This is a genomic window from Streptomyces sp. 7R007, from assembly GCF_054850255.1.
Genome location: NZ_JBTWMV010000051.1, coordinates 1 through 51,033, shown reverse-complemented (window position 1 = coordinate 51,033; position 51,033 = coordinate 1). Strand labels below are relative to the sequence as shown.

General features: G+C 71.2%; 36 protein-coding genes and 1 pseudogene. 28 read left to right on the top strand and 9 right to left on the bottom strand.

Going from position 1 to position 51,033, the window contains the following annotated elements; genetic code table 11:
- The first annotated feature begins 271 nt into the window (after positions 1–271).
- From miaB to ACYF6T_RS37530, 3 genes are all read left to right on the top strand, one after another.
- Complete coding sequence (gene miaB, locus ACYF6T_RS37540; RefSeq protein ID WP_461702260.1) at positions 272–1,798, top strand: tRNA (N6-isopentenyl adenosine(37)-C2)-methylthiotransferase MiaB; 1,527 nt, start codon at positions 272–274, stop codon at positions 1,796–1,798.
- A 66-nt stretch (positions 1,799–1,864) separates the two neighbouring features.
- Positions 1,865–2,143: a hypothetical protein gene (locus tag ACYF6T_RS37535; protein ID WP_461702259.1), complete on the top strand. Its 279-nt coding sequence runs from the start codon at positions 1,865–1,867 to the stop codon at positions 2,141–2,143.
- 10 nt (positions 2,144–2,153) lie between these two features.
- Positions 2,154–2,867 carry a class III extradiol dioxygenase subunit B-like domain-containing protein gene (locus ACYF6T_RS37530; protein WP_461702257.1) on the top strand — a complete coding sequence of 238 codons (714 nt, stop codon included), beginning with the start codon at positions 2,154–2,156 and terminating at the stop codon, positions 2,865–2,867.
- Positions 2,868–3,194: 327 nt separating this feature from the next.
- Here the strand turns inward: ACYF6T_RS37530 and ACYF6T_RS37525 are convergent, their stop codons facing one another.
- Both ACYF6T_RS37525 and ACYF6T_RS37520 read right to left on the bottom strand, forming a co-directional pair.
- Positions 3,195–3,464 carry an antitoxin gene (locus ACYF6T_RS37525; protein ID WP_461702255.1) on the bottom strand — a complete coding sequence of 90 codons (270 nt, stop codon included), beginning with the start codon at positions 3,462–3,464 and terminating at the stop codon, positions 3,195–3,197.
- 31 nt (positions 3,465–3,495) lie between these two features.
- A complete protein-coding gene (locus ACYF6T_RS37520) occupies positions 3,496–3,852 on the bottom strand; it encodes a hypothetical protein (protein ID WP_461702253.1) in 357 nt (118 codons plus the stop codon).
- Between the two features lie 182 nt (positions 3,853–4,034).
- Between ACYF6T_RS37520 and miaA the strand changes: the two genes are divergently transcribed.
- From miaA to hflX, 6 genes are all read left to right on the top strand, one after another.
- The gene (miaA, locus tag ACYF6T_RS37515; protein WP_461702251.1) at positions 4,035–4,973 is read left to right on the top strand and encodes a tRNA (adenosine(37)-N6)-dimethylallyltransferase MiaA; all 939 of its coding nucleotides are present in this window, start codon (positions 4,035–4,037) and stop codon (positions 4,971–4,973) included.
- Positions 4,974–5,081: 108 nt separating this feature from the next.
- Positions 5,082–5,585 (top strand): hypothetical protein, encoded by a 504-nt coding sequence (locus ACYF6T_RS37510; protein ID WP_461702249.1) that lies wholly within the window; start codon positions 5,082–5,084, stop codon positions 5,583–5,585.
- 72 nt (positions 5,586–5,657) lie between these two features.
- The gene (dapF, locus tag ACYF6T_RS37505) at positions 5,658–6,533 is read left to right on the top strand and encodes a diaminopimelate epimerase (protein WP_461702247.1); all 876 of its coding nucleotides are present in this window, start codon (positions 5,658–5,660) and stop codon (positions 6,531–6,533) included.
- A gap of 277 nt (positions 6,534–6,810) precedes the next feature.
- Positions 6,811–9,744 (top strand): RelA/SpoT family protein, encoded by a 2,934-nt coding sequence (locus ACYF6T_RS37500; RefSeq protein ID WP_461702245.1) that lies wholly within the window; start codon positions 6,811–6,813, stop codon positions 9,742–9,744.
- Between the two features lie 97 nt (positions 9,745–9,841).
- The gene (locus ACYF6T_RS37495) at positions 9,842–11,380 is read left to right on the top strand and encodes a M1 family metallopeptidase (RefSeq protein WP_461702244.1); all 1,539 of its coding nucleotides are present in this window, start codon (positions 9,842–9,844) and stop codon (positions 11,378–11,380) included.
- A gap of 145 nt (positions 11,381–11,525) precedes the next feature.
- Positions 11,526–13,019: a GTPase HflX gene (gene hflX, locus ACYF6T_RS37490; protein WP_461702242.1), complete on the top strand. Its 1,494-nt coding sequence runs from the start codon at positions 11,526–11,528 to the stop codon at positions 13,017–13,019.
- Between the two features lie 83 nt (positions 13,020–13,102).
- Here the strand turns inward: hflX and ACYF6T_RS37485 are convergent, their stop codons facing one another.
- Positions 13,103–14,335 (bottom strand): trypsin-like serine peptidase, encoded by a 1,233-nt coding sequence (locus ACYF6T_RS37485; RefSeq protein ID WP_461702240.1) that lies wholly within the window; start codon positions 14,333–14,335, stop codon positions 13,103–13,105.
- A gap of 235 nt (positions 14,336–14,570) precedes the next feature.
- A pseudogene (locus tag ACYF6T_RS37480) lies at positions 14,571–15,799 on the bottom strand (glycosyltransferase).
- A 369-nt stretch (positions 15,800–16,168) separates the two neighbouring features.
- Here ACYF6T_RS37480 and ACYF6T_RS37475 point away from each other — a divergent pair.
- The 4 genes from ACYF6T_RS37475 (at position 16,169) to ACYF6T_RS37460 (ending at position 23,136) form a co-directional block, all read left to right on the top strand.
- Positions 16,169–17,419, top strand: coding sequence for an aminotransferase class III-fold pyridoxal phosphate-dependent enzyme (locus ACYF6T_RS37475; protein ID WP_461702239.1), 1,251 nt, complete (start codon positions 16,169–16,171; stop codon positions 17,417–17,419).
- A gap of 282 nt (positions 17,420–17,701) precedes the next feature.
- Positions 17,702–19,906 carry an IucA/IucC family protein gene (locus tag ACYF6T_RS37470; protein ID WP_461702267.1) on the top strand — a complete coding sequence of 735 codons (2,205 nt, stop codon included), beginning with the start codon at positions 17,702–17,704 and terminating at the stop codon, positions 19,904–19,906.
- 119 nt (positions 19,907–20,025) lie between these two features.
- Entirely contained in the window at positions 20,026–20,901 is an 876-nt protein-coding gene (locus ACYF6T_RS37465) for a GNAT family N-acetyltransferase (RefSeq protein WP_461702237.1), read from the top strand.
- A 222-nt stretch (positions 20,902–21,123) separates the two neighbouring features.
- Entirely contained in the window at positions 21,124–23,136 is a 2,013-nt protein-coding gene (locus ACYF6T_RS37460) for an ATP-dependent DNA helicase (RefSeq protein WP_461702235.1), read from the top strand.
- Positions 23,137–23,431: 295 nt separating this feature from the next.
- Here ACYF6T_RS37460 and lexA read toward each other — a convergent pair whose 3' ends face one another.
- Positions 23,432–24,211, bottom strand: coding sequence for a transcriptional repressor LexA (gene lexA, locus ACYF6T_RS37455; RefSeq protein WP_461702233.1), 780 nt, complete (start codon positions 24,209–24,211; stop codon positions 23,432–23,434).
- Positions 24,212–24,777: 566 nt separating this feature from the next.
- Here lexA and nrdR point away from each other — a divergent pair.
- Both nrdR and ACYF6T_RS37445 read left to right on the top strand, forming a co-directional pair.
- Positions 24,778–25,338 (top strand): transcriptional regulator NrdR, encoded by a 561-nt coding sequence (nrdR, locus tag ACYF6T_RS37450; RefSeq protein ID WP_461702231.1) that lies wholly within the window; start codon positions 24,778–24,780, stop codon positions 25,336–25,338.
- 167 nt (positions 25,339–25,505) lie between these two features.
- Positions 25,506–28,406, top strand: a complete 2,901-nt coding sequence (locus tag ACYF6T_RS37445) for a vitamin B12-dependent ribonucleotide reductase (RefSeq protein WP_461702229.1) — start codon at positions 25,506–25,508, stop codon at positions 28,404–28,406.
- A gap of 85 nt (positions 28,407–28,491) precedes the next feature.
- Here the strand turns inward: ACYF6T_RS37445 and ACYF6T_RS37440 are convergent, their stop codons facing one another.
- On the bottom strand, positions 28,492–29,022 hold the full coding sequence (locus ACYF6T_RS37440) for a TerD family protein (protein WP_461702228.1): 531 nt from the start codon (positions 29,020–29,022) through the stop codon (positions 28,492–28,494).
- Positions 29,023–29,179: 157 nt separating this feature from the next.
- On the opposite strand from ACYF6T_RS37440, the gene ACYF6T_RS37435 reads away from it, so the two are divergent.
- The 3 genes from ACYF6T_RS37435 to ACYF6T_RS37425 all read left to right on the top strand — a co-directional run bounded on the left by ACYF6T_RS37435 (position 29,180) and on the right by ACYF6T_RS37425 (position 31,482).
- Complete coding sequence (locus ACYF6T_RS37435; protein ID WP_461702226.1) at positions 29,180–29,785, top strand: YdbC family protein; 606 nt, start codon at positions 29,180–29,182, stop codon at positions 29,783–29,785.
- 119 nt (positions 29,786–29,904) lie between these two features.
- Complete coding sequence (locus ACYF6T_RS37430) at positions 29,905–30,564, top strand: histidine phosphatase family protein (RefSeq protein WP_461702225.1); 660 nt, start codon at positions 29,905–29,907, stop codon at positions 30,562–30,564.
- Between the two features lie 12 nt (positions 30,565–30,576).
- The gene (locus ACYF6T_RS37425) at positions 30,577–31,482 is read left to right on the top strand and encodes an ADP-ribosylglycohydrolase family protein (RefSeq protein WP_461702224.1); all 906 of its coding nucleotides are present in this window, start codon (positions 30,577–30,579) and stop codon (positions 31,480–31,482) included.
- Between the two features lie 291 nt (positions 31,483–31,773).
- Here the strand turns inward: ACYF6T_RS37425 and ACYF6T_RS37420 are convergent, their stop codons facing one another.
- On the bottom strand, positions 31,774–33,321 hold the full coding sequence (locus ACYF6T_RS37420; RefSeq protein ID WP_461702222.1) for an MFS transporter: 1,548 nt from the start codon (positions 33,319–33,321) through the stop codon (positions 31,774–31,776).
- A 185-nt stretch (positions 33,322–33,506) separates the two neighbouring features.
- Between ACYF6T_RS37420 and ACYF6T_RS37415 the strand changes: the two genes are divergently transcribed.
- The 3 genes from ACYF6T_RS37415 to ACYF6T_RS37405 all read left to right on the top strand — a co-directional run bounded on the left by ACYF6T_RS37415 (position 33,507) and on the right by ACYF6T_RS37405 (position 35,624).
- Entirely contained in the window at positions 33,507–34,130 is a 624-nt protein-coding gene (locus ACYF6T_RS37415; RefSeq protein ID WP_461702221.1) for a TetR/AcrR family transcriptional regulator, read from the top strand.
- Positions 34,131–34,212: 82 nt separating this feature from the next.
- The gene (locus ACYF6T_RS37410) at positions 34,213–34,914 is read left to right on the top strand and encodes a ribonuclease HII (protein WP_461702266.1); all 702 of its coding nucleotides are present in this window, start codon (positions 34,213–34,215) and stop codon (positions 34,912–34,914) included.
- A gap of 68 nt (positions 34,915–34,982) precedes the next feature.
- Positions 34,983–35,624 (top strand): hypothetical protein, encoded by a 642-nt coding sequence (locus ACYF6T_RS37405; protein ID WP_461702220.1) that lies wholly within the window; start codon positions 34,983–34,985, stop codon positions 35,622–35,624.
- Between the two features lie 380 nt (positions 35,625–36,004).
- Here ACYF6T_RS37405 and ACYF6T_RS37400 read toward each other — a convergent pair whose 3' ends face one another.
- Positions 36,005–36,640 carry a hypothetical protein gene (locus ACYF6T_RS37400; protein WP_461702219.1) on the bottom strand — a complete coding sequence of 212 codons (636 nt, stop codon included), beginning with the start codon at positions 36,638–36,640 and terminating at the stop codon, positions 36,005–36,007.
- A 322-nt stretch (positions 36,641–36,962) separates the two neighbouring features.
- Positions 36,963–39,128, bottom strand: a complete 2,166-nt coding sequence (locus tag ACYF6T_RS37395; RefSeq protein WP_461702217.1) for a RecQ family ATP-dependent DNA helicase — start codon at positions 39,126–39,128, stop codon at positions 36,963–36,965.
- Positions 39,129–39,540: 412 nt separating this feature from the next.
- Here ACYF6T_RS37395 and ACYF6T_RS37390 point away from each other — a divergent pair, with 412 nt between their 5' ends.
- The 7 genes from ACYF6T_RS37390 to ACYF6T_RS37360 all read left to right on the top strand — a co-directional run bounded on the left by ACYF6T_RS37390 (position 39,541) and on the right by ACYF6T_RS37360 (position 50,846).
- Entirely contained in the window at positions 39,541–41,205 is a 1,665-nt protein-coding gene (locus ACYF6T_RS37390) for a DUF4192 domain-containing protein (protein WP_461702216.1), read from the top strand.
- Between the two features lie 830 nt (positions 41,206–42,035).
- On the top strand, positions 42,036–43,904 hold the full coding sequence (locus tag ACYF6T_RS37385) for a glycogen debranching N-terminal domain-containing protein (RefSeq protein ID WP_461702264.1): 1,869 nt from the start codon (positions 42,036–42,038) through the stop codon (positions 43,902–43,904).
- 164 nt (positions 43,905–44,068) lie between these two features.
- Positions 44,069–44,827, top strand: a complete 759-nt coding sequence (locus ACYF6T_RS37380) for an NUDIX hydrolase (protein ID WP_461702215.1) — start codon at positions 44,069–44,071, stop codon at positions 44,825–44,827.
- Positions 44,828–45,008: 181 nt separating this feature from the next.
- Positions 45,009–46,865 (top strand): ABC transporter ATP-binding protein, encoded by a 1,857-nt coding sequence (locus tag ACYF6T_RS37375; protein ID WP_461702262.1) that lies wholly within the window; start codon positions 45,009–45,011, stop codon positions 46,863–46,865.
- A 162-nt stretch (positions 46,866–47,027) separates the two neighbouring features.
- On the top strand, positions 47,028–47,915 hold the full coding sequence (locus ACYF6T_RS37370; RefSeq protein WP_461702213.1) for a FadR/GntR family transcriptional regulator: 888 nt from the start codon (positions 47,028–47,030) through the stop codon (positions 47,913–47,915).
- Between the two features lie 433 nt (positions 47,916–48,348).
- The gene (locus ACYF6T_RS37365; protein ID WP_461702212.1) at positions 48,349–49,887 is read left to right on the top strand and encodes an RNA polymerase sigma factor; all 1,539 of its coding nucleotides are present in this window, start codon (positions 48,349–48,351) and stop codon (positions 49,885–49,887) included.
- Positions 49,888–50,009: 122 nt separating this feature from the next.
- Positions 50,010–50,846: a serine protease gene (locus tag ACYF6T_RS37360; RefSeq protein WP_461702210.1), complete on the top strand. Its 837-nt coding sequence runs from the start codon at positions 50,010–50,012 to the stop codon at positions 50,844–50,846.
- Positions 50,847–51,033 lie beyond the last annotated feature (187 nt).

The following is a 51,033-nucleotide window of genomic DNA, read 5'->3' as shown; positions in this document are numbered from 1 at the left end:
GAGCGCGGAGGCGGCGGCGTGCGCCGGGGCGGCGGCGAGGAGGGAGGCGGCGACGGTGGCCACCAGGGCGGCGGACAGGGGGATCGATCTGGCTCTGGCCATGGCAAGGGGCGGCCTTTCGTGGGGGGTGGGTCGCCCGGTGAAGTTATTGGTACGGACCACTTCCGTCAAGATGTGAAGTAAGCACTAAGAGAAGGGAGGGAGGCAACCGCGACCGGCGGCGGTGGGAACCGGGAGAGAGTGCCCTCCGACAGCGCCTACCCTTGGACGCATGACCATCAGCAGCGACCGGAGCCCGGCAGTGGACGTTCCCGCACCCAAGACCTACGAAGTCCGTACCTACGGGTGCCAGATGAACGTCCACGACTCCGAGCGATTGTCCGGGCTGCTCGAAGAGGCCGGCTACGTGCGCGCCCCCGAGGGCTCGGACGGGGACGCCGACGTCGTCGTCTTCAACACCTGCGCGGTACGCGAGAACGCCGACAACAAGCTGTACGGCAACCTCGGCCACCTCGCGCCGAAGAAGGCCCAGCGGCCCGGCATGCAGATCGCGGTCGGCGGCTGTCTGGCGCAGAAGGACCGCGACACCATCGTGCGGCGGGCGCCGTGGGTGGACGTCGTCTTCGGGACGCACAACATCGGCAAGCTGCCGGTCCTGCTGGAACGCGCGCGCGTGCAGGAGGAGGCGCAGGTCGAGATCGCGGAGTCGCTGGAGGCGTTCCCCTCGACGCTGCCGACCCGCCGCGAGAGCGCGTACGCCGCCTGGGTGTCGATCTCCGTCGGGTGCAACAACACCTGCACCTTCTGCATCGTCCCGGCCCTGCGCGGCAAGGAGAAGGACCGCCGCCCCGGCGACATCCTCGCCGAGATCGAGACCCTGGTCGCCGAGGGCGTCTCCGAGATCACGCTGCTCGGGCAGAACGTCAACGCGTACGGCTCCGACATCGGCGACCGCGAGGCCTTCAGCAAGCTGCTGCGGGCGTGCGGGACGATCGAGGGCCTGGAGCGGGTGCGGTTCACCTCCCCGCACCCCCGTGACTTCACCGACGACGTCATCGCCGCCATGGCCGAGACCCCGAACGTCATGCCGCAGCTGCACATGCCGCTCCAGTCCGGGTCGGACACCGTCCTGAAGGCGATGCGCCGCTCCTACCGCCAGGAGCGCTACCTGGGGATCATCGAGAAGGTGCGCGCGGCCATCCCGCACGCGGCGATCACCACCGACATCATCGTGGGCTTCCCCGGGGAGACCGAGGAGGACTTCGAGCAGACGCTGCACGTGGTGCGCGAGGCCCGGTTCGCGCAGGCCTTCACCTTCCAGTACTCCAAGCGGCCCGGCACCCCGGCCGCCACCATGGAGAACCAGATCCCCAAGGAGGTCGTCCAGGCGCGCTACGAGCGTCTCGTCGCCCTCCAGGAGGAGATCTCCTGGGAGGAGAACAAGAAGCAGGTCGGTCGCACCGTGGAGCTGATGGTCGCCGAGGGCGAGGGCCGCAAGGACGGCACCACCCACCGCCTCTCCGGCCGCGCCCCCGACAACCGCCTGGTCCACTTCACCAAGCCCGAGCAGGAGGTGCGCCCCGGCGACGTCGTCACGGTCGAGATCACCTACGCCGCTCCGCACCACCTCCTCGCCGAGGGCGCCGTCCTCGACGTGCGGCGCACGCGCGCGGGCGACGCCTGGGAGAAGCGCACCGCGGCCGAGACGGCGAAGCCGACGGGCGTGATGCTGGGGCTGCCCAAGATCGGCGTGCCGGAACCGCTGCCGGCGGCGACGGGCGGCTGCGCCGCGCACTGAGAGCACGCCATACTCCTCGCGACGGGCGGAGCCGGCGGGGAGGCGGGGCGGAGCATGGCGCGCTGGGTGGTTCTCGTTCAGTACGGATACGGCGAGCAGTACAAGGTCGACGAGGTCGCGCACTTCGAGGACACGCCGGAGCGGGCCCGTGCCCGCCTGTACGAGATCGCCTGCACCCACCGGCCGCGCGCGAGCCTGCGTCAGCAGAGCCGGGAGGTGTACCGCTTCGGGGACGGCGACGCGTACTACGCGCGCATCCAGGGCATGGTGTCCACCCTGCGCGTGGTGTACCGGCTCGCCGAACTCGCGTGGAGCAGTGACCCCGTGTCCAGGCCCTGGCAGTAGGCTCCTGATCATGCTTGTCGCCGCCGCCGTCTGCCCCTGTCCGCCCCTCCTGGTGCCCGAGGTCGCCGCCGGCGCCGCGCCCGAACTGGAGGGCGCGCGGGCCGCGTGCGCGGACGCGCTCGGGGTGCTCGCCGCGTCCCGGCCCGACCTGCTGGTGGTGGTCGGGCCCGCCGAACCCGAGGGGCGCGGCACCCACCCGCAGGGCACGCCGGGCTCCTTCCGGGGCTTCGGCGTGGACCTCGACGTACGGCTGGGCGCCGACCAGGGAGACGCGGCCGAACGCCCGCTGCCGCCCTCCCTCGCCGTCGCCGCGTGGCTGCTGGAGCGCGTCGGGTGGTCGGATGCCCCGATCGAGGGACTCGGCGTCGGGGAACCGCTGGAGGCCGAGCGGTGTATCCAAGTCGGAAGGGAAATCGCGGGGCGGGCCGAGCGGGTGGCGCTGCTGGTGATGGGCGACGCCAGCGCGTGCCGCACGCTCAAGGCGCCGGGGTACCTCGACGAGCGTGCGGCACCCTTCGACGCGGAGGTCGCACGGGCGCTGGGGGCGGCGGACGTCGACGCCCTCAAGGCACTGGACGCCGAACTGGCCTACGACCTCAAGGTCTCGGGCCGAGCCCCCTGGCAGGTCCTCGCGGGCGCGGCGGAGGGGACCGACCTCACCGGGGCGCTGCTCTTCGAGGACGCGCCGTACGGGGTGGGGTATGTGGTGGCGGCCTGGTCTTAGGCGGTGTGGCGGAGAGGGAGGCTGGGGGAGGGCGTCCTCGGGGTGAGCATGGCGCCGCGGTGAGGGTGGCGCCGTGGTGAGAGGGGCGCTGCGGTGAGAGGGGCGCAGTGGTGAGAGCGGTGCCGGGGAGGGCGTGACTGGGGCGGCTGCTGCGGCGGGGGTGGTCGGCGGGGGAGGGGTGACTGAGGTCGGCTGCGGTGCGGCGGTCGGCGGGGAGAGGTGAGCGGGGCCGGCCTCGGCGGGAGCCGCGGGCGGCCGGGAGGGGTTGGCTCCTCGGCCGTCCGTCGGTGTGCCGTCGGTGTGCCGTCGGTGTGCCGGGCCGCTGGTTCAGGGGGCCGGTGGTGGGGCCTCCGGCGGTGTGGGCATCGTGCGGTCCGTCTGCGTGCCGTCCTTGTGCGCGAGCCGGTCCATGGCGCCCTTGGCCTTGCCGGTCCCCGTCTGGATCTTGTCGCTGTACTTGCCCTTGGTCTTCTCGTCCACGACCTTCGCGGCCTTGTCGAGACCATGCGTGATCTTGTCCCCGTGCTGCTGCGCGAGGTCCGACACCTTGTCCTTCGCCGGGGCGAGCTTGGCCTTCAAATTGTCCAGGAGACCCATGGTCCACCTTCCCTGGCGCCCTTGCGGGCGATTACCTGCGGGCGTCCTCACCGGCCTCGCTGTCGGCCGCCTCGGCAGCGGACTGCTGCTGGGGAATCCCGGCACCGTCGCCCGAGACGACCTGCCGGGCGTCCGAGCTCGGCACCTCGACGCAGGCACGCTCCTCGGTGTCGCCGGTGTCGCCGGTGCGGTCGGTGTAGTCCGTGCCGTCGGTTCCGGTCGAACCCTCCGCCGTCTCCGCCGGCTTAGAGGTCGCCGCTGTCGCGGGCTCGGTCACCGGCGCCGGGGCGGACACCTCGGCGACCGGCTCCTCGGCCGTCTGCGTCTCGGCGGCCTGCGCCTCCTCCGTGGCCTCCGACCTCCGGAGAAGTCGTGCGAAAACGCCCATATCCACTCCATACGTTACTCGTGCAGGGGAAATCCCGCGTCGCCCGGTGCGTCAGGTTGCGCCGCCCGGGTCGCCGCCTTCCGAAACCCGGCGGCGGGAACCACGCAACGGCAACGACCCCGCCCGCACGCCGTCACGTAACTCGTTCGAGGAGAGCTCGGCGGGTTTGCGAGACTGGTGCGGTGAGCACCGCACCCCCCGCCCCCCGCGTCATCGCCGTCGTCGGACCCACCGCGGCCGGAAAGTCCGATCTGGGCGTCTTCCTCGCCCAGCACCTCGGCGGGGAGGTCGTCAACGCCGACTCCATGCAGCTCTACCGGGGGATGGACATCGGCACCGCCAAACTGACGCCCGAGGAGCGCGGCGGCGTCCCGCACCACCTCCTGGACATCTGGGACGTGACGGTCACCGCCTCCGTCGCCGAGTACCAGAGGCTGGCCCGCGCCCGGATCGACGCCCTGCTCGCCGAGGGCCGCTGGCCGGTTCTCGTCGGTGGCTCCGGGCTGTATGTCCGTGGCGCCGTCGACAACCTGGAGTTCCCCGGCACCGACCCCGAGGTCCGGGCCCGGCTGGAGGAGGAGCTCACCCTGCGCGGCTCGGGCGCGCTGCACGCGCGGCTCGCCGCCGCCGACCCGGAGGCCGCGCAGGCGATCCTGCCCAGCAACGGCCGCCGTATCGTCCGCGCCCTCGAGGTGATCGAGATCACCGGCCGGCCCTTCACCGCCAACCTCCCCGGCCACGACTCGGTCTACGACACCGTCCAGATCGGCGTCGACGTGGCCCGCCCCGAGCTCGACGAGCGCATCGCCCGGCGGGTCGACCGGATGTGGGACGCGGGGCTCGTGGACGAGGTGCGCGCGCTGGAGGCGCAGGGCCTGCGCGAGGGGCGTACGGCCTCTCGCGCGCTCGGCTACCAGCAGGTCCTCGCGGCGCTCGCGGGTCAGTGCACGCTGGAGGAGGCGCGGGCCGAGACCGTGCGTGCCACCAAGCGCTTCGCGCGCCGCCAGGATTCATGGTTCAGGCGCGATCCGCGGGTGCACTGGTTGAGTGGGGCTGCGGCGGATGTCACAGAACTTCCGCACCTCGCCCTGGCGTTGGTCGAACGACCGGTTACAGCCTGATCACGTCATGGCATCGGGACGCTCCGGCCGCCGTCCGGGCCTCCGGCGCCATGCCATCATCGAGCTTCGATCGACCAAGTGGAGTCCTAGTTGGGAGGGCGCGTGGCGATGGAGGCCGGCCCTCGCGACACTGCACAAGGCACCGAGCCCCGTACCGCCGACATCGGTGAGACGGAGCAGGACCCAGGGCCTCTGGGTTCCGAGGAGTCCGACGAGCTGCAGGGCGGTGTGACCGACGACGGCCCCGAGCCCGAGGAGATGTTCGCGGGCGGCCCGGAGGTCGAGGTCGAGCTGCGTCCGCAGCGCCGTCTGCGCATCTGGCAGCTCGCCCCCATCGTCGCCCTCGCCGCGGTCGGCTCCTTGATGTTCGCCTTCCCGCTCGCCTTCGACTTCGGCGACAGCGGGGCCGTGATCGCCATGCTGGGCCTGCTGATCTGCTCGTGCGCGGCCGGCTGGGGGATGATGGCGGCACGCCGCGTGGGTTACACGTGGCCCGGGCTGCCGCAGCGGGGCTCCGGCTGCAGACCGGACTGGCGGGTGGTCCTGGCCTACGTCGTGGTGGTGGCCGCGGTCGTCGTACTCGCCGTGTGGAGAGTGGCCCGCCTTAGGTGAGGGCGGTGCTTTTCGGCGCCGTCGCAGGTGCACCGTAGGATCGCTGTCGCAGGTGCACCGTAGGATCGAGGAATGAGCCAGCGCACGCCCATCGCCTTCCTCAAGGGTCACGGCACCGAGAACGACTTCGTGATCGTTCCCGACCCCGAGAACACCATCGACCTGCCCGCCGCCGCCGTCGCCGCCCTGTGCGACCGCCGGGCGGGCATCGGCGGTGACGGGCTGCTGCACGTCGTGCGGTCCGCCGCGCATCCCGAGGCGCGGCACATGGCGGCCGAGGCCGAGTGGTTCATGGACTACCGCAACGGCGACGGCTCGATCGCGGAGATGTGCGGCAACGGCGTACGCGTCTTCGCGCGCTACCTCCAGCGCGCCGGGCACGTCGACGAGGGCGACCTCGCCGTCGCCACGCGCGGGGGCGTGAAGACCGTGCACATCGCCAAGGACGGCGCCGTCACGGTCGGTATGGGCAAGGCGCGCCTCCCCGAAGGGGACGTCACCGTCAGTGTGGGCGACCGGAGTTGGCCCGCGCGGAACGTGAACATGGGCAACCCGCACGCCGTCGCCTTCGTCGACGACCTCGCGCACGCCGGGAACCTGTACTCGCCGCCGCCGTTCAGCCCGGCGTCGGCCTACCCGGACGGTGTGAACGTCGAGTTCGTCGTCGACCGCGGCCCGGGGCACGTCGCCCTGCGCGTGCACGAACGCGGCTCCGGCGAGACCCGCTCGTGCGGCACGGGCGCGTGCGCCGTCGCCGTGGCCACCGCCCGCCGCGACGGGATCGACCCGGCCGTCACCGGCACCCCGGTGACGTACACCGTCGACGTGCCCGGCGGCACCCTGGTGATCACCGAGCGGCCGGACGGCGAGATCGAGATGACCGGGCCCGCGGTGATCGTCGCCGAGGGTGAGATCGACGCGGAATGGCTGGAAGGCGCCGCCCGCTGAGCCGGGTCGACGTCAGACAGCAGGGGACCGCTTGTCACGGTCGGTGACGTCCTTCGTCGCGGCGAGTGACCTCTCGTGTCACGCTGAGCGACACCGTAAACCTGCAAACCTTCGCTCGAATGGGTGATCCGTTTCACGCTCGGCGAGAGGCGGTCAGGCGCACGTGATGGGCTCGGTAGCATCAAGCACCGGCCCGGACGGGGGATTCGATGCCACCCCCTTGAGCCGTGTCCGCCCTGGGGCACCCCGTCCGCCGGTCCAGCAGCCGGAGGTGCCCATGAGTGCGGAGGCCACGAACCCCGCGACCCCAGGTCCGGTCACAGGACCTGCGGCCCGCTGGCGGGCGCGGATCGACCTGCGCCGCCTCGGCCGGGCCGCCCTGCTCGGCCCCGCCGCCCGCGACCGGCTGCCCGACGCCATCGGCCACGTCGTCGATGCCCACCGCGCCCACCACCCCGACGCCGACCTCGAACCCCTGCGCCGCGCCTATGTGCTGGCCGAGTCCTCGCACCGCGGCCAGATGCGCAAGAGCGGCGAGCCCTACATCACGCACCCCCTCGCGGTCACCCTGATCCTGGCCGAACTCGGCGCCGAGACAACGACCCTGACGGCCTCTCTGCTGCACGACACCGTCGAGGACACCGACGTGACGCTCGATCAGGTCGGCGAGCAGTTCGGCGCCGAGGTGCGCTATCTCGTCGACGGCGTCACGAAGTTGGAGAAGGTGGACTACGGCGCCGCCGCCGAGCCCGAGACCTTCCGCAAGATGCTCGTCGCCACCGGCAACGACGTCCGCGTGATGTCGATCAAACTCGCCGACCGGCTGCACAACATGCGCACCCTCGGCGTGATGCGCCCCGAGAAACAGGCCCGCATCGCCAAGGTGACCCGCGACGTCCTCATCCCGCTCGCCGAACGGCTCGGCGTCCAGGCGCTCAAGACCGAGCTGGAGGACCTGGTCTTCGCGATCCTGCACCCCGAGGAGTACGAGCACACGCGGGAGTTGATCGTCGAGAACGCCTCCCGCGCCGACGACCCGCTCGCCGAGATGGCCGACGAGATCCGCGCGGTGCTGCGCGACGCCGACATCCCGGCCGAAGTCCTCATCCGGCCCCGGCACTTCGTCTCCGTGCACCGCGTGGCCCGCAAACGCGGCCGGCTGCGGGGCGCCGACTTCGGCCGGCTGCTGATCCTGGTCAACGAGGACGCGGACTGTTACGGCGTCCTCGGCGAGCTGCACACCTGTATGACGCCGGTGGTCTCGGAGTTCAAGGACTTCATCGCCGTACCCAAGTTCAACCTGTACCAGTCGCTGCACACCGCGGTCGCCCGCGCCGACGGCCAGGTGGCCGAAGTCCTCATCCGCACCCACCAGATGCACAAGGTCGCCGAAGCCGGCGTCATCGCGCTCGGCAACCCGTATGCGCCCGCGCCCGACGACCCCGCCGACGGCGAGCGCGTCGACCCGACCCGCCCCGGCTGGCTCTCCCGCCTGCTCGACTGGCAGGAGGCCGCGCCCGACACCGACACCTTCTGGTCGACCCTGCGCGAGGATCTCGCCCAGGACCGCGAGATCACCGTCTTCCGCCCCGACGGCGGCACGCTGGGCCTGCCCGAGGGCGCCACCTGCGTCGACGCCGCGTACGCCCAGTACGGCGAGGACGCGCACGCGTGCATCGGCGCTCGCGTCAACGGCCGCCTGGCGACGCTGAGCACGGTGCTGCGGGACGGCGACACCGTCCAGCTCCTGATGGGCCAGGACCCGGCCTCCGAGCCGTCCAGGGAGTGGCTGGAGCACGCCCACACGCCGGCCGCGCGGATCGCCATCCAGCGGTGGCTGGCGGCCCATCCGGCGACCGGGGAGGCGGAGGCGGCCGACGGGGAGGGAGGCGCTCCGGCTGGGTGGGCGACGGCGCATGCGGGGGGCGCGGCGCATGCGGGGGCTGAAACCGCGCGTTCGGGGGCTGCGGGGAGCGCCGGGGCTGCGGCGTCTGGGGCCGAGGGGGCTGCGGGGCCTGGGGAAGCTGGTGAGGCCCGAGGGACTGGTGACGAGGTCGTAGAGGCCAGCGAGACAGGTGTGACCCGCGAGGCCGGCGAGGCCAGTGCGGCGGAGTCGGCCGGAGAGGTCCTCCAGGGCTCCGGCGTGCACACGGCCGCCGCGCGCTCCCTGCGGGACGCTTCCGCGCCGGGGGACGGGTCCGCCAGCGGCAGCCCCAGCGCGGGTGCTGCGTCCGCCAACGCACCCTTCGGGTCCGCTTCCGGCGAGCTTGCTCCGCACGTGGACTCGGGTGGCGTTGCCCCTCGTTCGGACTCGGGCGGTCGTGCCTCGCACTCCGGCTCGGCAGACCTTGCCTCGCCCTCGGGCGCGGACGGACCCGGCGCTGCACACTCGGCCCCGGGCAGTTCTGCTTCGCACCCCGGTACGACCGGTCCGGCTCCGCGCTCGGATTCAGGCGAAGCGGCCCTGCACTCCGGCGGCTCAGGAGAAGCAGCCCTGCGTCCCGGCGGCTCGGGGGAAGCAGCCCTGCGTCCCGGCGGCTCAGGAGAAGCAGCTCCGCGTCCCGGCTCAGGCGGAGCCGCCCCCCGATCCGACGCAGAGGCACGCACCCCCCGATCCGACGCAGAGGCACGCACCCCGCGTTCCGGCTCACGGGAATCCACCCCGCGTTCCGGCTCGGGCGGACCCGCCACGCGGCCCGGTTCAGGGGGCCAAGGCCCCGCCTTCCGTCACGCGCCCATGGCCCCCATGCCCCGTCACGACGGCGCCGCCAACGCCGTCGTAGACCTGCCCGGCGCGACCGTACGGCTCGCCGGCTGCTGCACCCCCGTACCGCCCGACGAGATCACCGGCTTCTCCGTACGCGGCGGGGTCGTCACCGTGCACCGCGTCGAGTGCGCCGCGGTGGCGCGGATGAAGAGCGGGGGGCGCGCGGAGGTCGACGTGCGCTGGGGGGACACGGCGGAGTGCCGGGTGACCCTGCTCGCCGAATCGTTCGTCCGCCCGCACCTCCTGGCCGACCTCACGGAGGCGATGGCTCTGGAGGGCGCCGAGATCGTCTCCGCGACCGTCGAGCCCCCCTCCCAGCAGCGCGTCCGGCACACGTACACCGTCCAGCTTCCAGACGCGGCCCTCCTCCCCGGCCTCATGCGCGCCATGCGCAACGTCCCCGGCGTCTACGACGTCAACCGCACGCAGGCCCCGGGCGCGTGAGCTGCGTGCCCGTCGGACCCGGCCCCGAGCCACCCCTTCGGGTGGGCCGGTCGCGCGCCGTCGCCGTCACGCGCGCGTGCGCTGGTAGCGGTGATGCATGCTGCTCACCCCCCGCACCCGCCGTCTGAACGCCTCCGCGCCCCTCACCCCCCGCCTTCCTCGCCCCCGTCGGATCAAAGCCTCCGCGCTGCTGGCCTCCGCCGTCTCCGTCTGCCTCCTCGCCGCGAGCGCCCCCGCCGAGCCGCTCGGAGTCGGTGACCGCCTCTTCCCCTACCTGGGCAACCCCGGATACGACGTGGCGTCGTACGACCTCTCCTTCACCTATCCCGGCAGCAACAGCGAGCCGCTCCAGGCCGTCACCACGATCGACGCCTGGACGACCCGGAATCTCGACCGCCTCAACCTCGACTTCGCGCACGGCAAGGTCGAGTCCGTGGAGGTCGACGGCGAGCCGGCGTCGTACACGCGCGCGGGGGACGATCTGGTCGTCACCCCCGAGGACCCGCTGCCCGAGGGGAGCTGGACGCGGATCACCGTGCGGCACACCAGCGACCCGGTCGCCCCAGGGGACGGCGACGGCGGCTGGGTGCGTACCGCGGACGGCCTCGCCATGGCCAACCAGGCCGACGCCGCCCACCTGGTCTTCCCGTGCAACGACCACCCCTCCGACAAGGCGATGTTCACCTTCAGGGTCACCGCGCCGAACGGTTACACCGCCGTCGCCAACGGCCTGCCCGCCGGCGCCGACCGCGTCGGCCGCACGGCGACCACCTGGACGTACCGGACCCAGCACCCCATGGCCACCGAGCTCGCCCAGGTCTCGATCGGCCGCTCCAGCGTGCTGCACCGCGAGGGCCCGCACGGCCTCCCCGTCCGGGACGTCGTCCCCACCAAGGACCGTGAGCTGCTCGAACCGTGGCTGGCGAAGACCCCCGGACAGATCGCCTGGATGGAGAGCAAGGTCGGCCCGTACCCCTTCGAGACGTACGGCCTGCTCATGGCGGAGGCCGACACCGGCTTCGAACTGGAGACGCAGACGATCTCTCTCTTCGAGAGAGATCTCTTCACCGAGCCCGCCTATCCCAAGTGGTACGTCGAGTCGATCATGGTGCACGAGCTGTCCCACCAGTGGTTCGGCGACAGCGTCAGCCCGCGCACCTGGTCCGACCTGTGGCTGAACGAGGGGCACGCCACCTGGTACGAGGAGCTGTACGCCCAGGAGAAGGGCGACCGGCCCATGGAGGAGCGCATGAAGGCGGCCTACGGCGCCTCCGACCGCTGGCGCGCCGCCGGGGGACCGCCTGCCGCGCCCAAGCCGCCCGCGCCCGGCCAGAAGATCGGCATCTTCCGCCCCAACGTCTACGACGGCGCCGCGCTCGTCCTGTACGCCCTGCGCCAGGAGATCGGGCAACAGGCCTTCGAACGCCTGGAACGGGACTGGGTGCGCCTGCACCGGGACGGCACCGCCACGACCGCCGACTTCGAGCACCTCGCCACGGAGATCTCCGGACGCGACCTCGGCGGCTTCTTCCGGGCCTGGCTCTACGGCGAGAAGACCCCGCCGATGCCGGGTCACCCGGACTGGAAGCAGACGGCGCCCGCCAAGACGGCTCATCCGAGAGCCCAGGGGAAATGATCCGAGAGCCCAGGGGAAATAAGGCGATGACGGGACACGCCGGACCGTGCGACCATCGTCCGGTCGGCGAGACGGGTCCCGGGAATCTCCCGGGGTACTCGTACGTTGTGACCAGTGACGGAATCCCCATCGACGTAAGGATCCAATGACCTCCTCTTCATCCCCTTCCCAGGACACGCAGCGCTTCGCGCACACCTACCCCGAGGGTCTTCGGGCCGATGCCCTGATGGAAGAGGACGTCGCCTGGAGCCACGAGATCGACGGAGAGCGGGACGGCGACCAGTTCGACCGCTCCGAGCGCGCGGCCCTGCGCCGCGTGGCGGGCCTCTCCACCGAGCTCGAAGACGTCACCGAGGTCGAGTACCGCCAGCTCCGTCTGGAGCGCGTCGTGCTCGTCGGCGTCTGGACCACGGGGACCGTGCAGGACGCGGAGAACTCCCTGGCCGAGCTCGCCGCCCTCGCGGAGACCGCCGGCGCGCTCGTGCTCGACGGCGTCATCCAGCGCCGCGACAAGCCCGACGCGGCCACCTACATCGGCTCCGGCAAGGCCACCGAGCTGCGGGACATCGTCCTGGAGACCGGCGCCGACACCGTCATCTGCGACGGCGAGCTCAGCCCGGGCCAGCTCATCCACCTCGAAGACGTGGTCAAGGTCAAGGTCATCGACCGTACGGCCCTGATCCTCGACATCTTCGCCCAGCACGCCAAGTCCCGCGAGGGCAAGGCGCAGGTCGCGCTCGCGCAGATGCAGTACATGCTGCCGAGGCTGCGCGGCTGGGGTCAGTCGCTGTCCAGGCAGATGGGCGGCGGCAAGGGCGGCGGTCTCGCCACCCGTGGTCCCGGTGAGACCAAGATCGAGACGGACCGGCGGCGGATCCGCGAGAAGATGGCGAAGATGCGCCGGGAAATCGCGGAGATGAAGACGGGCCGCGAGATCAAGCGCCAGGAGCGCAAGCGCCACAAGGTGCCGTCCGTCGCCATCGCGGGCTACACCAACGCGGGCAAGTCCTCCCTGCTCAACCGCCTGACGGGCGCCGGCGTCCTGGTCGAGAACGCCCTGTTCGCGACCCTGGACCCGACGGTCCGCCGCGCGGAGACCCCGAGCGGCCGCCTGTACACGCTGGCCGACACCGTCGGGTTCGTACGCCACCTGCCGCACCACCTGGTCGAGGCGTTCCGCTCCACCATGGAGGAGGTCGGCGAGTCCGACCTGATCCTGCACGTGGTGGACGGCTCGCACCCGAACCCGGAGGAGCAGCTGGCCGCCGTGCGCGAGGTGATCAGGGACGTCGGCGCCACGGACGTACCCGAGATCGTCGTCATCAACAAGGCGGACGCGGCCGACCCCCTGACGCTCCAGCGGCTGATGCGGGTCGAGAAGCGTTCCATCGCGGTCTCGGCGCGCACGGGCCGGGGCATCCCCGAGCTGCTCGCGCTCATCGACAACGAGCTGCCGAGGCCGTCCGTCGAGATCGAGGCGCTCGTGCCGTACACGCACGGCAGGCTGGTCGCCCGCGCCCACTCCGAGGGCGAGGTGATCTCCGAGGAGCACACCCCGGAGGGCACCCTGCTCAAGGTGCGGGTGCACGAGGAACTGGCCGCGGACCTGGCACCGTACGTGCCGGCACCGGCGGTCTGACGCCCACGACAGCGCTCACGACGACCGAAGGCCCGTCCCTCCACGGAGGGACGGGCCTTCGGTCGTACTCGGCGCTCCCCGCGCTACTGCCCGGCGAACTTCTTGCTCACCGACTGGTACACGCCCTTGGCCACGTCCCCCAGCCGAGGACCGGCCAGCCAGCCGGAACTCACCGGTCCGATCGAGGTGTTGGAGACCAGCGCGGCCTTGCCGTCCGCCCCCGTCTCGACCCAGCCGCCGCCCGACGAGCCACCGGTCATGGTGCAGCCGATGCGGTACATGGTCGGGTCGGAGGCGTTGATCGACAGCCGCCCCGGCTTGTCCATGCACTGGTACAGCAACTGCCCGTCGAACGGCGCCGCCGCCGGGTAGCCGGTCGCGGTGATGGCGCTGACCTTCGGCACCGCCGGAGCGTTGAAGTTCACCGGCAGCGCCGAACCGACCGTCTCCTCGAGCGACTTGCCGTTGCCGCCCTTCTCCGGCGTCACATGGATCACGGCGTAGTCGTACGAGGCACCGTTGCCGCCCGTCTCACCGCCCTGCTCGATCCACTGCTGGGAGGTCTGCGCCCAGTCGGCCCACCAGACGCCGTAGGGAGCGACCTCCTCGCGCGTGGCGTTCTGCAACTGGGCGGCGGACTTGCCCGAGTCGTTGTACGACGGCACGAAGGCGATGTTGCGGTACCAGCCGCCGTCCTTGCCGGCGTGCACGCAGTGCCCCGCCGTCCAGATGAGGTTGGACTTGCCCGGGTGCGCCGGGTCCTCCACCACCGTCGCCGAGCAGACCATGGTGCCCTCGGGGGAGTCGAAGAACACCTTGCCGGCCGTCGCCGCGTTGGCGTGGTAGGTGGGCGCCACGGCCTTCGCCTGCACCGGCTCGGGCGTCGGATCGGTCACGCCCTGGTCACCGGAGAGGTCGTTGTCGTCGACCTTCTTGTCCGGGTCGTTGGCCTTGCGCATCCGGTCCGGGTTCCACAGCCCCTTGATGATCGGGTTGATGAAGTCGTCGGCCTCGCGCAGCCAGTCGTCCTTGTCCCAGTTCTTCCAGGCGCCGTTCTTCCACTTGTCGATGTCGATCCCGTGCTCTTTGAGCTTGTTCTTGATGTCGTCCGGGATCCTGATCTTGCCGTCGCCGGTGCTGCCCGTGTCGGTCGCGGAGGCGGACGCCTGGCCGCCGGCGTTCGTGTCGTCCGAGTCGCAGGCGGTGGCGGTGAGGGCCAGCGCCGAGGCCAGGGCGACCGCCGCGAGGACGGGGGAGGTCCTGCGGCGCGCCCCCCTCACGCGGCGAACGCTGAACGACGGCCTTGTGGATCGCATGCTCCGACTCCCCCTGAGGTGAACGAACTGGGACTTCCCGGAAAGGGCTCACTCGGACGGGCCCCTTCAAGGAACGGCACCACACACTATGCGCTGGCTGTGGGGGACTGCCGACGGAACGGCAACGGTTTCGCTACGAGCTGTCTGAACTGGCAATTCGTCCCGGCGGCAGCCCTTTTGACGGTTCCTCCGGACATCGTCGGTCCCCTCCCCTCGGACCGCCTCTGCCAGTCCCTCAGCCGACCGCGTCCCACAACTGCCGCGCGGCCACCGTCGCCCCGTCCGTGCGGATCGTGCCGGCGACGGCGGTCGCACGGGCCCGGGTCTCGGGAGCCAGGGCCGTCTTGAGCGCGGCCGACAGGGACTCGAAGGTCGGGGTCGGGCCGTCGTGCGCCACGCCGATGCCCAACTCGCCCACCCTGTCCGCCCAGTACGGCTGGTCCGCCATCTGCGGAACCACCACCTGCGGCGCCCCGGCCCGAGCGGCCGTCGTCGTCGTACCAGCGCCACCGTGGTGCACGACGGCGGCCACCCGGCCGAACAACGCCTGCTGGTTGACCTCGTCGACGACGAGGCAGTCGTCGGCGGCGGCATCGGCGGCGCGAGCTCGGCCCAGCCACGGGACAGCAGGACGCGCCGGCCCTGCGCCCGGACCGCTTCGACGGCCGCCTGGGCGACGTCCCGCGCCTCGCGGAGAGGCATGCTGCCGAAACCCACGTGGAGGGGTGGTGCGCCGGCGTCCAGGAACGCCTGCAATGCCTCGGGAAGGGGGCGTTCGTCCGGTCGGATCCACGCGCCGGTCTGCACGACGTCGAGGCCCGCCCACCGCGGCCACGGGGCAAGGACCGGGTCGGCCGCCAGCCAGGGGCGGTCGGTGAGGACGTGGTCGCGGACGTTGTCCACCGGGGGCAGGCCGATCGAGGTCCGGTGCGTGTTGACCGCGTCTCCGAACAGCTCGTTCAGAGTCTCCCTGTTCAGGTCCCACAGCACCCGGTTGTCGGTCACGTCGGGTGGCAGCGGACGGCCCGGCCACGCGAGCGGCGGGTGGTGCGGCGAGGGCAGGTACGCCGGGAAGAAGGCCACGAACAGGTAGGGAATGCCGAGCTTCGCGGCCACCGCCCGCGCGGCCGCCGCGGCCGGGAGCAGACCGGTCGCCACCACCGCGTCACATCCCTCGGCCGCCCCGGCGATCTCCTCGTACGTCCCGGCCACCATCCGGGCCGCCCGCTCGGGCAGACCCGCGGGGCGTGGGGCGTCCGCCGTCCCGGTCACCGCCTTGGTCGCCGTCTCCCGCACCGATTGCCCGAGCGGCACCAGCGCCAGACCGGCCTCGTCCAGCAGCCCCGCGAAGTCGGGCGGCGCACACATTCGCACCTCGGCGCCGAGGGCCCGCAGTGCCACCGCGAACCCCACCATCGGTTCCACGTCCCCACGCGACCCGTAGGCCAACAGCAGCACACGCATTCCGCGACTCCCACGCCCTCGTGTACCGGCTCAGGCGGGCGATTCTGCGCCACCGACGGGGCCTTGCCGCAAGGCCCCCGGTCGGCTATACGTTGATCATGGAGGGGCGTGGGCTTCCTGGTCGGGTGTTCTTCCCTCGGGGCCGCGTGGAACGCCAGCGGTGCGTCCCGTTCCGTCGTCGACCTTTCCGCCAACGGTCTTCTCTCCGCTGACCCGCTCTCCACCGGTCTTCTTTTCTCCTTTTCACCACCTCTTCTCCTCAGCGATCTTCTCTCCAATGATCTTGCGGCAACCCGTAACCCGTGGCCTCGTTGGGGGTTGGTAGCGGTGGGGGGCTTGCTGCCGTGTGGTTCCCCGGCGGGAGGACGGATGGTTGTGGCCGGATCGGTGGGCCGGAGGAACGGCTCGCCCGAGAGGACCCCGCGACGTCAGCCGGCGCGTGAACCCGCGGCACGCACCTACGCTCCCGCGCTGCCCCTCGTTCCCGTCCGGGCCCGGGGCCTGACCATCGAGGGCGCCGACGGCCGCCGCTACCTCGACTGCACCTCGGGCGCCGGAACACTGGCCCTCGGCCACAACCACCCCGTCGTCCTGGCGGCCATCCGCAAGGTCCTCGACTCAGGCGCACCCCTGCAGGCCCCGGACCTCGCCACTCCGGTGAAGGACGCCTTCGTCGCCGAACTGCTCCAGACCCTGCCCCCGGAACTGGCCGCCCACGCGCGCGTACGCTTCTGCGGCCCCAATGGAACCGACGCGCTGCACTCCGCGGTCACGCTGGTGCAGGCCGCGACGGGCGGCAAGGGGGTGCTCACGCTCACCGACGGGAACGCCTCCCTCCCGGACGCTCCCGAGCCGACGGCTCCACGCCCCGCCGGCGTGATCGTGGAACCGGTGCGGTGCGACGACGGGGTGACCCCGGCCCCCGACGCCTGGTTGCGGCGCATGCGGGACCTCACGGCCGCCCGGTCCCTTCCCCTGATCGCCGACGAGACCGAGACGGGGGTCGGCCGCACCGGCGCCTTCTGGGCCGTCGAGCACAGTGGCATCGCCCCCGACGTCATGATCCTCTCCAAGGCCATCGGTGGCAGCCTGCCCCTCGCCGTGGTGATCCACCGAGCCGACCTCGACCTCCGCCAACCGGAGGCATCCGTCGGCATGTTCCGCGGCAACCAACTCGCCATGGCGGCCGGCGCGGCAACCCTGTCCTACGTCCGCGAGAACCGCCTCGCCGAAAGGGCGGCAACTCTCGGCTCCCGCATGCTCGACCAACTCCGTGCGCTTGAGGGCGAGTTCCCCTGGGCCGCGGCGACACGAGGCCGAGGTCTGATGATCGGCGTGGAGTTCGCGAACGGGACGTGTACGGACCGGCAACTCACCGCCGCACAGGACCCCCTCCGCCCCACCGCCCCCGATCTCGCCGCCGTCCAGCGCGAGTGCCTCAACCGCGGCCTGATCGTCGAACTCACCGGCCGCCACTCCCACGTCGTACGGCTCCTGCCACCCCTCACGATCACCGACGATCAGGCGACGGCGGTCCTCATCCGTCTGACCGACGCCATCGAGGCCGTGGACCACGCCCACAGCACCCGCTTACGCGGCCGCACCCAAAGAGCGGGTTGAACGAAGTCCCACCTCCCGTCTCCGGTCTGCCGCCTGCTACAGGCCGGGGCACCACCTCTCCCGCCTCCGCCAACCCCGCACTCCCACCGCCCCCATCCCGCAACCGAACCATCACCGCCGCAAGGAACCACCGTGATCCCCACCACCCCCGACCCCGCCACCACCGGCGGTGTTACCCCCGCCCGCGTCCACTCCGAGGCGGCATCCGCACCAGCGCCGGGCCGGCGGAGGAGCGGGGACCCGGGCGTCGAGTCGGCGGGCCTCGGCGGGGACGGGGGGTCGATGGGTATTGGCGGGGACGGGGGGTCGACGGGTCTCGGCGGGGACGGCGAGTCGACGGGTCTTGGCGGGCACGTCGAGTCGACGGGGCGAGCCGGGGCGTCGAGTCCGGGCGACTCCCGCACGGCGGAAGCACGCCGAGCACCGCTCTCGTCCGCCGGAACGAGCACGGTGGCCGCGAGTGGACTCCAGGGGGCGATCCCGGAACAGGCGACGCACACACAGGCAACGAGACTCCGCGCCACCAACCGGCCACCTCACGCCACCACCGACCCCCTGGACCACCTCGACCCCCACACCGCAGCCGAGGCCGCAACCGTCGAGAACCTTCTCCGCTGCTGGCTGCGAGAGGTGCGAGAGCTACACGAGCAACGAGAGGTACAAGAGGTACAAGAGTCGGACCATCCGGCCCCGGAGAACGGCACACTCCGTATCCCTCTCCCTGCCAGCGGCACCACCCTCCTCGTCCCCGTCCGCTACTGGTCCCCGACTGGCTGGCACCGCTTCGGCCTCCCACGCCTCGCCAACGCCCCCGAACAGTCACCACCGGTCGACGCGGTGACCCTCGCCGCCCTCCTCGCCAGAGAGACAACGCTCCGCGCCGGAAACTCGCGCCACCCCTCCTCTCCACCTCCCGACACCACCGACCTGGTCGCCCGAGTCGCCGACTCCCTTCGCCGAACGGTCGCGTTCCTCCGCGACCGCCGCGCACACCCCGCCGACGGCCCCGACCTCTTCCTCGCAGCCGAACAGGCCCTCCTGCTCGGACACCCCCTGCACCCGACCCCGAAGAGCCGCGAAGGCATCTCGGACTCCGAGGCCCGCCTCTACTCCCCGGAACTGCGCGGCTCCTTCCCCCTGCACTGGTTGGCTGTCGCCCCGTCCGTTCTCGCCACGGACTCGGCCTGGACCGAGCGCGGCCGCCCTGTCTCCGCGCCCCAGCTGACGGCTCGATTGGCCGAACTGTCAGTCGGAGCCCGCATCGATCCCGAGTCAGGAACTCGCCCCGAACCCGGCGCCGACGGACCCCTCGCGCTCCCACTCCCCCTCCCGGAGGGCCACGCCGCCCTCCCCCTCCACCCCTGGCAGCTCCAGGAGCTACGCCGGCGCCCCGACATCGGCGCTCTCTTCGACGCCGGCCTGCTCCAGGACCTCGGTCCCCATGGCGTCCCCTGGCACCCCACCTCCTCCGTCCGCACGGTTCATCGTTCCGGCGCCCCGGCCATGCTCAAGCTGTCGCTCGGCCTGCGCATCACGAACTCCCGGCGCGAGAACCTCCGCAAGGAACTGCACCGAGGCGTCGAGGTCCACCGTCTGCTCCGCACCGGCCTCTCCAGGGAGTGGCAGGCGGCGCACCCATGCTTCGACATCGTTCGTGACCCCGCGTGGCTCGCCGTCAACGCGCCGGACGGCAGCCCGGTGGCGGGCCTGGACGTGGTGATCCGGCACAACCCCTTCCACCCGTCGGACGACGTGTCCTGCATCGCCGGGCTCGTCTCGCCCCGCCCACGCCCCCGACCGGGCAGCGGCCAGACCTCCACATGGCGCCGCCCCCCTTCAGAGTCCGCGCTCCAGGAGCCGACGTATATGCGATCCCGGCTGGCCGAGCTCCTCACGCGCCTCGCGGGTCGAACGGGGCGTCCCCTCGGTGCCGTCGCCGCCGAGTGGTTCCTGCGCTACCTCGAACAGGTCGTCCGTCCCGTCCTGTGGCTGGACTCGGAGGCCGGAATCGCCCTGGAGGCCCACCAGCAGAACACGCTGGTCCTGCTCGACGCCGACGGTTGGCCCGCCGGCGGCCGCTACCGCGACAACCAGGGCTACTACTTCCGCGAGTCCCGCCACGCCGAGCTCGACGCCCGGCTGCCCGGAATCGGCGAGCACAGCGACACCTTCGTCTCCGACGAGGTCACCGACGAACGCTTCGCCTACTACCTCGCCGTCAACAACGTGCTCGGCCTCGTCGGTGCCTTCGGCTCCCAGCGCCTCGCCGACGAGCGGCTCCTCCTCGCCGCCTTCCGCCGCTTCCTCGCCGAGGCGGCCTCCGGCCCCGCCCGGTTGCGCAGCTCGCTGCCCGCCCACCTGCTCGACTCACCCGTCCTGCGCTGCAAGGCCAACCTACTGACCCGGCTGCACGGCCTGGACGAACTCGTCGGACCGGTCGACACCCAGTCCGTCTACGTCACCATCGCCAACCCCCTCCATTCCTGACGACCATCACCGGCCGCCTCCAGCGACCCCTTGCACGTGCAGGTTCTGCACCGACCCTCGCCAACTCCCTCCATCCCCGAGGTACATGCCCCACCCCGTCTTCTGAGAGGAGCCACCCCGTGCCTTCCACCAACGCCGGCGCAGACACCCCAACCGCCACCGCCACTACCGCCACCGACGCCGCTGATCCCGGCGCCGGTCCCGGTTCCGACCCGGGCCTTGATCCCGGCCCCGGTCACAGCGTCGACGCCGGTCCCGGCACGATCGATGGCGGAGCCGACCAGGACACGGACGGCGAGGACACCCTCGACCTGCGCCTCCCCGACGAACTCATCGCCCTCATCGCCCAGGAGGCCACCGCCGACGGAACCTCGGGTCGGTGCGATGGCATGCCGTCACCTGTCACCGCCCCCTCGGCCCCCGACGACCTCCTCGACGGCATCGCCGACTGGGGCCCGACCGCCACTCCCGTGGGCGTCTTCCAGTTGGTTCCCGTGCACATCGAGCGGGATCTTCCGCTGATCAGCCGCTGGATGAACGACCCTGCCGTGTCGGAGTTCTGGGAACTGGCCGGTGCCCAGAGCGTGACCGAGAACCATGTACGGTCCCAGCTCACCGGCGACGGACGCAGCATCCCCTGCCTCGGCGTACTGGAGGGCACGCCCATGAGCTACTGGGAGATCTACCGGGCGGACCTCGACCCGCTGGCCCGCTTCTATCCCGCTCGACCTCATGACACCGGAATCCACCTCCTCATCGGCAGCGTCACCGACCGCGGCCGAGGGCTCGGCAGCGCACTGCTCAGAGCAGTCGCCGACCTCGCGCTCGACAAGCGGCCCGCCTGCGCACGTGTCCTCGCAGAACCCGACCTTCGCAACACCCCTTCCATCGCCGCTTTCCTGAGCGCCGGTTTCCGGTTCTCCGCAGAGGTCGACCTGCCCGCCAAGCGAGCCGCCCTCATGATCCGGGACCGGACCCTGCGCGATGTGCTGTGACAGCGAGTCACGACATCGTCACTTGTTGTACGTCCCGCGTGGCAGCGAGGTTCCCACCTCCGACCAACAATCCGCATTCGGTCGAAATGATTCGGCAAGTGATCCAATCCGTGCGGTCGGGCGACAACAGGCGACAAGAGGCGTCCTGCATCGCCACCCCATCCCCCTCACCCCCGCCGTGATCACCCGTTTGTCAGTGCCTGGCCGTAGGGTGGTCGCGCTATGACGAAGCCCTCACTCCCCGAACTCCTGCATGCTGCCGTCACTGCTGTCGGCGGTGCGGAGCGCCCCGGCCAGGTGACCATGGCCGAAGCCGTCGCGGAGGCCATCGACGACGGCTCCCATCTGCTGGTCCAGGCCGGCACCGGCACCGGAAAGTCCCTGGGCTATCTGGTCCCCGCGCTCGCGCACGGGGAGCGAGTCGTCGTGGCGACGGCCACCCTCGCCCTGCAGCGCCAGCTCGTCGAGCGGGACCTGCCGCGCACGGTCGAGGCTCTGCATCCCTTGCTGCGCCGTCGCCCCGAGTTCGCGATGCTCAAGGGCCGGTCGAACTATCTGTGCCTGCACCGCCTCCACGAAGGCGTCCCGCAGGACGAGGAGGAGGGCCTCTTCGACCAGTTCGAGGCGGCCGCGCCCACCAGCAAACTCGGCCAGGACCTGCTGCGGCTGCGTGACTGGGCGGGGGACACCGACTCGGGGGACCGCGACGACCTCACGCCCGGTGTCTCCGACCGCGCCTGGTCGCAGGTCTCCGTCTCCTCCCGGGAGTGCCTGGGGGCATCGAAGTGCGCGTACGGCGCCGAGTGCTTCGCCGAGATGGCGCGCGAGCGGGCCAAGCTCGCCGAGGTCGTCGTCACCAACCACGCGCTGCTCGCGATCGACGCCATCGAGGGCGCCCCGGTCCTGCCGCAGCACGAGGTGCTGATCGTCGACGAGGCGCACGAACTGGTCTCCCGCGTCACAGGTGTCGCCACCGGCGAGCTCACCCCCGGCCAGGTCAACCGGGCGGTGCGCCGCGCGGCGAAGCTGGTCAACGAGAAGGCGGCGGACCAGTTGCAGACCGCCGCCGAGGGCTTCGAGCGGCTGATGGAGCTGGCGCTGCCGGGCCGCCTGGAGGAGATCCCGGAGGACCTCGGATACGCCCTGATGGCGCTGCGCGACGCCTGCCGTACGGTGATCTCCGCGATCGGCGCGACGCGCGACAAGTCCGTCCAGGACGAGGACGCGGTCCGTAAGCAGGCGCTGGCCTCGGTGGAGACGGTGCACGACGTGGCGGAGCGCATCACGAACGGCTCCGAGTGGGACGTCGTCTGGTACGAGCGCCACGACCGCTTCGGCGCCTCGCTGCGTGTCGCTCCGATGTCCGTCTCGGGCCTGCTGCGGGAGAAGCTCTTCGCGGACCGCTCGGTCGTGCTGACCTCCGCGACGCTGAAGCTAGGCGGGGACTTCAACGGCGTCGGGGCGTCGCTGGGACTCGCCCCGGAGGGCACGGAGGGCGACGACCTGCCGAAGTGGAAGGGCATCGACGTGGGTTCGCCCTTCGACTACCCCAGGCAGGGCATTCTGTACGTCGCCAAGCACCTGTCGCGTCCCGCGCGGGACGGCGACCGAGCCGACATGCTGGACGAGCTGACGGAGCTGATCCAGGCGGCCGGCGGACGCACACTCGGCCTCTTCTCCTCGATGCGCGCCGCCCAGCTCGCCGCCGAGGAACTGCGCTCCCGCATCCCCGAGTTCCCGATCCTGCTCCAGGGCGAGGAGACCCTGGGCGAGCTGATCAAGAACTTCGCCGCCGACCCGAAGACCTGTCTCTTCGGCACGCTGTCACTCTGGCAGGGCGTCGACGTGCCCGGCCCGAGCTGTCAGCTGGTCGTCATGGACAAGATCCCGTTCCCGCGCCCGGACGACCCCTTGATGAGCGCCCGCCAGAAGGCGGTGGAGGACGCCGGGGGCAACGGCTTCATGGCGGTCGCCGCGACCCACGCCGCGCTGCTCATGGCCCAGGGCGCCGGCCGCCTCGTACGGGCATCGGGGGACCGCGGTGTGGTCGCCGTACTGGACCAGCGGCTGGCCACGGCGCGGTACGGCAGCTATCTGAAGGCGTCACTGCCGGACTTCTGGTACACGACGGACCGTAATCAGGTGCGCAGGTCGCTCGCGGCGATCGACGCGGCGGCCAAGCAGACGGAGGCGCAGAAGCAGACGGAGGCGCAGAAGCAGGCCGAGGCGGAGTAGGGGCCCGAGGTCGCCACGGGGCACGCTCGCACGACGGGGCACAGGCGCATGCCACGGCGCGCACACGGGGACATACGCGCACGACGGGGCGGGCACGCACGACGCGGACAGCGCGGCGCGAAGCGGACGCCCCCTGCACGACGCGGACGCCCTGCATCACGCAGACACCCTGCGCGACGCGGACCCGCTGGCACCAGGCAGACATGCGGAGACAGCGCAGGGCCCCGGAACCGGCGCAGGGGTTCCGGGGCCCGGTCAGGGGGCGGATCCCACGAGGAGCCGCCCGGCACAGGCGTCACACGCGCCGCAGCACCGCCACCACCTTGCCGAGGATGGTCGCGTCGTCGCCGGGGATCGGCTCGTACGCGGAGTTGTGCGGGAGGAGCCAGACGTGGCCGTCCTCGCGCTTGAAGCGCTTGACGGTGGCCTCGCCGTCGAGCATCGCTGCCACGATGTCTCCGTTCTCGGCGACCGGCTGGCGGCGGACCGTGACCCAGTCGCCGTCGCAGATCGCGGCCTCGATCATCGAGTCGCCGACGACCTTCAGGACGAACAGCTCGCCGTCACCGACCAGCTGGCGGGGGAGGGGGAAGACGTCCTCGACCGACTCCTCAGCGAGGATCGGCCCACCGGCGGCGATACGGCCGACCAGCGGGACGTACGACGCGGCCGGCTTGCCGGCGGTGTCCGTCGGCTGCACGGAGGCGGCCTGGTCGGACCCCCGCACCTCGTACGCGCGCGGGCGGTGCGGGTCGCGGCGCAGGAAGCCCTTGCGCTCCAGTGCCATCAGCTGGTGCGCGACCGAGGAGGTGCTGGACAGGCCGACCGCCTGCCCGATCTCCCGCATCGACGGCGGATAGCCGCGCCGCTGCACGGAGTCCCGGATGACTTCGATCACCCGGCGCTGCCGGTCGGTGAGTCCCGAGCTGTCCGCCCGGATGCCTGGAGGTCGCCCCGGCAGGGAGCGCTTGTGTCCCTCGGGATTCGCGGCTTCGTTCATGGCATGCACCGGATCGAGTCGGCCCTGGGAGCGGTCCTGGGCAGTGATGGTGGCACTGTCTGCGGTGGTGGTCACGTCGGCCCCTCTCGATGGTCTCCCTGCTGGACAACGGTAGTTGCTTTCGAAAGGTTGCGCCAAACACACGTTCGAGTGAAAAAACGCGGATTGCCTGACTTGATCATGTGTCTGGGTGTATGGCTAACGCGGTACCTGGCGGACAAAAGAGCCCATTGTTGTACTCTTCACCGCCGGGGTGGTGACCTCGTGGGTTGTCGACACAGTCTGCCATCCGGCACGCCGGCGGCCGGGCACCGGCTCCCCATCTGCGCGGGAGTCCCACGCCCCCTCCTTGTGGCGCCCACGGTATCTCCGCATCCGTGTTCGCGATACGGCTGTGCGGTGCCGTATCCGGTGCGACCCCGCGGCCGTACGGGACCTGCCTTTACCAGCGCGACACGCGCGTACGGCGTGTATGTATGAGCCAATCCCCACATGTAGTGGTTGGATTGCAACAGCAGCCCAGAAGTTGTGGTCCCCCGGGTCTCCCGGCCCCTGGCGATCGCCTATGCTTGGGGCTGCTTCGAGGGGCCCATGAGGCCCAGCGAGGCTATTGAGTCTGCTGTGAGGAGGGTTGGGAGTTCATGCACTGCCCCTTCTGCAGGCACCCCGACAGCCGTGTCGTCGACAGTCGCACGACCGACGACGGCACGTCGATCCGCAGGCGCCGACAGTGCCCGGACTGCTCCCGTCGGTTCACGACGGTGGAGACGTGCTCACTGATGGTGATCAAGCGGTCCGGAGTCACCGAGCCTTTCAGTCGTACCAAGGTCATCAACGGCGTGCGCAAGGCATGCCAGGGGCGGCCTGTCACCGAGGACGCACTCGCCCAGCTCGGCCAGCGGGTCGAGGAGGCGGTGCGGGCCACCGGGAGCGCCGAGCTGACCACCCATGACGTGGGGCTGGCCATACTCGGCCCGTTGCAGGAGCTCGACCTCGTCGCGTATCTGCGATTCGCCTCCGTCTACCGGGCGTTCGACTCGCTCGACGACTTCGAGGCCGCCATCGCGGAGCTGAGGGAGGAGACGCGACGCGCCGCCGCGGACGACGACGACCGCGAGGACGCTGCCGCGGGGAGCCGGGAAGACGACCGCGGGCGCGGGGGGACCACCCAGGTTCCCGAGCCCGCCCACGCCGCCGACTGACCGGCGGGCCGGAGACCGGGCCAGGGCGCGGGATCCGGCTGGTTCGGCGGCGATTCGAAGACCTGTTGCGGGCGGTAGCGAGTGGGTGCCCGCAACACCAGACAGAACACCGTGCCACGGGAACATCGGGGCACTTCAGGGCGTTTTAGCCCGTACAGGGAGGCGGCATGACAGAGACGGCGAGCGGTCCGGCACGGAGTTCCCGCGCCAAGGGCACCAAGGCGGCAGCGAACAAGGGCCTGCGTATCGAGCGCATCCACACCACCCCCGGCGTGCATCCGTACGACGAGGTGGCCTGGGAGCGCCGTGACGTCGTCATGACCAACTGGCGCGACGGCTCGGTCAACTTCGAGCAGCGCGGCGTCGAGTTCCCCGACTTCTGGTCGGTGAACGCGGTCAACATCGTCACCAGCAAGTACTTCCGCGGTGCCGTCGGCACCCCGCAGCGCGAGGTCAGCCTCAAGCAGCTGATCGACCGCATCGTGAAGACGTACCGGAAGGCCGGCGAGGACAACAAGTACTTCGCCTCGCCCGCCGACGCGGAGATCTTCGAGCACGAGCTGGCGTACGCCCTCCTGCACCAGATCTTCAGCTTCAACAGCCCCGTCTGGTTCAACGTCGGCACCCCGCAGCCCCAGCAGGTCTCCGCCTGCTTCATCCTGTCCGTGGACGACTCCATGGAGTCGATCCTGGACTGGTACAAGGAAGAGGGGATGATCTTCAAGGGCGGCTCCGGCGCCGGCCTGAACCTCTCCCGCATCCGCTCCTCCAAGGAACTGCTCTCCTCCGGTGGCAACGCCTCCGGTCCGGTCTCCTTCATGCGCGGCGCCGACGCCTCCGCCGGCACCATCAAGTCCGGTGGTGCCACCCGCCGCGCCGCCAAGATGGTCATCCTCGACGTCGACCACCCCGACATCGAGGACTTCATCGAGACCAAGGTGAAGGAGGAGGAGAAGATCCGTGCCCTCCGGGACGCGGGCTTCGACATGGACCTGGGCGGCGAGGACATCACCTCGGTCCAGTACCAGAACGCCAACAACTCGGTCCGCGTGAACGACGAGTTCATGAAGGCGGTCGAGCAGGGCGGCAAGTTCGGCCTGCGCGCCCGGATGACCGGTGAGGTCATCGAAGAGGTCGACGCCAAGGACCTGTTCCGCAAGATGGCCGAGGCCGCGTGGGCCTGCGCCGACCCGGGCATCCAGTACGACGACGTCATCAACCACTGGCACACCTGCCCGGAGTCCGGCCGCATCAACGGCTCGAACCCCTGCAGCGAGTACATGCACCTGGACAACACGTCCTGCAACCTCGCCTCGCTGAACCTGATGAAGTTCCTCAAGGACGACGGCAAGGGCAACCAGTCCTTCGAGGTCGAGCGCTTCGCCAAGGTCGTCGAGCTCGTCATCACCGCGATGGACATCTCCATCTGCTTCGCGGACTTCCCGACCCAGAAGATCGGCGAGAACACGCGCGCGTTCCGCCAGCTCGGCATCGGCTACGCCAACCTCGGCGCCCTGCTGATGGCCACGGGTCACGCCTACGACTCCGACGGCGGCCGCGCCCTCGCCGGTGCCATCACCTCCCTGATGACCGGTACGGCGTACAAGCGCTCCGCCGAACTCGCCGCCGTGGTGGGCCCGTACGACGGCTACGCCCGCAACGCCGGCGCCCACAACCGCGTCATGAAGCAGCACTCCGACGCCAACGCCGCGGCCGTGCGCATGGACGACCTGGACACGCCGGTGTGGGCCGCCGCCACGGAGGCATGGCAGGACGTGCTGCGCCTCGGTGAGAAGAACGGTTTCCGTAACTCCCAGGCGTCCGTCCTCGCCCCGACCGGCACCATCGGTCTGGCGATGTCCTGCGACACCACCGGTGTCGAGCCCGACCTGGCGCTGGTGAAGTTCAAGAAGCTGGTCGGCGGCGGCTCGATGCAGATCGTCAACGGCACGGTCCCGCAGGCCCTGCGCCGCCTGGGCTACCAGGAGGAGCAGATCGAGGCGATCGTCGCCCACATCGCCGAGCACGGCAACGTGATCGACGCTCCCGGCCTCAAGCACGAGCACTACGAGGTGTTCGACTGCGCCATGGGCGAGCGGGCCATCTCCCCGATGGGCCACGTGCGCATGATGGCCGCCATCCAGCCGTGGATCTCCGGCGCCATCTCCAAGACGGTCAACATGCCGGAGTCGGCGACCGTCGAGGAGGTCGAGGAGATCTACTTCGAGGCCTGGAAGCTGGGCGTCAAGGCGCTCGCCATCTACCGCGACAACTGCAAGGTCGGCCAGCCGCTCTCCGCCAAGACCAAGGAGAAGGAGAAGGCCGAGGTCACGGAGAAGGCCGAGGCGACCATCCGCGAGGCGGTCGAGAAGGTCATCGAGTACCGCCCGGTCCGCAAGCGCCTCCCCAAGGGCCGCCCCGGCATCACGACGTCCTTCACGGTCGGCGGCGCCGAGGGTTACATGACGGCCAATTCCTACCCGGACGACGGCCTGGGCGAGGTCTTCCTGAAGATGTCCAAGCAGGGCTCCACCCTCGCGGGCATGATGGACGCCTTCTCCATCGCGGTCTCCGTGGGTCTGCAGTACGGCGTGCCGCTGGAGACGTACGTCTCGAAGTTCACCAACATGCGCTTCGAGCCGGCCGGCATGACGGACGACCCGGACGTGCGGATGGCGCAGTCGATCGTCGACTACATCTTCCGCCGTCTGGCGCTGGACTTCCTGCCCTTCGAGACGCGCTCCGCGCTTGGCATCCACTCCGCCGAGGAGCGTCAGCGTCACCTGGAGACCGGCTCCTACGAGCCGGCCGAGGACGAGGTCGACGTCGAGGGTCTGGCCCAGTCGGCGCCCCGTGCCCAGGAGCTGAAGGCCGTGGCCACGCCGCGTGCCGAGGTCCAGGCGGCCAAGCCCGCCCCGAAGCAGGCCCACACCAGCGCCGAACTGGTCGAGATGCAGCTGGGCATCCAGGCCGACGCACCGCTGTGCTTCTCCTGCGGCACGAAGATGCAGCGGGCCGGTTCCTGCTACATCTGCGAGGGCTGCGGCTCGACGAGCGGCTGCAGCTGATCGCGGACGCTCAGTACTGACGAGGGCGGTGGAGCCGGTGCCCGGCTCCACCGCCCTCGGCGTTCCGATGGTGTGGCGCGGTTGGTCAGGACAGTTTGCGGCCCATGGTTCTCGTGAACGTCTCCGGGGCGTCCTCGAAGCCGTGGACTCCCGGGTGGAAGTCCCACGAGCCGGACTCGTCGCGCACGAACTCCCCGACCGTCGCGGCCACCGCCCCCAGGACGTCCCCGAAGTCGTCCTCGGCCAGCACGGTGTAGCCCTCCCGAATGCGTACAGCGGGGTTGATCACGCTGACGAAGGTCCGGGCGGCGGGGCGCTGCTGGATGACGACACCGACCACCACGCGCGCGTACCGGTCGCTGAGTCGTTCGAGCTCCAGCGTCATGACCTCGTCCCAGCCGAAGCCCTTGCCGTCCTTGCTGTCGCGGTTGAGGGAGATGGTGCCGTCGGGGGACCGGCTGTCGAAGTGCACCACGTAGGCCGGTTCGCCGTACGGATCGCTCGTCGGGTACGTCGCGGCCACGAGGTCGAGGTCGGTGGGCGGCTGCCCTGCCGGACTCGGGTCCCACTTGATGCCGACCTCGACCTTGCGAATGCCCTTGTTGATGCCGCTCACCGGGTCTCCCCTTCCCCGTGCCCCCTGCGCCGTGTCGGCCCAACCGCTGTGCGGACAGGGCCTGTTGTCCATCCTGCCACGCGCGCACGCGCGTATGCGCCGGCGCTCTCCCCCGGAGCGTGACCACCGCCACGCTCCGTGGCCTTACCATGGCGCGGTGCTGGTCAAGTGGATTCGCTGCACCGTGGTGGACCGCCGCGGCTTCGAGCGGGGGCAGCGAAAGTGGGCGGGGCTTCTGGGGGAGCCGGGGTTTCGAGGGCAGGGCGGTGGCTGGAGCCGGGGCCGACCGGGTGTAGCGCACATCTTCTCCTTCTGGGAGAGCCGTTCCTTCTACGACTCCTTCATGGCCCGCTCGCACGACAGGCTGGCCGCCGCCCAGTCGGGGACCTTCAAGGACACCCAGGTCAAGCTCTTCGACTACCGGTTCGACGTGAAGACGGGCTTCGAGCCGCGCTTCACGGACGCCGACCTGGTGCGGGTGGCCCTCTGCCGCGTCCACGAGGAGCGCGCGGAGCACTTCGTCCTCATGCAGGAGAAGGTGTGGAACCCCGCCATGGCCGGATCGCCGGGGATGGTCCGCGGTCTGTTCGGCGAGGCGCCGGGACACGAGTTCCTGGTGCTGTCGATGTGGAGGTCGGCCGCCGAGCACGGCAAGTACCGCACGGAACGCGTGGAGCGGCTCGCCCTGCGGGCCCAGACGGAAGCGGATGTCGCGGCCCTCACGGGTGACATCGTGGAGCTCGAACCGACCTGGACGGTTTGAAAACCGGACCCGCTGATGGTGGGCCCTGGTGTGGCCCATAGTGCAGGAAATGTGTGACCTACGCCGTATAGAGCCCGTACGAGTGCTCGATACGCCACAAACCGATCTAGGGTTTTGGCATGGCACGACCACGGCGCATCGTCCTTGTCCGGCACGGAGAGTCAACGGGCAATGTTGATGACACCGTGTACGAACGCGAGCCCGACCACGCTCTGGCCCTGACCGAGCGCGGCTGGCAGCAGGCGGAGGAGACCGGCAAGCGGCTGCGCGAGCTGTTCGGGCGGGAACGCGTCAGCGTCTACGTGTCGCCGTACCGCCGTACCCACGAGACCCTCCGCGCCTTTCACCTCGACCCCGACCTCATACGTGTCCGCGAGGAGCCCCGGCTGCGCGAGCAGGACTGGGGGAACTGGCAGGACCGCGACGACGTACGCCTCCAGAAGGCATACCGGGACGCCTACGGCCACTTCTTCTACCGCTTCGCGCAGGGCGAGTCCGGCGCCGACGTCTACGACCGGGTCGGCGGCTTCCTGGAGAGCCTGTTCCGCAGCTTCGAGGACCCCGATCATCCGCCGAACGTGCTGCTGGTGACTCACGGCCTGGCCATGCGGCTGTTCTGCATGCGGTGGTTCCACTGGACGGTCGCGGAATTCGAGTCCCTGTCGAACCCGGGGAACGCCGAGATGCGGATGCTCGTTCTCGGGGACGACGGCAAGTACGTGCTGGACCGGCCATTCGAACGCTGGCGAGATCCGGAACCGTACGGAATCACCGGATAGAGTGGCAGAACAATGACCCCGGACTCCTCTTCCGACGCGCGCCTGGAGCGCGCCCTGGCCAGTCTGCGCGGGCTGACGGTGGGGGACGCACTGGGCTCGCAGTTCTTCGTTCCGGTGCACTATCCGCTGCTGCAGCGCCGCGAGCTCCCGCCCGGCCGCTGGCAGTGGACGGACGACACGGAGATGGCCTGCTCCGTTGTCGCCGTGCTGGCCGCCCACCACCGCATCGACCAGGACGCGCTGGCCCTCTCCTTCGCCGAGCACCACGACTTCGACCGGGGCTACGGCCCTGCCGTGAACCGCCTGCTGCGGCTCGTACGGGAGGGCGGGGACTGGCGTGAGCTGGCCGCCGAACTGTTCAACGGACAGGGCTCCTGGGGTAACGGCGCCGCCATGCGGATCGCCCCGCTGGGAGCCTGGTACGCCGACGACCCGGAGCAGGCCACCCACCAGGCGGAGATCTCGGCCTACCCCACGCACCAGCATCGTGAGGCCGTCGTCGGGGCCATGGCCGTCGCCGCTGCCGCCGCCCTGGCCGGCGCCCCAGGCGGCCCGTCGAGCCCCGAGGCACTCCTCGACGGTGTGATCGCCCTCGTCCCGAAGAGCGCCGTCCGCGCGGGCCTGCGGCGGGCGAAGGACATGCTCGACTACGCCGACGCGGGCACCGTCGCCGCGGTGCTGGGCTGTGGACGGCGTACGTCCGCCCACGACACGGTGCCCTTCGCCCTCTGGTCGGCGGCCAGGGCCCTCGGCGACTACGAGCGGGCGTTCTGGACGACCGCGGGAGTCGGCGGCGACGTGGACACCACCTGCGCCATCGTCGGCGGGGTGATCGCCTCCGGCAAGGCGGGGTCACCGCCCCCCGAGTGGCTGGAGCGCACCGAAGAGCTGCCGGAGTGGGTTCCCTCGGCGGCGTAGGCGCCGACGATCACGGGACAGAGACCCGGTTTCGAAACTCTCTGTGCATGTCGGGAACTCTCCGTGATGAGTCGCTCGTTGTCGGGGCAGTCGCTGTGCGACGGAAGTGTCGGCACGCGCCGTTGCCACGCAGGAGAGCTGGGGGTGGTCATGGAATTCTCGTCGTTGCTGTTCGCCCTGGTCCTGCTGTGTGCGGCGGCGGTGGTGCGGAGGACCGGACCGACGTCCTCGCCGTCGATCCCCGAGACCCGGCCCGGCCCTCCGTTGGGCGCTGTGGGGTGGCCCTGCTGTTCAGCCGGCCATCGGCCCCGCCGTACCCGCGAGGGCCTCCAGGTCGCTCTTGCGGACGCGGATCACCAGCCAGGCGCTGGCCAGGGCGAGGACGGCCATGGCCGCCGCCGCGACGAAGCCCATGGAGATGCCCTGGGCCAGCACCTCATGCCCCCACGGCGCGGGCAGCTGATGCGTCTTGGCGAACTCCGCCTTCTGCTCCGCCGAGCCGTTGGCGAGGAAGTCCGGCAGCTGCTTCTTCGCCTCGTCCCTGCTGGCCGACCCGAACACGGTGGTCAGGATCGACAGACCGAGCGAGCCGCCCACCTGCTGCATGGCGTTGAGCAGGCCGGAGGCCGCGCCCGCCTCGTGCTGGGCGACGCCGGACACCGCGGTGACCGTCAGCGTCACGAAGTTCAGGCCCATGCCGAAGCCGAACACGAGCATCGGTCCGAGCACTCCGCCGGCGTAGGAGCTGTCGGAGCTGATGAGGGTCTGCCAGGCCAACCCGACCACCGCGAGGGCCGACCCGGTGAGCATGAAGGGCTTGGGACCGAACACCGGCAGGAACCGCTGCGACAGCCCCGCGCCGAGCGCGATCACGACCGTCACCGGCAGGAAGGCGAGACCGGCCTCGATCGGGCTGTAGCCGAGCACGTTCTGCACGAACAGCACGATGTAGAAGAACATGCCGAACATCGCCGCGGCCAGGCTCAGCATGATCACATACGTGCCCGAGCGGTTGCGGTCGGTGAACATCCGCAGCGGCGTGATGGGCTCCTTGGCCCGGCTCTCGACGAGTCCGAACGTCACCAGCAGGACGGCGGCGGCAGCGAAGGAGCCGATGGTCAGACCGTCCCGCCAGCCGTCGTCGGCCGCGCGGATGAAGCCGTAGACGAGGGACGCCATGCCCGCGGTCGAGGTCAGCGCGCCCGCGATGTCGAAGCGGCCGGTATGCCGTTCGGACTCGTTGATGTACAGCGGGGCGAGCAGGATGATCGCCACACCGATGGGCACGTTGACGAAGAGCACCCAGCGCCAGTTGAGCCACTCGGTCAGCATGCCGCCCGCGAGGAGCCCGATGGCGCCGCCACCTGCGGATACGGCGGCGAAGACGCCGAATGCCCGGTTGCGCTCAGGCCCTTCGGGGAACGTGGTGGTGATGAGGGCGAGCGCCGTGGGCGACGCGATCGCGCCACCCATGCCCTGGAGCACGCGAGCGGCCAGCAACTGCCAGGGTTCCTGGGCGAGTCCGCCGAGCAGCGAGGCGAAGGTGAACAGCAGGATGCCGGTCATGAAGACCCGGCGGCGGCCGAGGATGTCACCGGCCCTGCCGCCGAGAAGCAGCAGGCCACCGAAGGTGAGCGTGTAGGCGCTGACCACCCACGTGAGGTCGGTGGTGCTGAAATTGAGCGCGTCTTGAATGTGCGGGAGCGCGATGTTCACAATCGTCGCGTCGAGTACGACCATGAGTTGACAGGCCGCGATGACGGCGAGAGCGATGCCGGGACGCCCGTCCCGGCGAGCCGCACCCGGCTTCTGGCCCTGAATCAAAGGAGAGGTTGTCACTATGGGTCCCCCACGAGTGCCTTAGTGAACGCTCGCGTTCACTGTCGCGTCAACGGTAGTGAGTCCCGGTAGTGAACGCAAGCGTTCACTTAACTTGTCGTCGTCCGGCGAATCCCCCGTTCGTCGCCGTACGGCGCGCTCCGCTCCCCGAAATCCCCACCCCCCCGCTCGCTGGAGAAAGTCAGATGGACACATCGCGCTGGACGACCGCCCCCGCTCAGGCGGCCACCCTCCGTCGGCGCGGCGCAGTGCTCGAACGCGCGATCCTGGATGCCGCGTTGGAGCAGCTCAGCACGGTCGGCTGGAACGGCCTGACCATGGAGGGCGTCGCCGCCGGCGCCCAGACCGGCAAGGCCGCCGTCTATCGCCGCTGGCCGTCCAAGGAGGACCTCGTCGCGGACGCGTTGCAGGCGGGACTGCCGCGCATCGAGGAGGCGCCGGACCTCGGCAGCGTGCGCGAGGACCTGCTGGCCCTGTGCCGGCAGGCGAGGGAGGCGATGTACTCGCGGCCCGGCTTCGCGGTGCGCGCGGTCATTCACGAATGCGACCCGGTGCAGGCCGAGCGCTTCCATGGAGTCATCTTCGACGGCATCGTGGAACCCACGATCAAACTGCTCCGAGAGGTCATCACCCGCGGAATAGAGCGGAAAGAGGTGCGCCCCGACGCGGCCAACAGCTACGTCTTCGACGCGATCCCGGCCATGATGATGTACCGCTCCAAGATGAGCGGAAGCGAATGGAACGATCGCGATCTCGAAGAGATGATCGACCAGTTGATGGTTCCGCTGCTCAGGCCGACCGGCGGCTGACCGCCGGTCGCGAGGGCAGTGGCGTCGCTTCGGGAAACCGGGGTGTCGCAGGGTGATCCGGGCGGCGTACGCTAAGGGCGCCATGCCGTACGAACCACCTACTCACACCGTCGAGCGCTCACTCCGCGCCACGACCGGAGCGAAGATCATTGCCGGTGTCGACGAGGTGGGGCGCGGCGCGTGGGCCGGACCCGTCACCGTCTGTGCGGCGGTCACCGGACTGCGCCGACCCCCCGAAGGCCTCACCGACTCCAAGCTGCTCACCGTCAAGCGACGCACCGCGCTCGCGGCCGAACTGCAGAAGTGGGTCACGTCGTACGCCCTGGGGCACGCCTCCCCGGAGGAGATCGACGAGGTGGGGATGACCGCGGCGCTGCGTCTGGCGGCGGTGCGGGCCCTGGAGGCCCTGCCGGTCCGCCCCGACGCCGTGATCCTCGACGGGAAACACGACTATCTCGGGGCTCCGTGGTCGGTCCGTACAGTCATCAAGGGCGACCGGTCGTGCGTGGCGGTCGCGGCGGCCTCGGTGATCGCCAAGGTTCAGCGCGACAAAATGATGGCCGAACTGGGTATCGACCATGCAGACTTCGGTTTTGCGGACAATGCCGGGTATCCGTCGCCCGTGCACAAGGCCGCACTGGAGGAGCGGGGCCCCACCCCGTACCACCGGTTGTCGTGGGCGTATCTTGATGCGCTGCCCCAGTGGCGGCACCTCAAGAAGGCCCGCAGTTGGGCGGATGGAAACGTTCCGGAGATCGAGGGGCAGCTGGGCTTCGACTTCTGACGATTCCGCTCGCACCCAAGTGCCACCCGCCCACGCGGGCCGTACCAACGTTTGATAAATATCAGCTCATGCCTCTCATTCCCGAGGAGCCTCAGATTCACGAGAGTGCCCAGGGTCCCCGCGCCACTCCGGCCAGTGGCCGTACCGCGCCGACCCCCCGTCCCGTACCCGGCCCCCGTCCCGCGGCCCCGCCGCGCCCGGGTCGCCCCGGTCCGCTCCGGCCCACCCCGCCGGTGCAACGTACGCCGCGTGACGTGGCCCAGGCCAAGCCCGACCCGTCGGTTCCGGCTGCTCCCGCCCCTTCCGTCGCGACCTCGGCGACCCCGCAGATCCAGCTGATCCCGGCTTCGGCCGAGGGCGCGCTGGATGCCGCCGAGGAAGCCGTGGACCTTCTGCTGGACTCCGGCCGTGCTCCTGGCGACGTCCTGGTGATCACCACCGGCGAGCAGCATCCGTGGGCCGCCCACGAGCTGTCCTTCGGTGAAGCCTCCTACTGGGCGCAGCACGACGCGGGAGACGACGTCTTCTACGCGGACGCCGCCGTCGCCGACCGTGCCGCCGCGCGCCCCGTGGTCGTGGTCGCCATCAACGGCGGGCCCGACTCGGCCGCCGCCACCGCCCTGCCGCTGGCCCATGCCCGGGCCGGCGCCCTGCTGATCGTCTGCGGCGACCCGCAGCAGATCAACTCGGTACTGGGCGCAGGCGTCTGAGACCGCTCCGCTCCGCTCGTCGAACGCGGAGCGGCGAGGACGCCATGGTGACGGCATCGGCACAGCGGGCGTTTCCGCCTGCCCTGACGACGGCCGCCCATCGCTGAGCGGGCGCTGTGGTGGGGTGCCGACCCGGGGCGCCGGTGCGGGGCCTCGCCGGGATGGGGGACGCCGTGCGGGAGGACGAGACGCCGGCGGTTGTCACCGTCGTACGCGGGTGTTCTCGTCTGTGTGGAGCGCTGGCCCGTCCTCGAAGTCGTAGAGGGGCAGGGGCCACGGAAGGTCGCGGAGTAGAGGGGCCGCGAAAAGGTCGCGGAAGGGTCGCGTCTTCGAAGCCGTAGGCGGGTGTGCGCCGTGCTGACGGCGCGGTCCGGGTGCTGTCAGCGGGCCGCCGCTCGGCGCAGGACCTCCGACGCGGCGCCACCGGTGCGCGGCAGCGGGGGAGGGGCCTCGGACATGCCGAACGGTTCCGGGGTCGAGTCGGCATTCGGGCGGCGACCGCCGCGACCCTCGCCGAGGACCTGCCAGCCGTCACGCGTCAGCGTGATGTACGCCCCGCAGCGCAGGCCGTGCAGCGTGCAGGCGTCCCGCAGCCCCCACATCCACGCCCCGTCCTCCTCGGTCCAACGCGCGTCGCCCTCGCGGCAGTACAGCAGCACGGCAGTGCGCACCGGCGTACGGCGGCGCAGGTCGTGCGGTATGACGCGGCGCAGCTGGGCCAGCAGCACGTTGCGGAACATCCAGCCGTCGGCCGGGGCCGGGCGTCGGGCGAACGACGCGCTCGCCCGCACGCGCTCGTCCGGATCGAGCACGGCCACGACGGCGGTCGCCGGCCGAGGATGATGCCGGGAGTGCAGCCCGCTGACGACCTCGCGCGGATTGCGCAGCAGAGGGATGCCGGCGGCGGCCCACTCCGCTGGTTCGAGCATGCGGGCCATGGGGTTGGCGGAAGCGGCGGACAGGTCGGCAGACGTCGACGTGGATGCCGCGGAGGACGGAGCGAATCCGAAGGTCACGGTCCTCCCTTCGGCTACGCGCCCACACTGCGGGCGAGGTCGGATTCGGGGGAGCGCGCACCGCAGCAGAGCCCTACCGGATCACGGGCGAGCCGTGCGGGGAGCGGAGTTCAATTCTTGCTGTCGAACTTGGATGCGGCAACGAGCAAATGGGGCCACCGACCCAAATGTGATGCTGTGTGGTTTATATCCCTACCCAGTCCTCAGGCAAGTGACGCTTGAGGCGTTCGTTCACCTCGGGTTCGTACACGATTTGATGGCGGTTGGCCCCCGCAGGCCGGTGCGAAGTCGGGGGAGGGGGCGTGGTGTCCGAGCGGAGGGATCAGCCCTGGACGGCCAGGACGAGCGGCAACACCCCCTGCGCGCCTGCCCGTCGGAGCATGCGGGCCGCGACGGCGAGGGTCCAGCCCGTCTCGGTGAAGTCGTCCACGAGCAGAACCGGACCGCCGGTTCCGGCGAGGGCGGAGACGAGGCCGGGCGGCACGGTCAGGGCACCGTCCAGGGCCTTCAGGCGCTGCGCGCTGTTGCTGCGGGAGGGACGGGGTGCTTCGCCCACGTACTCCAGAGCACCCAGCAACGGCAGCCGGCCGACCTCCGAGATGTACTCCCCAAGGGAATTGATCAGTCGCGGCCGGGTGCGTGAGGCGACGGTGACCACGCCCACGGGACGCGCTTGAGCGTCCGGTGCGCCCGAGGCCCAGCCGCCCGGCCCCTTGGCCCAGTCGACGAGGACGCTCACGACCGCCTTCGCCACGTCGTCGGGCACGGGACCGTCCGGCGCCTGGGGCGCGAACATCGGACGCAGTCGGTTGCCCCAGCCGATGTCCGACAGACGCCCCAACGCCCGCCCCGGAGCGGCCTGTTCTCCGGGCGGGATACGCCCCTTGAGATCCACGCCGACGGCGGGCAGCCCGGTCGGCCACATGCGGCGCGGCTCCACCTCGACGCCGGCGCGGCCGAGATCGTCACGTGCCGCGTCCAGCGCCGCCGGGGACGTGTCCGCGGTGAACCGCGCTCCCGCGCAGTTGTCGCAGCGACCGCAGGGCTTGGCACCCTCGTCGTCCAACTGACGCTGCAGGAACTCCATCCGGCAGCCGGACGTCGACGCGTACTCCCGCATCGCCTGCTGCTCGGCCCTGCGCTGCCGCGCCACCCAGTCGTACCGCTCCCCGTCGTACGTCCACCGTTGCCCCGTCGCGATCCAGCCGCCCTTCACACGCTTGACGGCGCCGTCCACGTCGAGCACCTTCAGCATGGTCTCCAGGCGGGAGCGACGCAGCTCCACCAGAGGTTCCAGGGCGGGCAGCGACATGGGGCCGTCCGCGCGCGCCAGGACGTCGAGGGTGCGGCGCACCAGGTCCTCCGACGGGAAGGCGAGCGAGGCGAAGTACTCCCAGATGGCCTCGTCCTCCTTGCCCGGGAGCAGCAGCACCTCGGCATGCTTCACCCCGCGGCCCGCGCGGCCCACCTGCTGGTAGTAGGCGATGGGGGAGGATGGCGAACCGAGGTGCACCACGAAACCGAGGTCCGGCTTGTCGAAGCCCATGCCCAGGGCGGAGGTGGCGACCAGGGCCTTCACCCTGTTGGCCAGGAGATCGTCCTCCGCCTGCTGCCGCTCGGCGTTCTCCGTCCGGCCCGTGTAGGAGGCCACGGTGTGCCCGCGCTGCCGCAGGAACGCGGTGACCTCCTCGGCGGCGGCCACGGTGAGCGTGTACACGATCCCGGAACCCGGCAACTCGTCCAGATGGTCGGCGAGCCAGGCCATCCGATGCGCGGCGTCCGGCAGGGACAGCACGGACAGGCTCAGACTCTCGCGGTCCAGCGGGCCGCGCAGGACCAGGGCGTCCGAGGTGCCCCCGGTGCCCAGTTGCTCGGCGACGTCGGCGGTCACGCGCGCGTTGGCGGTCGCCGTGGTCGCCAACACCGGTACGCCCGGCGGCAGATCGCCGAGCATGGTGCGCAGCCGCCGGTAGTCAGGCCGGAAGTCGTGCCCCCAGTCCGAGATGCAGTGCGCCTCGTCCACCACGAGCAGCCCCGTGGCCGCGGCGAGCTTGGGCAGCACCTGATCGCGGAAGTCCGGGTTGTTCAGCCGCTCCGGGCTCACCAGCAGAACGTCGACCTCGCCCGCCACGATCTCGGCCTGGACGGTGTCCCACTCCTCGGCGTTGGCGGAGTTGATGGTCCGCGCATGGATACCGGCCCGGGCCGCGGCCTCGACCTGGTTCCGCATCAGCGCGAGCAGCGGCGAGACGATCACCGTCGGTCCACTGCCCCGGCTCCGCAGCAGAGAGGTGGCCACGAAATACACCGCGGACTTGCCCCACCCCGTCCGCTGCACCACGAGCGCGCGGCGTCTGTCGGCGACCAGCGCCTCGATCGCCCGCCACTGGTCCTCACGCAGGCGCGCCTCACCTGTGGCGTCCCCGACGAGCCGGGCGAGAACCGCGTCGGCGGCCACCCGGAGCTCCGCGTTGCTCGTGTGTTCCATGCGTCCCATCAAACAGGACGGCACTGACAATCCGGGTCGGGGCGGTCGAGGCAGGTCGGGCGATAGAGGCTGGTTGGGCGGACTGAGGTCGGTCGAAGGGCTGCAGGCCGTGGGGAGGACTGAGGAGTCGGAAGGCTTGGGGTTTCGCGCGGGAGCCGAACGGGGTGGGATTCGCGGGGGAGCGGGGCGTTGGGGTGCCGTGGCGGACCGGTCGCCGTCGCGGCGCGGCGGGCTGGATGTGCGTGGCAGGCCAGATGCGATTGTCGTACCGCGCTCGCGTATGCAGCAAAGGCCGCTCTGACCTGGGGATATTCGAGCGGTGCGGTCTGATTCGGCGACTGGTTGACGTGCTCCTGATCCGAGTTGTCCACAGGCGCAAACGGGACTTCGCAGCTCGCGAGATCGTCGGCGCATGACGAACCACGGCGAAACCACTGGATCACCCGACAACGCCAACGACGGCGGACGTGACACACACGACGTACACAACGCACGCGACGTACACGATGCGCACCACCCACACGACGTACGCAACCCACACGACGTGCCCAACCCACACGACGTGCGCAACCCACATGTCGTGCCCAACCCACACGACGTGTACGACACCCTCCCGCCAGGCCCCGACCACCCCGACTGCACGCCGTATGAAAGCCGCGGCGCCGAACACCAGGTCACGCTCCGCACCCCCGCCGAACTGGCCGACGCCCTGCCGTACCTGCTCGGCTACCGGCCCGAGGACAGCATCGTCCTGGTCGCCCTGCACGACAGGCATGGACGTGGCCGCTTCGGCGGCCGGGCCCGCCTCGGCATCCCCGCGAGCCCCGACGACTGGGCGTCCGTGGCCCGACAACTGGTCCAAGGACTGGTGACGGGCAGCGAACGCAGAGGAGCGCGCCCGGAGCAGATGGTCGCCTACCTCTGCCAGGAGCCGGGCAGGGGCGAGTCGGGACGACAGGTCATGGAGCGGCTGCGCCCACTGGCCCAGAAGCTGCGCATCGAGTGCGGCCACCTCGACGTGCCCGTGATCGAGGCGCTGTGCATCTCCGACGGCCGCTTCTGGTCGTACTGCTGTGACAACGAGGCATGCTGCCCCTCCGAGGGCCTGGCCATGGGGCTGCCCGGCACCTCCGTTCTCGCCGCCGCGGCCACCTACGCCGGTCTCCAGGTGCGCGGCACCTTGCGCGAATTGCGGGCCCGGCTGCAGCCGTGGGAAACCACGGCGGCCCTTGCGCAGGAAGCCGCCCTGGACACGGCCAACATGGCGCTGGTCCCGAAGATTCTGGACGCCTCCGGCCGCACGGACGTGAGGGGGCGGACGCTTCAACTGGCCCAGCAGGTCATGCGACGCTTTGCCGACGCCCCGCCGGTTTCGGGCACGCTCACGGCAGACCTGCGCGACGACGGTCTGCTGGAGCACGACGAGGCGGCGGCACTGATTCTCGGCCTCCAGGACCGCATGACCCGCGACCGCGCGGCCGAGTGGATGGAAGGGGACGAGGCCGGTCCCGCACTCCGCCTGTGGCGCGCACTGGCCCGTCGATGCGTCGGGTCGTACGGCGAGCACGCGGCGGCGCCCCTGACCCTCGCCGGCTGGGTCGCCTGGTCCCTCGGTGACGAACTGGAGGCCCGAGAAGCCCTCGCCATGGCGCTCGGCGCGGACCCCGGCTATCTCTTTGCACGCCTGCTGCACCAGGCGTGCAACGAGGGCCTGGACCCGGAGTCGATCCGACGCTGCCTGCGCGCGGAACGGCAGGACCGCGCGCGTGCGGCGGCCCCACAGCCCGACGACGAGCCGACCACCGACGAGACCACCGACGCGACCACCGCGCCGGTACCCGCCCGTGGGCCCTCCCCAAGCTCCCGACGCCGTACGCGCTCTGCCGGCAGTGCGCCGCGTCCGGCCACCGTCGCCGACGGCCGAGGAACGAGGGTTCCGCGCCAGCGCTCGTCGGCAGGCGGCACGCGTCCAGCAGACACGCGCCCGCGTACAGCGAGGAAGGCAATCACGGGTCAGCACGACAAGCGCTCAGGCACCGCACAGCCCGTCAACGACATTTCGCCGGAGGAGACGTGACCAGCCGTCAGGCAGGCGCGGAACGCTGCCGCGAGACCGAGGGGCGTCGTGGGGCGTACTACGGCCCAAGTGACGTAGCGGGCGGGCAGCCGCGTTCATATCACTCGCCGACCGAGCCCCCGCGCCGCCGATCGGTCGTTTTGCCCCGTTCCGGCCGTGACCCTGGGCAGCTCCGCCGCGTTCACCTGAGTGGCGGTACGCCTGAATGGCATACGCCGTCGCACTGCCCAAGCCCGTCCGGATCCCCCCACCCGGCGCCGCGCATGCCCGAGGCGCACAGAGTGCAGAAGAAGCCCGCCATGCATCAGCCGACTCCGCCCTCCGACGCCGACGACAACCTCCCGGCAGCCGACCGGCTCATCAGCGCTGCCCGCCGGCCGGACCCACCGCGCCACTCACCCGCGCCCCCTCCGAATGACGCACCGAACGGAGCCCTGGCTCAGCCTCCGGGCAGCACCGGCTCGACCCATGGCCCCAGCCTGAGCGCCGCCGGCACGGCTCACGACCCCAGGCTGGGCAGCACCGGCTCGACCCATGGCCCCAGCCCGAGCACCACCGGCACGGCTCACGAGGCCAGGCTGGGCAGCACCGGCTCGACCCACGACCCCAAGCCGGGCAGCACCGGCTCGGCCCACGGCCTCAAGCTCGACGCCGCCAGCTCGGCCTACGACCCCACGCCACCATCTGGCCTCAGACCACCCGCTGGTCCCAGGTCGCCCTCTCCACTGCCGTCCCCACCCCCGCGCCCGCTCACGGACCTGCCGCCCACGCACACCACCCTGATCTGCGTCGCCCTGCCCGGCCTCGCCATCTCGACGGAGCAGGGCCAGCTGATGGGGCGAGGACTGGAGGGGTTCTACCGCGCCGGCCGGCGTGTGCTCTCCCGATGCCAGGTACGCGTTGCCGGGCGCGAACCGCTCGCCGTCCAGGCCCGGATGACAGCGGCGGACAAGGCCCGTTTCGTGGGTACGCTGCGCGCCTCCCCGCACACCGGACCCGATCCGGACGTCGTCGTCGAGCGCATCCGTCACGCGGACGGGACGGAGCGGATCACCCTGCACAGCGCGGCTCCGCGACCGTTGCGGCTGCCCCTCGAAGTCGCCCTCGGCACGGACCTGGCCGATCTGGGAGCGATCGCGTCCGGCACCGCCGGTCCCGAACTGCCCGCGAGCGTCCACGACTCGGGCCTGCGCTGGACCGGCGCCACAGGGAACTCGTCGGTCACAGCGGATCCACCGCCTGCCGACGCGCTGGCCTCGGCGGGGCTGTTGCGCTGGGAGTTCGAGTTGCCTGCGGGCGGCAGCACGAGCGTGGAGCTCAGGGTGCGGCCGGACCGAGCGGGGCCGGTCCGGGCCGTGGGGCGGGCGGCCACGAGTCCGCTCGCCGCCGCCCGGGTCTCAGGCGACCATCCCGGGATCCAGGCGCTCCTGCGGACGAGCATCGAGGACCTACAAGCGCTGCTGTTGCGCGATCCCGCCCACCCCGCCGACACCCACCTCGCAGCCGGCGCCCCATGGCGATGCGGCCTCGCCCCGGCCGAGGCCCTCGCCGCCGCGCGGATGACACTGCCACTCGGCACCCGTCTCGCCGCAGGCACCCTGCGCACTCTGGCGCGCACCCAACTGCACGGCTCCGGACCGCAGTTCGGCATGATCCCCGGACCACGGCGAGACGCGGGCCCGCACCTCCCACCCGGTTGCACGGGCACGGAAGCCACACTGCACTTCCCCGTGCTCCTGGCGGAGGCCCGCCGCTGGGGGCTTCCCGAAGCCGAGACGGAGGAGCTCCTGCCGGTGGCCCAACGCTGCCTGACCTGGCTGCGCACGACCGTCGGCGACGGCACCTACCTCGGCGAACCCCACACCGCCGGCCTCTTCCGGTGCGAGACACAGGCCCACGCCCACCGGGCGGCGCTGCTCGGCGCCGACCTGCTCGACGCCTGCGGCAGACCGGGCGGTGCGGAACTGCGCCAGTGGGCGCGGGCGCTGCGGGCGGCGTTTCGCGAGGACTTCTGGATCGACGACCGGGGCGCAGGCAGACCGGCGGCCGCCCGCGCGCCCGACGGAAAACCGGTGCCCCACCTGAGCGCGGCAGCCGCCCATCTCCTCGACACCGGCCTGCTCGGCGGCGGCGAACTCGCCCCCGGCCTGCTCGACAAGGTGCAGACCGAGCAACTCGTCCGGCTGCTCGGCGGGCCCACTATGGATTCGGGTTGGGGGCTGCGCGGCCTGGGTGTGAAAGAAGCGGGGCACAACCCTTTCGGCCACCGAAGCGGGGCGGTGAGAGTCCATGAGACGGCGGTCGCCGTCGCCGGACTGGCCGCCGCCGGTTACGAGCGTGAGGCCGGTTCCCTGCTGCGCGGCGTCCTGGCGGCGGCCGAGGCATTCGGGCACCGGCTGCCCGAGATGTACGCCGGGGAGCAGCGCACCGAAGGAAGCGTTCCCCTCGCGCATCCGGCCGCCTGCCGCCCCGCAGCCACCGCAGCCGCCGCTGGGGTGTTGCTGGCGGTGACGCCGGCCGGGATCCGTCCGGACGCCCCGGCCGGGACGGTCACGTTGCGTCCGGTGCACAGCGCGCCGTTGGGGGAGATCGTTCTGACGGGGCTGCGTGTCGCGGGCGCCCCCTTCTCCGTACGCGTCAGCCGGCTCGGTCTGGCCATGGTCGAGGAGGCGGGTGACGGGCTCCAACTGGGAGTGTGACCTCGGCCGACGTGCCCTCGGACACCCGTTCTGGGTACCGTCCCGGGCACAGGCGAGACGCATACCGGATCCAAGTGGATCTTCCGGCGAACCCGAGTGGATCAGCCATCCAAGCGACCGGCGAAAGGAGTGTTTATCGTCAGGCAGACGACTATGATCGCCGCATGCCCTACGACCCGTCAGCCTTTCCGCCCTTCGCCGTCACCGTGGACCTGGTCGTGCTGACCGTGCGCCGCCATGCCCTGTGCGCGCTGGCGGTACGCAGGGGCGAGCCGCCCTTCCAGGGGCGCTGGGCGCTCCCCGGCGGCTTCGTCCGGGCCGACGAGGACCTGGCGCAGGCCGCGGCGCGCGAACTGGCGGAGGAGACCGGGCTGCGCGCCCACGACCCGTCCGTGCCCGCCCAGGACAACGGCGCTCACCTGGAGCAGCTCGCGACCTACGGTGACCCCAAGCGGGACCCCCGGATGCGCGTCGTCAGCGTCGCCCATCTCGCGCTCGCCCCCGACCTGCCCGCCCCGCGGGCCGGCGGCGATGCCAGCAACGCCCGCTGGGCTCCGGTGGAGGAACTGCTGCAGCAGGGCGGCTACGGCCGTGACGGTGAACCGGTCGCGCCGCTCGCCTTCGACCACGCCCAGATCCTGTCCGACGGCGTGGAGCGCGCCCGCTCCAAGATCGAGTACTCGTCGCTCGCGACGGCGTTCTGTCCCACCGAGTTCACCGTCGGTGAGCTGCGCCGGGTCTACGAGGCGGTGTGGGGCGTGGCGCTCGACCCGCGCAACTTCCACCGCAAGGTGACGGGGACACCGGGATTCCTCGTCCCCACCGGCGGAACGACCACGCGCCAGGGCGGCCGCCCCGCCCAGCTGTTCCGGGCCGGCGGCGCCACACTGCTCAACCCGCCGATGCTCCGCCCCGAGGTGTGAGACCGAAGCCCCGCAGGCATGCGCAGGCATGCGGGGGCACAGGCGGGCACGTTCCGGAACGACACGTCGGACCGGGCTCAGGAGCGAACGGCGAACAGGGATCCGACCGGCTCCATCGCAGTGCGGGGAGCGCGCCATGCGGTGACCGAAAAACCGGACATAGCACGCTATCTTGCTGCGAGTGATCCAGGCGTTCGGACTGACCAGCAACTCCCGCAAGGAGCTTCCGCCCGTCGTCGACGACGTCTCCTTCGAGGCGCGCGCAGGCCACGTCACCGCGCTCCTCGGGGCGCGGGGCGCGGGCAAGACGACGACGCTCAGACTCATGCTGCAGCTCCAACAGGGCCGTGGCATCGCCTACTTCAGAGGCCGCCCCCTCAACCGCATCGCCCACCCCTCGCGCGAAGTCGGCGTCCTGCTCGGCGACGTACCCGGCCACCCCGCCCGCTCGGTGCGCGGACACCTGCGCATGCTGTGCGCCGCCGCGGGAGTTCCCGCCCGCCGCGCCGACGAGGTCCTCGAAGTCGTCGGCCTCGTCAGCCTGCGCGACGAACGGCTCGGCACCCTCTCCCGTGGCATGGACCGCCGCCTCGGCCTGGCCTGCGCCCTGCTGGCCGACCCGCACACCCTCGTGCTCGACGAGCCCGCCGACGGCCTCTCCGCCCGCGAGGCCCGCTGGCTGCACGGCATGCTTCGGGCGCACGCCACCCAGGGCGGCACGGTCCTGATCACCACCGCCGACCCCAAGGAGGCCGCGCGCAGCGCCGATCACGTCGTCACCCTGGACCAGGGCCACCTCGTAGCCGACCAGGACGCCGCCGACTTCGCCCGCACCAGGCTGCGCCCCCGCGTCGCCGTCCGCAGTCCGCACGCGGCGCGGCTTGCCGCCCTGCTCGCCAAGGAGGCGCGCACCACGCAGCGCTCCGTCGAGATCGTGCGCGAGGAAGGCAACCGCCTTTCCGTGTACGGCAGTACCTGCGCCGACGTCGGCGAGACCGCGTTCCGTCACGGCATCCTCGTACACCAACTCGCCGACGAAGTCGGGGACATGGGCCCCGGGGCGACCGCGGAGCCCGTCGGAGAACCGCCGGCCCCGGAAGCGTCGCCGGCCGTGGCGGAGTCGTCGACGCGCGACGAGCCGCAGCCGTCGGACCAGCGGCACAACACATCCTCGGGGCACTCGACCTCAACCGACGTGTCCGGGAGGGTTTCCCCTCCCCCCGCCCCCGCCCCCTCCCCCCTCCCGCCCCCCATCTCCGTCCGTCCCGCCCCCAGCCCCCTCCGCCCCCTGCGCTACGAGATCCGCCGTGCCGCCGGGATCGGCACGGGGTTTCTCACCGGGGCCGGCGTGCTCGTCGCCTCGGCTCTCACCGCCGTACTGCTGGCGCGCATCGGGCACACCCCGCAGGCGCGGCTGCTGGCCGCCTGGCCGCGGGAGCTGCCGCTGCCGCCCGCGGCGCTCGGTGCGGGGCTGCTCGGAGCGCTGGCCTTCGGTGACGAGTTCCGCCACCCCGCGCTGGCGGCGGATCGCGGCACCGTGCCCCGCCGGCTGGGGCTGCTCGCCGCCAAGCTCCTCGTCGCCGCCGTCACCGCGCTGACGCTGGCCTTCCTCACGGTGGGGTGCGACGCCGAAGTGCTCTATGTCCTATACGGGCGGGAGCTCACGGAAGTTCCCGGGGACTGGCTTTCGCTGGGTGCGAGTTGGGTCGGGCTCGTGGTCGGCTGCGCCTGGGCCGGTGTGCTGGCCGCCGGCGTCTTCCGGTCGACAACGGCCGGGCTGGCGGCGGTGGTCGCCGTACCCGTCGTCGTCGTGCCCCTCGTACAAAAGGCCCTGCAGGGTCCGGCCGTGCGAACGGCCGCCGGCTTCCCCGTGCGGATGCGGGAGGTGTTCCTGTTGCAGTGGCCCTTCGGCGGAGAGCGCTATCTGACCGCCGTGGCGCGGATGATCGCCCAACCCGTGGGCGGCGCGCTGTCGTTGTCGCTGACCGCACTGCTCTGCGCGTATCTGCTCACGACCCTGCGCGGCAGGGTCCGATGACGACCGGGCGTGCCCGTCGGATGCCGCTCTGCGCACAACTCCGCGAGGAAAGCCCATTTCTTTCCGATAAGGCGTCAATTGCGACGGGGTGAGCGATCACCCTTTCGTGTGCTTTTCACCAAAGCCCTCAAGGGAGTTGGAGACAGCGCCGACAAAGGATCCGTGAGTACCCTTGCGCACACCATGATGACCGCCGCCCGCTCCGCAGACTCCGGACTCGCAGGCCCGGGCGAACTCGACCGCTACCCGTACGCCGAGGCTCCCGCCGTCGACCGTCTCGGTGCCCCCGCCTGGGAGGGCGCGGACCCGGAGCTCGGCCGCGTGGGGCGGCGCGCCGCGGGCAGCCGCGGACGCGGGCTGCACGGCCAACTCGTCCAGCAGCTCGGCCAGATGATCGTTTCCGGAGATCTCGGCGCCGACCGTCCGCTGGTGCCCGAGGAGATCGGCCAGCGTTTCGAGGTCTCCCGCACCGTCGTCCGCGAGTCGCTTCGCGTCCTGGAGGCCAAGGGGCTGGTGAGCGCCCGGCCGAACGTCGGCACGCGCGTGCGACCCGTCAGCGACTGGAACCTCCTCGATCCGGACATCATCGAGTGGCGCGCCTTCGGGCCGCAGCGCGACGACCAGCGCCGCGAGCTGAGCGAGCTGCGCTGGACCATCGAACCGCTCGCCGCGCGCCTGGCCGCCGGACACGGCCGCGAGGACGTGCAGCAGCGGCTCGCGGACATGGTCGAGATCATGGGGCACGCCATGGGCCAGGGCGACGCGCTGACCTTCTCGCGCGCGGACGCCGAGTTCCACTCGCTGCTCATCCAGGTCGCCGGCAACCGCATGCTGGAGCACCTCTCCGGGATCGTCTCGGCCGCCCTCCAGGTCTCCGGCGGCCCGGTCACCGGCTGTGACCGCCCGAACGAGACCTCGCTGGCGCACCACGGCCGGATCGTCGACGCCCTCGCGGCGGGCGACGGCGCCGGGGCCGAGGCGGCCATGCGGCAACTGCTGACCGTCCACCCCGAGGTGGAGCGCGTGGTGCCCGCGCCGCGCGAGCACTGACCGCGCACCGCGAGCGGCGCGGCCGGAGGATGCCACCCCCCTCCTGTGGCATCGGCCGGTCGGTCGGCCGTCCCCCGTCGGACCCCGCGGGATCCCGGCGATCCCGCGGGGTCCGACGGTGCGTAGGGCGGCCCGTCGCCGTCAGACCGCCTCGGTCGGAACCGCCGGGCGACCTCCTCTGCCCGCCTCTGACCGTTTTTGAGCGCTTACGGGGTGTGACTCGGGCCACGCAGATTGGGCGTAACGCTCGGGGGAACAATGCGATGACCTAAGAGGTGACAGCCGAGGAGGGAATACGGACGCCGCTCGCGGCGCTGTGCATCTTCCCGGCCCCCCGCCCGCGCCGTCGGCCCAATCCCCAGAGTCGACGGTCGGCTCCTGTCCGCCGTGGACGGGGCCGGAAGCCGTTTTCCAACGTTCCGAGAGGTTGTTCGTGTCGGCCAGCACATCCCGTACGCTCCCGCCGGAGATCGCCGAGTCCGTCTCTGTCATGGCTCTTATCGAGCGGGGAAAGGCTGAGGGGCAGATCGCCGGCGACGATGTGCGTCGGGCCTTCGAAGCTGACCAGATTCCGGCCACTCAGTGGAAGAACGTACTGCGCAGCCTCAACCAGATCCTCGAGGAAGAGGGTGTGACGCTGATGGTCAGTGCCGCGGAGCCCAAGCGCACCCGAAAGAGCGTCGCAGCGAAGAGTCCGGCCAAGCGCACCGCCACCAAGACGGTCGCGGCGAAGACGGTGACCGCGAAGAAGGCCACCGCCACCGCCACGCCGGCGGCGCCCGCCGCCGACGCTCCCGTCGAGGACGACGCCGCCAAGAAGGCCCCTGCCAAGAAGGCGGCCGCTGCCAAGAAGTCGGCGCCGGCGAAGAAGGCCGTGGCCAAGAAGGCGGCGCCGGCGAAGAAGACCAGCGCCAAGAAGGACGACGTCGAACTCCTCGAAGAGGAGGTGCTCGAGGACGCGCCCAAGGCGGGCGACGAGCCCGAGGGCACCGAGAGCGCCGGCTTCGTGCTCTCCGACGAGGACGAGGACGACGCGCCCGCCCAGCAGGTCGCCGCCGCCGGTGCCACCGCCGACCCGGTCAAGGACTACCTCAAGCAGATCGGCAAGGTCCCCCTGCTCAACGCCGAGCAGGAGGTCGAGCTCGCCAAGCGCATCGAGGCGGGTCTGTTCGCCGAGGACAAGCTGTCCAACGCCGACAAGCTGGCCCCGAAGCTCAAGCGCGAGCTGGAGATCATCGCCGAGGACGGCCGCCGCGCCAAGAACCACCTCCTGGAGGCCAACCTCCGCCTGGTGGTCTCCCTGGCCAAGCGCTACACCGGCCGCGGCATGCTCTTCCTGGACCTCATCCAGGAGGGCAACCTCGGTCTGATCCGCGCGGTGGAGAAGTTCGACTACACCAAGGGCTACAAGTTCTCCACGTACGCCACCTGGTGGATCCGCCAGGCGATCACCCGCGCCATGGCCGACCAGGCCCGCACCATCCGTATCCCGGTGCACATGGTCGAGGTCATCAACAAGCTCGCGCGCGTGCAGCGCCAGATGCTCCAGGACCTGGGCCGCGAGCCCACCCCGGAGGAGCTGGCCAAGGAGCTCGACATGACCCCGGAGAAGGTCATCGAGGTCCAGAAGTACGGCCGCGAGCCCATCTCCCTGCACACCCCGCTGGGCGAGGACGGCGACAGCGAGTTCGGTGACCTCATCGAGGACTCCGAGGCCGTCGTCCCGGCCGACGCGGTCAGCTTCACGCTCCTGCAGGAGCAGCTGCACTCCGTGCTCGACACCCTCTCCGAGCGCGAGGCGGGCGTCGTCTCCATGCGGTTCGGTCTCACCGACGGTCAGCCGAAGACCCTCGACGAGATCGGCAAGGTGTACGGCGTCACGCGGGAGCGCATCCGCCAGATCGAGTCCAAGACCATGTCGAAGCTGCGCCACCCGTCGCGTTCGCAGGTGCTGCGCGACTACCTCGACTAGGTCGAGGTCGTACGACACCGAAGGCCCGGTTCCCACAGTGGGAACCGGGCCTTCGTGCTGCGGGCCACGGCGCTCTGAATGACTCTGGGTGTCCGATCACCACCCTGAGTGAAGGAGCCTGCATGCGACGACGCATTGCCCGCGCCCTGTCCCGGCCGCTGGTCCTGGCGGCCACGGCGGCCGCGATACCGCTGGTGTCCGCCGTCCCCGCCGAGGCGGACAGCATCGTGGTCGGCGGATTCCCCGTCGACGTGTCACAGAGCCCGTGGACGGTGGCCGTCTCCAGCCGTGACCGGTTCGGGGGTACCCGCGCGGGCCAGTTCTGCGGTGGTGCGGCGATCGGCCCCACCACTGTGCTCACCGCGGCCCACTGCCTGGGCGAGGACGTCCTGGGGACGCCGCCCGAGCAGGTACGGGACTTGAAGGTCATCGCCGGCCGTACGGACCTGGCGACCCATCAGGGTCACGAGATCCCGGTACGCCAGGTCCGGGTGAACCCGCAGTACGACAGCGGGAGCAACGCCGGGGACTTCGCCGTGCTCACCCTGGCCGAACCGCTTCCCGCCGGTGCGGTCATCCGGACGGCGGCCGCCGGCGATCCGGCGTACCAGCCGGGGACCGCTGCCGTGGTCTACGGATGGGGCGACATCACGGGCGGCGGCGACTACGCGCTCAAGCTGCGCGCGGCACGCGTGCACGTGCTGCCGGACGCCCAGTGCCAGGAGGCCTATCCCGACGCCGGAGACGGTGCCTACCGCGCCGAGAGCATGTTGTGCGCCGGCGAGAGCGTGGGCGGCCGGGACGCCTGCCAGGGGGACAGCGGAGGGCCGCTGGTGGCCCAGGGCAAGCTCATCGGGCTGGTGTCCTGGGGGAGTGGTTGCGGCCGCGCGGGCAGCCCGGGCGTCTACACGCGGCTGTCCTACGTGGTGCAGGCGCTGGGAGCCGCTCCGACGCCGTGAGGACTCTCCGCCCGGCGGCGAGGCCGAGCGGCGCCGACACGGCCCCTTAGAGGGGCTCAGAGCGCCTCAGTGGCCACGACGGGCCATCCGGTCACGACGGGCCTTCCCGGGAGCCCGGGAGTACGAGGACGGGCGGCGCCGCCCCTGCCGGCCCCTGAGCGCGCACGGCGACGAAGTCCCGGCTTCG

What these genes read in the sequence shown, in the direction of transcription:
- miaB (WP_461702260.1), top strand. Translation starts at nt 272, where the DNA reads ATGACCATCAGCAGCGACCGGAGCCCGGCAGTGGACGTTCCCGCACCC.
- ACYF6T_RS37530 (WP_461702257.1), top strand. Translation starts at nt 2,154, where the DNA reads ATGCTTGTCGCCGCCGCCGTCTGCCCCTGTCCGCCCCTCCTGGTGCCC.
- ACYF6T_RS37525 (WP_461702255.1), bottom strand. Translation starts at nt 3,464, where the DNA reads ATGGGTCTCCTGGACAATTTGAAGGCCAAGCTCGCCCCGGCGAAGGAC.
- ACYF6T_RS37520 (WP_461702253.1), bottom strand. Translation starts at nt 3,852, where the DNA reads ATGGGCGTTTTCGCACGACTTCTCCGGAGGTCGGAGGCCACGGAGGAG.
- ACYF6T_RS37510 (WP_461702249.1), top strand. Translation starts at nt 5,082, where the DNA reads ATGGAGGCCGGCCCTCGCGACACTGCACAAGGCACCGAGCCCCGTACC.
- dapF (WP_461702247.1), top strand. Translation starts at nt 5,658, where the DNA reads ATGAGCCAGCGCACGCCCATCGCCTTCCTCAAGGGTCACGGCACCGAG.
- ACYF6T_RS37500 (WP_461702245.1), top strand. Translation starts at nt 6,811, where the DNA reads ATGAGTGCGGAGGCCACGAACCCCGCGACCCCAGGTCCGGTCACAGGA.
- ACYF6T_RS37495 (WP_461702244.1), top strand. Translation starts at nt 9,842, where the DNA reads ATGCTGCTCACCCCCCGCACCCGCCGTCTGAACGCCTCCGCGCCCCTC.
- hflX (WP_461702242.1), top strand. Translation starts at nt 11,526, where the DNA reads ATGACCTCCTCTTCATCCCCTTCCCAGGACACGCAGCGCTTCGCGCAC.
- ACYF6T_RS37485 (WP_461702240.1), bottom strand. Translation starts at nt 14,335, where the DNA reads ATGCGATCCACAAGGCCGTCGTTCAGCGTTCGCCGCGTGAGGGGGGCG.
- ACYF6T_RS37475 (WP_461702239.1), top strand. Translation starts at nt 16,169, where the DNA reads ATGGTTGTGGCCGGATCGGTGGGCCGGAGGAACGGCTCGCCCGAGAGG.
- ACYF6T_RS37470 (WP_461702267.1), top strand. Translation starts at nt 17,702, where the DNA reads ATGGGTATTGGCGGGGACGGGGGGTCGACGGGTCTCGGCGGGGACGGC.
- ACYF6T_RS37460 (WP_461702235.1), top strand. Translation starts at nt 21,124, where the DNA reads ATGACGAAGCCCTCACTCCCCGAACTCCTGCATGCTGCCGTCACTGCT.
- nrdR (WP_461702231.1), top strand. Translation starts at nt 24,778, where the DNA reads ATGCACTGCCCCTTCTGCAGGCACCCCGACAGCCGTGTCGTCGACAGT.
- ACYF6T_RS37445 (WP_461702229.1), top strand. Translation starts at nt 25,506, where the DNA reads ATGACAGAGACGGCGAGCGGTCCGGCACGGAGTTCCCGCGCCAAGGGC.
- ACYF6T_RS37430 (WP_461702225.1), top strand. Translation starts at nt 29,905, where the DNA reads ATGGCACGACCACGGCGCATCGTCCTTGTCCGGCACGGAGAGTCAACG.
- ACYF6T_RS37425 (WP_461702224.1), top strand. Translation starts at nt 30,577, where the DNA reads ATGACCCCGGACTCCTCTTCCGACGCGCGCCTGGAGCGCGCCCTGGCC.
- ACYF6T_RS37415 (WP_461702221.1), top strand. Translation starts at nt 33,507, where the DNA reads ATGGACACATCGCGCTGGACGACCGCCCCCGCTCAGGCGGCCACCCTC.
- ACYF6T_RS37410 (WP_461702266.1), top strand. Translation starts at nt 34,213, where the DNA reads ATGCCGTACGAACCACCTACTCACACCGTCGAGCGCTCACTCCGCGCC.
- ACYF6T_RS37405 (WP_461702220.1), top strand. Translation starts at nt 34,983, where the DNA reads ATGCCTCTCATTCCCGAGGAGCCTCAGATTCACGAGAGTGCCCAGGGT.
- ACYF6T_RS37395 (WP_461702217.1), bottom strand. Translation starts at nt 39,128, where the DNA reads ATGGAACACACGAGCAACGCGGAGCTCCGGGTGGCCGCCGACGCGGTT.
- ACYF6T_RS37390 (WP_461702216.1), top strand. Translation starts at nt 39,541, where the DNA reads ATGACGAACCACGGCGAAACCACTGGATCACCCGACAACGCCAACGAC.
- ACYF6T_RS37380 (WP_461702215.1), top strand. Translation starts at nt 44,069, where the DNA reads ATGCCCTACGACCCGTCAGCCTTTCCGCCCTTCGCCGTCACCGTGGAC.
- ACYF6T_RS37360 (WP_461702210.1), top strand. Translation starts at nt 50,010, where the DNA reads ATGCGACGACGCATTGCCCGCGCCCTGTCCCGGCCGCTGGTCCTGGCG.